General features: G+C 64.7%; 44 protein-coding genes and 1 tRNA gene (2 of these 45 running past the window's edge). 25 read left to right on the forward strand and 20 right to left on the reverse strand.

What is annotated here, in order from left to right:
• The 4 genes from YWC_RS0105910 to YWC_RS0105925 form a co-directional block, all read right to left on the reverse strand.
• Window positions 1-80, reverse strand: the start of a protein-coding gene (locus YWC_RS0105910) for an HPr-rel-A system PqqD family peptide chaperone (RefSeq protein WP_027864539.1). 220 nt of this gene lie to the left of the window's left edge; only the first 80 of its 300 coding nucleotides appear in the window; the start codon lies at window positions 78-80; the stop codon falls past the left edge of the window.
• 2 nt (window positions 81-82) lie between these two features.
• Window positions 83-652, reverse strand: a complete 570-nt coding sequence (locus tag YWC_RS0105915; protein WP_156923523.1) for a hypothetical protein — start codon at window positions 650-652, stop codon at window positions 83-85.
• A 195-nt stretch (window positions 653-847) separates the two neighbouring features.
• Window positions 848-1,462, reverse strand: a complete 615-nt coding sequence (locus YWC_RS0105920; RefSeq protein ID WP_027864541.1) for an XrtA/PEP-CTERM system exopolysaccharide export protein — start codon at window positions 1,460-1,462, stop codon at window positions 848-850.
• A 157-nt stretch (window positions 1,463-1,619) separates the two neighbouring features.
• The gene (locus YWC_RS0105925) at window positions 1,620-2,381 is read right to left on the reverse strand and encodes a S1 family peptidase (protein WP_229413030.1); all 762 of its coding nucleotides are present in this window, start codon (window positions 2,379-2,381) and stop codon (window positions 1,620-1,622) included.
• Window positions 2,382-2,817: 436 nt separating this feature from the next.
• Between YWC_RS0105925 and YWC_RS0105930 the strand changes: the two genes are divergently transcribed.
• From YWC_RS0105930 to YWC_RS0105975, 10 genes are read left to right on the forward strand one after another with little or no spacing between them, the layout of a single operon-like run.
• Window positions 2,818-4,347, forward strand: coding sequence for an XrtA system polysaccharide chain length determinant (locus YWC_RS0105930; RefSeq protein WP_027864543.1), 1,530 nt, complete (start codon window positions 2,818-2,820; stop codon window positions 4,345-4,347).
• Window positions 4,348-4,364: 17 nt separating this feature from the next.
• Window positions 4,365-5,342 (forward strand): XrtA-associated tyrosine autokinase, encoded by a 978-nt coding sequence (locus YWC_RS0105935; RefSeq protein WP_027864544.1) that lies wholly within the window; start codon window positions 4,365-4,367, stop codon window positions 5,340-5,342.
• Window positions 5,323-6,900, forward strand: a complete 1,578-nt coding sequence (locus YWC_RS0105940; protein ID WP_084416327.1) for a TIGR03016 family PEP-CTERM system-associated outer membrane protein — start codon at window positions 5,323-5,325, stop codon at window positions 6,898-6,900. Before YWC_RS0105935 ends, YWC_RS0105940 begins: the two co-directional genes overlap by 20 nt.
• A gap of 13 nt (window positions 6,901-6,913) precedes the next feature.
• Window positions 6,914-7,948 carry an XrtA/PEP-CTERM system-associated ATPase gene (locus tag YWC_RS0105945; RefSeq protein ID WP_027864546.1) on the forward strand — a complete coding sequence of 345 codons (1,035 nt, stop codon included), beginning with the start codon at window positions 6,914-6,916 and terminating at the stop codon, window positions 7,946-7,948.
• Window positions 7,945-8,829, forward strand: coding sequence for an XrtA system polysaccharide deacetylase (locus YWC_RS0105950; protein ID WP_027864547.1), 885 nt, complete (start codon window positions 7,945-7,947; stop codon window positions 8,827-8,829). Before YWC_RS0105945 ends, YWC_RS0105950 begins: the two co-directional genes overlap by 4 nt.
• 53 nt (window positions 8,830-8,882) lie before the next feature.
• Window positions 8,883-9,980 (forward strand): FemAB family XrtA/PEP-CTERM system-associated protein, encoded by a 1,098-nt coding sequence (locus YWC_RS0105955; protein WP_027864548.1) that lies wholly within the window; start codon window positions 8,883-8,885, stop codon window positions 9,978-9,980.
• A gap of 3 nt (window positions 9,981-9,983) precedes the next feature.
• A complete protein-coding gene (locus YWC_RS0105960; protein WP_027864549.1) occupies window positions 9,984-11,177 on the forward strand; it encodes a TIGR03087 family PEP-CTERM/XrtA system glycosyltransferase in 1,194 nt (397 codons plus the stop codon).
• A complete protein-coding gene (gene xrtA, locus YWC_RS0105965; protein ID WP_027864550.1) occupies window positions 11,168-12,772 on the forward strand; it encodes an exosortase A in 1,605 nt (534 codons plus the stop codon). The genes YWC_RS0105960 and xrtA overlap by 10 nt, the downstream gene beginning before the upstream one ends.
• An 8-nt stretch (window positions 12,773-12,780) precedes the next feature.
• On the forward strand, window positions 12,781-13,956 hold the full coding sequence (locus YWC_RS0105970; protein ID WP_051306266.1) for a TIGR03088 family PEP-CTERM/XrtA system glycosyltransferase: 1,176 nt from the start codon (window positions 12,781-12,783) through the stop codon (window positions 13,954-13,956).
• 57 nt (window positions 13,957-14,013) lie between these two features.
• Window positions 14,014-15,909 (forward strand): XrtA/PEP-CTERM system amidotransferase, encoded by a 1,896-nt coding sequence (locus tag YWC_RS0105975; RefSeq protein WP_027864552.1) that lies wholly within the window; start codon window positions 14,014-14,016, stop codon window positions 15,907-15,909.
• A gap of 49 nt (window positions 15,910-15,958) precedes the next feature.
• Here YWC_RS0105975 and YWC_RS0105980 read toward each other — a convergent pair whose 3' ends face one another.
• Genes YWC_RS0105980 through YWC_RS0105990 form a run of 3 tightly spaced genes read right to left on the reverse strand, consistent with a single transcriptional unit; the run spans window position 15,959 to window position 19,253 of the window.
• Entirely contained in the window at window positions 15,959-16,867 is a 909-nt protein-coding gene (locus YWC_RS0105980; RefSeq protein ID WP_027864553.1) for a hypothetical protein, read from the reverse strand.
• A 26-nt stretch (window positions 16,868-16,893) separates the two neighbouring features.
• Window positions 16,894-17,889, reverse strand: a complete 996-nt coding sequence (locus tag YWC_RS0105985) for an NAD-dependent epimerase/dehydratase family protein (protein WP_027864554.1) — start codon at window positions 17,887-17,889, stop codon at window positions 16,894-16,896.
• Entirely contained in the window at window positions 17,886-19,253 is a 1,368-nt protein-coding gene (locus YWC_RS0105990) for a UDP-glucose dehydrogenase family protein (RefSeq protein ID WP_027864555.1), read from the reverse strand. The genes YWC_RS0105985 and YWC_RS0105990 overlap by 4 nt, the downstream gene beginning before the upstream one ends.
• Window positions 19,254-19,573: 320 nt before the next feature.
• Between YWC_RS0105990 and YWC_RS0105995 the strand changes: the two genes are divergently transcribed.
• The 3 genes from YWC_RS0105995 to YWC_RS28485 are packed head-to-tail and all read left to right on the forward strand — an operon-like array spanning window position 19,574 to window position 23,245.
• Window positions 19,574-20,770, forward strand: a complete 1,197-nt coding sequence (locus tag YWC_RS0105995; protein ID WP_027864556.1) for a glycosyltransferase family 4 protein — start codon at window positions 19,574-19,576, stop codon at window positions 20,768-20,770.
• Window positions 20,767-21,924, forward strand: coding sequence for a glycosyltransferase family 4 protein (locus tag YWC_RS28480; protein WP_036213330.1), 1,158 nt, complete (start codon window positions 20,767-20,769; stop codon window positions 21,922-21,924). Before YWC_RS0105995 ends, YWC_RS28480 begins: the two co-directional genes overlap by 4 nt.
• Window positions 21,917-23,245 carry a putative O-glycosylation ligase, exosortase A system-associated gene (locus YWC_RS28485; RefSeq protein ID WP_084416328.1) on the forward strand — a complete coding sequence of 443 codons (1,329 nt, stop codon included), beginning with the start codon at window positions 21,917-21,919 and terminating at the stop codon, window positions 23,243-23,245. The genes YWC_RS28480 and YWC_RS28485 overlap by 8 nt, the downstream gene beginning before the upstream one ends.
• 10 nt (window positions 23,246-23,255) lie before the next feature.
• Here the strand turns inward: YWC_RS28485 and YWC_RS0106010 are convergent, their stop codons facing one another.
• Both YWC_RS0106010 and YWC_RS0106015 read right to left on the reverse strand, forming a co-directional pair.
• Window positions 23,256-24,491: a pyridoxal-dependent decarboxylase, exosortase A system-associated gene (locus YWC_RS0106010; RefSeq protein WP_027864557.1), complete on the reverse strand. Its 1,236-nt coding sequence runs from the start codon at window positions 24,489-24,491 to the stop codon at window positions 23,256-23,258.
• On the reverse strand, window positions 24,488-26,092 hold the full coding sequence (locus YWC_RS0106015; protein ID WP_027864558.1) for an acyl-CoA ligase (AMP-forming), exosortase A system-associated: 1,605 nt from the start codon (window positions 26,090-26,092) through the stop codon (window positions 24,488-24,490). Before YWC_RS0106015 ends, YWC_RS0106010 begins: the two co-directional genes overlap by 4 nt.
• Window positions 26,093-26,226: 134 nt before the next feature.
• Here YWC_RS0106015 and YWC_RS0106020 point away from each other — a divergent pair, with 134 nt between their 5' ends.
• Window positions 26,227-27,441 (forward strand): aminotransferase class I/II-fold pyridoxal phosphate-dependent enzyme, encoded by a 1,215-nt coding sequence (locus YWC_RS0106020; RefSeq protein WP_027864559.1) that lies wholly within the window; start codon window positions 26,227-26,229, stop codon window positions 27,439-27,441.
• Entirely contained in the window at window positions 27,438-28,487 is a 1,050-nt protein-coding gene (locus YWC_RS0106025; protein WP_027864560.1) for a GNAT family N-acetyltransferase, read from the forward strand. Before YWC_RS0106020 ends, YWC_RS0106025 begins: the two co-directional genes overlap by 4 nt.
• A 19-nt stretch (window positions 28,488-28,506) precedes the next feature.
• Here the strand turns inward: YWC_RS0106025 and YWC_RS0106030 are convergent, their stop codons facing one another.
• Window positions 28,507-29,568 (reverse strand): polysaccharide deacetylase family protein, encoded by a 1,062-nt coding sequence (locus YWC_RS0106030; RefSeq protein WP_027864561.1) that lies wholly within the window; start codon window positions 29,566-29,568, stop codon window positions 28,507-28,509.
• A 673-nt stretch (window positions 29,569-30,241) separates the two neighbouring features.
• Between YWC_RS0106030 and YWC_RS0106035 the strand changes: the two genes are divergently transcribed.
• The 6 genes from YWC_RS0106035 to YWC_RS0106060 all read left to right on the forward strand — a co-directional run bounded on the left by YWC_RS0106035 (window position 30,242) and on the right by YWC_RS0106060 (window position 37,226).
• Window positions 30,242-32,554 (forward strand): hypothetical protein, encoded by a 2,313-nt coding sequence (locus tag YWC_RS0106035; RefSeq protein ID WP_156923525.1) that lies wholly within the window; start codon window positions 30,242-30,244, stop codon window positions 32,552-32,554.
• Window positions 32,555-32,950: 396 nt separating this feature from the next.
• Complete coding sequence (locus YWC_RS0106040; protein ID WP_027864563.1) at window positions 32,951-33,754, forward strand: glycosyltransferase family protein; 804 nt, start codon at window positions 32,951-32,953, stop codon at window positions 33,752-33,754.
• Window positions 33,755-33,791: 37 nt separating this feature from the next.
• Window positions 33,792-35,252, forward strand: a complete 1,461-nt coding sequence (locus YWC_RS0106045) for an oligosaccharide flippase family protein (protein ID WP_027864564.1) — start codon at window positions 33,792-33,794, stop codon at window positions 35,250-35,252.
• A 45-nt stretch (window positions 35,253-35,297) separates the two neighbouring features.
• Window positions 35,298-35,546: an acyl carrier protein gene (locus YWC_RS0106050; RefSeq protein ID WP_027864565.1), complete on the forward strand. Its 249-nt coding sequence runs from the start codon at window positions 35,298-35,300 to the stop codon at window positions 35,544-35,546.
• Complete coding sequence (locus tag YWC_RS0106055; protein WP_051306269.1) at window positions 35,543-36,406, forward strand: hydrolase 2, exosortase A system-associated; 864 nt, start codon at window positions 35,543-35,545, stop codon at window positions 36,404-36,406. The genes YWC_RS0106050 and YWC_RS0106055 overlap by 4 nt, the downstream gene beginning before the upstream one ends.
• On the forward strand, window positions 36,396-37,226 hold the full coding sequence (locus YWC_RS0106060) for a hydrolase 1, exosortase A system-associated (RefSeq protein WP_027864567.1): 831 nt from the start codon (window positions 36,396-36,398) through the stop codon (window positions 37,224-37,226). The genes YWC_RS0106055 and YWC_RS0106060 overlap by 11 nt, the downstream gene beginning before the upstream one ends.
• Before the next feature lies 1 nt (window position 37,227).
• Here the strand turns inward: YWC_RS0106060 and YWC_RS0106065 are convergent, their stop codons facing one another.
• The 7 genes from YWC_RS0106065 to YWC_RS0106095 all read right to left on the reverse strand — a co-directional run bounded on the left by YWC_RS0106065 (window position 37,228) and on the right by YWC_RS0106095 (window position 46,634).
• Entirely contained in the window at window positions 37,228-38,724 is a 1,497-nt protein-coding gene (locus YWC_RS0106065; RefSeq protein ID WP_084416330.1) for a right-handed parallel beta-helix repeat-containing protein, read from the reverse strand.
• Window positions 38,721-40,085 carry a PEP-CTERM-box response regulator transcription factor gene (gene prsR / locus YWC_RS0106070; RefSeq protein WP_027864569.1) on the reverse strand — a complete coding sequence of 455 codons (1,365 nt, stop codon included), beginning with the start codon at window positions 40,083-40,085 and terminating at the stop codon, window positions 38,721-38,723. Before prsR ends, YWC_RS0106065 begins: the two co-directional genes overlap by 4 nt.
• 13 nt (window positions 40,086-40,098) lie before the next feature.
• Window positions 40,099-42,165: an XrtA/PEP-CTERM system histidine kinase PrsK gene (prsK, locus tag YWC_RS0106075; protein ID WP_027864570.1), complete on the reverse strand. Its 2,067-nt coding sequence runs from the start codon at window positions 42,163-42,165 to the stop codon at window positions 40,099-40,101.
• 81 nt (window positions 42,166-42,246) lie between these two features.
• Window positions 42,247-43,650 (reverse strand): TIGR03013 family XrtA/PEP-CTERM system glycosyltransferase, encoded by a 1,404-nt coding sequence (locus YWC_RS0106080; RefSeq protein WP_027864571.1) that lies wholly within the window; start codon window positions 43,648-43,650, stop codon window positions 42,247-42,249.
• A gap of 45 nt (window positions 43,651-43,695) precedes the next feature.
• Window positions 43,696-44,727, reverse strand: a complete 1,032-nt coding sequence (locus tag YWC_RS0106085) for an SDR family oxidoreductase (RefSeq protein WP_027864572.1) — start codon at window positions 44,725-44,727, stop codon at window positions 43,696-43,698.
• A gap of 68 nt (window positions 44,728-44,795) precedes the next feature.
• Window positions 44,796-46,085: a nucleotide sugar dehydrogenase gene (locus tag YWC_RS0106090; RefSeq protein WP_036213341.1), complete on the reverse strand. Its 1,290-nt coding sequence runs from the start codon at window positions 46,083-46,085 to the stop codon at window positions 44,796-44,798.
• Window positions 46,086-46,558: 473 nt separating this feature from the next.
• Window positions 46,559-46,634 (reverse strand) — tRNA-Arg (locus tag YWC_RS0106095).
• A gap of 170 nt (window positions 46,635-46,804) precedes the next feature.
• Here YWC_RS0106095 and YWC_RS0106100 point away from each other — a divergent pair.
• Window positions 46,805-47,680, forward strand: coding sequence for a c-type cytochrome (locus tag YWC_RS0106100; RefSeq protein WP_027864574.1), 876 nt, complete (start codon window positions 46,805-46,807; stop codon window positions 47,678-47,680).
• Between the two features lie 72 nt (window positions 47,681-47,752).
• Here YWC_RS0106100 and YWC_RS0106105 read toward each other — a convergent pair whose 3' ends face one another.
• Entirely contained in the window at window positions 47,753-48,421 is a 669-nt protein-coding gene (locus YWC_RS0106105; RefSeq protein ID WP_084416331.1) for a PEP-CTERM sorting domain-containing protein, read from the reverse strand.
• 511 nt (window positions 48,422-48,932) lie between these two features.
• On the opposite strand from YWC_RS0106105, the gene YWC_RS33500 reads away from it, so the two are divergent.
• A complete protein-coding gene (locus YWC_RS33500; RefSeq protein WP_211238947.1) occupies window positions 48,933-50,597 on the forward strand; it encodes a right-handed parallel beta-helix repeat-containing protein in 1,665 nt (554 codons plus the stop codon).
• A gap of 107 nt (window positions 50,598-50,704) precedes the next feature.
• Here YWC_RS33500 and YWC_RS0106115 read toward each other — a convergent pair whose 3' ends face one another.
• A complete protein-coding gene (locus YWC_RS0106115) occupies window positions 50,705-52,780 on the reverse strand; it encodes a M13 family metallopeptidase (RefSeq protein WP_027864576.1) in 2,076 nt (691 codons plus the stop codon).
• 90 nt (window positions 52,781-52,870) lie between these two features.
• Complete coding sequence (locus YWC_RS0106120) at window positions 52,871-54,952, reverse strand: M13 family metallopeptidase (protein WP_027864577.1); 2,082 nt, start codon at window positions 54,950-54,952, stop codon at window positions 52,871-52,873.
• A 595-nt stretch (window positions 54,953-55,547) separates the two neighbouring features.
• Between YWC_RS0106120 and YWC_RS0106125 the strand changes: the two genes are divergently transcribed.
• Both YWC_RS0106125 and YWC_RS0106130 read left to right on the forward strand, forming a co-directional pair.
• Window positions 55,548-56,975 carry a S41 family peptidase gene (locus YWC_RS0106125; RefSeq protein ID WP_027864578.1) on the forward strand — a complete coding sequence of 476 codons (1,428 nt, stop codon included), beginning with the start codon at window positions 55,548-55,550 and terminating at the stop codon, window positions 56,973-56,975.
• A gap of 113 nt (window positions 56,976-57,088) precedes the next feature.
• Window positions 57,089-57,671: the 5' portion of a beta-ketoacyl-ACP synthase III gene (locus YWC_RS0106130; protein WP_027864579.1), read on the forward strand. Its footprint extends 539 nt past the window's final position; 583 of the gene's 1,122 nt are visible here — the first part of the coding sequence; the start codon lies at window positions 57,089-57,091; its stop codon lies off the right edge, out of view.

A 57,671-nucleotide genomic window follows, 5' to 3' on the forward strand; every position in this document is an offset into this window, starting at 1 on the left:
TCCTCGTCCCAGCAGCGGTAACGAAGCGACTGGCCCTCGATCAGACGCCACACCGCATGCGACAACTCGACCGGCAACATCCTTATGTGCGATCGCCCTTGTAAGTGGACTCGAGGTATTTCTTGGTAGTTTCAATATCCCAGAACACACCTCGTGCCGGCTCGTAGTGACCAGAAGTCTGCAACTCACGCCACATTTGCTGCAAAGTGCGCTCCGACAGGAAGCCGACTTTTCCTGACTTGACGTTCAGGTAAGCTGCCGTCATATGCATGCCCAGGTTGGACTTGTCGAAATCGCGTTTGCTGAGCATGTTGATCAGCGTCGTCGCACCATACGTGCTTGTTGTCCTGCCGGAACAGCTGAACACGTCGCCAAACAGCGTCTTGGTCGACACCGGCCAGCCCCCGTGGTTCTTCCAGTAGCCTGGCGACTTGCCCGCGCAAGCCACCGCGTCATCTGGAGTATTGCTGTTCAGGCCTGCGGAAAGGGCCGCCGATGCGGAAACGCATTTGAAATCGAACGCATGGCTCCGGGTCGTCCACAGCACGCCGGCCGCACCGAGCCCGGCCTTCGCCAGGCGGCGCCGCGCCGCGCCCTGCGGGGTCATCGGAGCAGCCTCTTCAGGACGCCCTGCTTGGTTTTCGGTGGACACGGTGTCTATCCTCACATTGATATGATTTGCCACGACGGCATGCGTTTCAAATAAGCAAAAAACATGCCGTGTTGCACTGCTTCCTAAAACTCGCTAAAAAACAGGAAGATAGGAGAACTGCTCATCCTTTAAGCATGCAGTCTAGCGAGATTTGAGATCGTTGTGTCAGATTTTTCGACAGCGGTTAAGGATACCTTAAAGGAAACTCTCAGGAATGACCAGCACGTCGCCCGGGCGCATTTGGATGTTGGCCGAGATGTCACCGTCCTTGATCAGGTCATCGAGGCGCACACGGTATTGCTGCTGCTTGCCGTCCACGGTGCGGATCAGGCTGGCGCGGTTGCCGGACGCGAATTCGGTAACGCCACCCACGGCAATCAGTACATCCATCAAAGACATATCCCTGCGATACGGCAGAGCCTGCGGACGGGCTGCCTGGCCGATGACGCGGATCTGCTCGCTGTAATTGCCGACGAAGTTCGTGACGACCACGGTCACGACCGGTTGCTGGATGAACTTGGCGAGTGCCGCTTCAATGTCGCGCGCCAGCTGGGTCGATGTCTTGCCGGCGGCCGGCAGGTCTTCCACCAGCGGCGTGGTGATCTTGCCATCCGGACGGACCGGCACCGACATCGACACTTCCGGATTGCGCCACACGATGATATTGATCGCATCACCCGGGCCGATCAGATATTCCGGGTTCACCGCTTCGGTTGAAGGCAGCGCCGGCAGGTTGCTGGCGCAGCCGCCCAGGATGAACAGGCAGCTGATCGCGACAGCCTGGGCCGCGCGCTTGATCTTGGGGGTCATGTTCGTGCTCACGTCAAAATCCTCGGGTTGGCATGGCGCCTGGTCGGCTGCCGCATGCATGCAATATTGTTGAGCATAATTCTATACCATAGCACTTCGGCAACACCTGCACAATTGAAATACTTGTGGCGCGCGCGTCAGTCCCTGGCTTGCCGCCTTACTGCGGGCGCTGTAGGAGCTCGCGTACGTGGCGTACCGGAATTGCGTAGGTGATGCCGCTCGGGTCCGATACCGCGCTTTCCCGCAAACCCTTCAGGAATACCATGTTGATCACCCCGACCACGCTGCCGTCCTCGGGCCGGAACAGAGGGCTGCCGCTGTTGCCGGGATAGGCGGTGCCATCGAGCTGGTAGATCCGGAACGGCGAGCGCTGCAACTGGGTGATCGCGCGTGCGTCCAGCTGGCGCGAATTCAGCGAGGGCCGCACCACCGGCGTGATCGCGGCCAGTAGTGCGCGGTGGGTCGCCGCATGCAGGCCCAGGCGCATGCCCAGCGGGTAACCGGTAAACACCAGTTCCTGCCCTTCGGCCACGCTGTCGTCACCGGCCAGGGTCAGCGGGGCCAGCGGCGTGCCGGACAGGCGCAGGTGGGCAAGGTCGTGTTCCGCGTCCAGCGCCACTAGGCGCGCCGGACGGAAGCTGACGGAGGCGCCCTCGCCGCCGATCACGATTCCTAGCTCTTCCTTGCGCGCGGTATCGAGCTGCTTCGGGATGGCATGGGCATTGGTAACGATGCTCAGGCCATCGCCGACGGCGAAGCCGGTGCCGACGAACACGACGGCGGGCTGGCGGGTCTTGAGCAAAGTGCCGACGCCGACCACCGAAGGCTTGATCTGCGCCACCGTACGAGGCAAGTTCTGGGCTTTGGCTACGTCCGGAACGGTAGCGGCGACGGCCAGCACGAGGGAGTGCAGGAGCACTTGCAGCGCGTTTCTCCTAGCCGTTTTGGGCGTCGCACCAAGGTTTCGAATAAGAATCAATCGTGTGGGCACTTTTGTCTTTCCGACATTAAAATACGTATTTGACACAGGGCAATTTTCGTTAAAGAAACGGTCATGAGTGTACGCGAGCGAAGGGATGAGGTGGCAACACAATGTATAGCCAAACAGCATTTCCACGGCTAAATGTTGCTTTCACATAACTTTTAAACGCTGGATTCATGGAAAAACCGTCAAACGTTTATTGCAGTTAGTAATTTGTGTTGCATGGACCACCATTTTTGTCGTGTCTGTCGCCTATTTTTCCGACCCGCAATTGCAATTGCTCAGTCAACAAGCGATCATGCAGACTATTTGACATTTTATTGATTGATGAGCTTGCCAAATCACGGGCAATCTCTTAGGCGAGAATCCACATATGGCAGATATCACAGCCGCAATCCTTAACTTCCTCAAGGCAATCGGGAAGTACCGCTGGCATGCAGTCTTCATCACCTGGGCCGTGGCCATTGTCGGCTGGGTGGTGGTCCTGAAACTGCCCAACCAGTACGAAACCTCGGCGCGCGTCTACGTCGATACCCAGAGCATCCTCAAGCCTCTGCTGTCGGGCATGACCACGCTGCCGAACCTCGACCAGCAGGTGCTGTACATGCGCCGTACCCTGATCAGCCGGCCGAACGTGGAACGCGTGATGCGCATGGTCGACCTCGACGTCAAGGCCAAGAACGCCAAGGAACACGACGAGATCGTCGAAGATCTGATGGAGAAGATCAAGATCGCCGGCACCGAGCGCGACGACATCTATACCATCAGCTACACCGCCCCCGACCCGAAACTGGGCAAGGACGTGGTGCAGTCGCTGCTGACCATCTTTGTCGAAGGCAGCTTCGGCGGCAAGAAGCAGGATTCCGAGAAGGCGGTCCAGTTCATCGACGACCAGATCCGCAATTACGAGGAAAAACTGGCGGCGGCCGAGAACAGCCTGAAGGAATTCAAAATCCGCAACCTGGGCATGCTGCCGTCGGAAGGCGGCGACTTCGGTTCGCGCATGATGGCTGCCGGCGAAGCGCTGAACACGGCCCGCCTGGAACTGGCCGAAGCCGAACAGGCCCGCAACGCGATCCGCCGCCGCATCGCCGGCGAAGCCGCCCCGGGCGAGACCGCACCGGTGCCGATCACCGACCCGGAACTCGAATCGCGCATCGCCACCGTCACCAAGACCCTGGACGGCCTGCGCACCCAGTACACAGAAGCGCATCCGGACATCATCGCCAACGCCCGCCTGCTCGAGCAGCTGGTCGCGCGCAAGCAGGAACTGGCCAAGAACCGCAAGCCGAGCGCCGATCCGGGCGCCGGCTACAGCCCGATGCTGCAGCAGATGAACGTGGCGCTGTCGGAAGCCGAGGCGCGCGTGGCCGCGCTGCAGGCCCGGGTCAGCGAGCACACGGCACGCGTGGCGCGCCTGCGCGCCCAGAGCAGCCAGGCCCCCGAGATCGAGGCGCAGCTGGCCCAGCTCAACCGCGACTACGCAGTCAACCGCGAGAACTACCAGCAGCTGGTCCAGCGCCGCGAGTCGGCCAAGCTGTCGGGCGACCTGTCCTCGGCCACCGACATGCTGACCTTCCGCGTGATCGACCCGCCGGCCGCGCCGCTGCTGCCGTCCGGGCCGAACCGCCTGCGCCTGTTCTCGCTGGTGTTCGTCGGCGCGCTGGTCGCCGGCCTGGCCTCGGCCTTCCTGATGAGCCAGCTGCGTCCGACCTTCCTGAGCCAGGCCGCCCTGCGCGAGGTGACCGGCCTGCCGATCCTCGGCTCGATCAGCATGAACTGGACCGAACAGCAGACCGTCCGCCGCAAGCGCCGCCTGGTTGCCCTGGGCGCCGCCGTGGCGGTGCTGCTGGCCATCTACGGCGCCGGCGTGACCGCCATCCTGGTCCGCCCGGGCCTGTAACCGATCAAGGAGCAGACGTGAGCATTATCGAAAAAGCGGCGCGCCGCATCGACCAGGAACGCGGCCAGGCCGCGCCGGTCCACGCGCCGGCGCCGATGCCGGCGCAGTTGGCTGTCTCGCATGCCGTGGAAACGGCCGACCTCGACGTCCTCGAACCGGTCGCCGTCGGAGCGCCGGTGCTGCCGCCCCCAAGCGCCCCGGCAGCTAGCGCGTCTGCGGCCGCCGCCGCGACCCCGGTTCTCGAAGCCGATGCCGCGCCGCGGCGCCAGACCCGCAAGGTGGAACTCGACCTGGCCAGGATGCGCGCCAGCGGCATGGTGACCGCCGCCGGCGGCCGCACTTCGCTGGTGGAGGATTTCCGCATCATCAAGCGTCCCCTGCTCAAGCGCGCCTTCGGCGAACGCAAGCCGGGCGAGAATCCGGCCAACCTGATCATGGTGACCAGCTCGCTGCCGGGCGAAGGCAAGACTTATTGCGCCATCAACCTGGCGATGAGCATCGCCATGGAACTCGACCATACCGTGCTGCTGGTGGACGCCGACGTGGCCCGCCCATCGGTGCTGGGCACGCTCGGCCTGCCGGCCCAGCGCGGCCTGATGGACCTGCTGGTGGACGACAAGCTCGACGTCTCCGACGTCCTGCTGCGCACCAACGTCGACACCCTGAGCATCCTGGCCGCCGGCACCAGCACCCCGCGCGCCACCGAGCTGCTCGCCAGCTCGACCATGGCCAACCTGGTGCAGGAGATCGCCAACCGCTATCCGGACCGGGTCGTGATCTTCGACTCGCCGCCGCTGCTGCTCACCAGCGAGGCGCGCGCCCTGGCCAGCCACATGGGCCAGATCGTGGTGGTGGTGGAAGCCCAGAAGACCACCCAGCACGCGGTCGGCGAAGCGCTGCGCCAGCTCGAGGGCTGCCCGAACGTGAACCTTATCTATAACAAGACCAGGGACATCCCCGGCATCGAAGAAACGTATGATTATCACTATGGGTGAGCTGCGTGCCGGCGTGGCGCGCATGCCACGCCTGGCGCCGCTCGCAATCGCAGCGATGCTGCTGGCATCCGAGTGCCGCGCAGACTGGCGCGTGGTGCCGGCGCTCACGCTGACCGAGCGCTACACCGACAATTTTTACCAGGAAGGCAAGGACCTGAAACGGTCGCAGTTCATCAGCGAGCTCACTCCCTCGTTATCCTTCCTCAAGACAGGCCCGCGCCTTGTCCTCAACGGCACGGCGCAATGGCGTCACTTCGATTACCGTGACGACGATCTGCGCGACGCGCTCGACCACAGCTTCGAATATGCCGTATCGGGCCGTGGCACGCTGGCCAAGGACTTCCTGTACGTCGACGCCAGCGCCTCGGCCAAGCCGAACAACATCTCCGTCTTCGGCCCCAGGGTCGAGGACGCGCCCTACCTTTCGGGCAACCAGGCCAAGGTCAAGACCTGGCGCGTCAGCCCTTATCTCGAACATCGCTACGGAAGAACGGCAACCCTGGCGATGCGCTATGCGCGCGACCGGGTGGAAGGTGGGCGCGGTGCACGCGGCTTCGGCAACAGCAGCAGCGACAGTGTCACTGCGAGCTTGGCCAGCGGCCCGGCCTTCAATCAGGTAGGCTGGGGCCTGACCCATTTGCGCCAGGACCTGAACGATACCTACAATGGCGAGACCTCGAGCGAGAGCACGACCGCCAACCTGCGCTACGCGCTAACCAGGCGCTTCGCCCTGACCGCCACGGTGGGCTACGACAACTACCAGTTCGTAGGCCTTGGCAACGACACCGCCGGACGCAACTGGTCGGTCGGCTTCAACTGGACGCCGTCACAGCGCACCAACCTGAGCGCGGCGCTCGGCCGCCATTTCTACGGTCAGACCGGCAGCTTTTCCCTGCTCCATCGCAGTCGCCGCACCTCCTGGAACCTCGCCTACAACGATGGCGTGACCACTGCGCGCGAACAGTTCCTGCTGCCTTCCACGATCGACACCACCGAGCTGCTGGACCGGCTGTTTGCCGCTTCCATCACCGACCCGGTCGCACGCCAGCAGGCGGTCGCCGCCTACATCCGCGACACCGGCCTGCCTCCCAGCATAGCCGAGAACGTCAACTTCCTGAGCAACCGGTATTTCCGCCAGAAGCAACTGCTGGGATCGATGGCTTTCAAGATGGCGCGTACCAGCGGTGTGCTGTCCCTGTCCAGCAGCGAACGAACTGCCCTGTCGAACGAGCAGAGCGACAGTGTTCTGCTGGGAACCCAAGTGGGTGGACGCAACGACAACGTCCGCCAGCACGATGCGACCGCCAACCTCAACTACCGCCTCAGCCCGCGCACCAGCGCGCTCGCCGTGGTCGGCTGGGGACGCAGCCGCTCACTGACTAACGATATCGTCGACACCCGGCGCGACTTCAGGCTCGGGCTCACACACCGGCTGAGCCGCGAGGTGCGCGCGGCGGTCGACTTGAACCACCGCTTCGGCACCTATGGCCGTCTCGGCCGCAGCAATGGGCCGTTCTACGAAAATTCCATTTCCGCCAGCCTGTCCGCCCAGTTTTAAGGAGCCGCACGCGATGTACGAGACTTACTACGGGCTGTCCGCCAAGCCTTTCCAGCTGCGCCCGGACCCCCACTTCTTCTTCGGCAGCAAGGGCCACAAGCGCGCCATGGCCTACCTCGAGTACGGCCTGTCGCAGGGCGAGGGCTTCATCGTCATCACCGGTGAAGTCGGCGCCGGCAAGACCACCCTGGTGCGCAACCTGCTCAACAAGATCCCGACCGACCAGATCGTCGCCGCCCACATCGTCAACACCAGCCTCGATCCGGAAGACACCCTGCGCATGGTGGTGTCGAGCTTCGGCCTGCCGTATGAAGGCGCCAGCAAGGCCGAGCTGCTCAATCGCCTGGAACAGTTCCTGCGCGGCGTCGACCGCCAGGGCAAGCGCGCCCTGCTGGTGATCGACGAAGCCCAGAACCTGAACGCGCGCACGGTCGAGGAACTGCGCATGCTGTCGAACTTCCAGACCGACGACCGCTCGCTGCTGCAGACCTTCCTGCTGGGCCAGCCGGAATTCCGCGCCACCCTGCACAGCCCCGGCATGCAGCAACTGCGCCAGCGCGTGATCGCCAGCTACCACCTGGGACCGATGGACGCGCAGGAAACCCGCGCCTACGTCGAGCACCGCCTGGCCACGGTCGGCTGGCAGGGCGACCCCGCCTTCGACGAGGGCGCGCATGCGGCGATCTTCGGCTACAGCGGCGGCATCCCGCGCAAGACCAACACCCTGATGGACCGGGTGCTCCTGATGGGCTACCTGGAAGAGATGCATGCCTTCGGCGAAGCCGACATCAATACCGTGGTGCGCGACATCGCCGAGGAATACCAGCTGCCCGAGGTCATGGGCACGCCGGACGCCGGCGCCCTGCAGCAAGGCGAGCTGCGCACGGTCGACACCCGCATGGGCGAGCGCCGCGCCGCCAGCGTGGAGGTGCTCGACGAACGCATGATGCGTCTCGAGAAATCGATCGTCTCGGTACTGTCGATCCTGAAGAAAATCGTCGCCACGCCCCAGGGCGCGGCGGCCCAGCACATGGACAACCAGGAATGAAACCCTACGAACCCGTAGCCCGCCCCGCTCCCGCCCCGGGCGAGCGCATCAAGAATGCGATGACCTGCGACGTCGAGGACTATTTCCAGGTCTCGGCCTTCGCTCCCTACATCGACCGCGACTCCTGGCCTTCCCGCGAATGCCGGGTCGAGGCCAACATGGAACGCATCCTGGCCATCTACGAACGCCACGGCGTGAAGGCCACCTTCTTCACCCTGGGCTGGATCGCCGAGCGCTATCCAGGCATGGTGCGCAGGATCGTCGCCGCCGGCCACGAGCTGGCCAGCCACGGCTACGGCCACCTGCGCGCTTCGGACCAGAGCCGGGCCCAGTTCGACAACGACATCCGATCCAGCAAGGCCCTGCTGGAAGACATCGGCGGCCAGGCCGTGCTGGGCTACCGCGCGCCGAGCTTCTCGATCGGCCACGCCAACCTGTGGGCGCTGGAGGCGCTGCAGGAAGCCGGCTACCGCTACAGCTCGAGCATCTACCCGATCGCCCACGACCACTACGGCATGCCGGACGCGCCGCGCTTCGCTTTCTACCCGCACGGCCCGGACGGCCTGCTGGAAGTCCCGGTCACCACGGTCAACATGCTGGGCCGGAACCTGCCGGCCGGCGGCGGCGGCTACTTCCGCCTGCTGCCCTACGCGCTGTCGCGCTGGATGATGCAGAAGGTGAACCGCGACGACCGCCAGCCGGCCCTGTTCTACTTCCATCCCTGGGAACTCGACCCGGGCCAGCCGCGCCCGCAAGGGCTGGACGCCAAGTCGCGCTTCCGCCACTACGTGAACATCGAGCGCATGGAAGGCCGCCTCGAGCAGCTGGCGCGCGACTTCGCCTGGGACCGCATGGACCGCATCTTCCTCGACCAACGATAACCACCCCTGCAGCACCGACGCAAGTCAACAACACCAACAAGGCATAGCACGGCATGAACTCGATCATTGAAGCGGCACAGGCCAAGCGCGCCGCCCCGGTGCTCGCCACCGGACCGCAAACCCTCCACCTCCTGCAGCCGCACGAACGCGCGCGCTGGGATGCTTTCGTACGCTCCTGCCCGGATGCGACCTTCTTCCACCTGTCGGGCTGGCAGAAGGTCATCGAAGAATCCTTCGGCATCAAGACCTGGTTCTACTACGTCCAGCAGGACGGCCAGATCCAGGGCGTGCTGCCTCTCGCCGAAATCAAGAGCCGCCTGTTCGGCCACTCGCTCGGCGCGATGCCCTTCTGCGTGTACGGCGGCGTGACGGCCATCGACGACGGTGCGCGCGCGCTGCTCGACGAAGCCGCCGACAAGCTGGCGCGCGAGCTGGGCGTCGGCCACCTCGAGTACCGCGGCATGACCCGCGCCCACCCGGACGACGCCAGCTGGCACACCAAGGAGCTGTACGTCACCTTCCGCAAGGAGATCAGCGCCGACGACGAGGCCAACATGAACGCCATCCCGCGCAAGCAGCGCGCCATGGTGCGCAAGGGGATCAAGCTGGGCCTGAAGGGTGTAGTGGAAGACAACGTCGACCGCATGTTCGAGGCCTATGCCAACAGCGTGCTGCGCCTGGGCACCCCGGTGTTCCCGAAAAAATACTTCGCCCTGCTGCAGCAGACCTTCGGCGACGAGTGCGAGGTGCGCAGCATCTACACGGAAGACGACCGCCTGGTGGCCTCGGTGCTGTCCTTCTACTGGCGCGACGAGGTCGTGCCCTACTACGGCGGCGGCATGGACCTGGCGCGCGAAGTGGCGGGCAACGACTTCATGTATTGGAACCTGATGCAGGCCGCCGCCGCGCGCGGTTGCCGCATCTTCGACTACGGCCGCAGCAAGCTGGGCACCGGCGCCTACGACTTCAAGAAGAACTGGGGCTTCACCGCCACGCCGCTGCCTTACGAATACAAGCTGTATGGCGCGGACAAGCTGCCGGACAATAACCCGCTGAACCCGAAGTACCAGCTGTTCATCAAGATGTGGAAGAAGCTGCCGCTGCCGGTGGCGAACTTCCTCGGCCCCTATATCGTGCGCAACCTGGGATAAGACGTGGAAGACCTGCTGCTGCTGATCCACCGGATCCCCTACCCGCCCAACAAGGGCGACAAGATCCGTTCCTACCACCTGCTCAAGCACCTGGCGCGCGACTACAAGGTGCACCTGGCGACGTTTGTCGACGATCCCGACGACTGGCAGCACGTGCCGACCGTCGAGAAGATGTGCGCGAGCAGCCACTTCGCGGCCCTCAATCCGACCTTGGCGCGCGTGCGCAGCCTGGGCGCGCTGGTCAAGAAACGCTCGCTCTCGCTCGACTACTACCGCGACGCCGGCCTGGCGCGCTGGGTCGACCAGACCGTCGCCGCCCACAGGATCCAGCGGGTGCTGGTGTTCTCGTCGGCGATGGCCCAGTACGCCGACAAGTACCCGAACGCACGCCGCGTGGTCGACTTCTGCGACGTCGACTCCGACAAGTGGCGCCAGTACGCCGACAAGAAATCCTGGCCGATGAGCTGGCTGTACCGCCACGAGGCGCGCCAGCTGCTGTCCTACGAGCGCCAGGTGGCGCGCGAATACGATGCCTCGCTGTTCGTGTCGGCGCCGGAAGCGGACCTGTTCCGCCAGCTGGCTCCCGAGAGCGATGCGCGCATCGGCTTCTTCAGCAACGGCGTCGACACCGAGTACTTCGCGCCCGATGCCGCCGGCCCTTCTCCCTTCAAGGAGGGCGAGCAGGCCATCGTGTTCACCGGCGCCATGGATTACTGGCCGAACGTGGATGCGGTGCAGTGGTTCGCTAGCGAGGCGATGCCGCTGCTGCGCGCGCGCTTCCCCGAACTGCGCTTCTACATCGTCGGCGCCCGTCCGGCCCCAGCGGTACAGGAACTGGCGAAGCAGCCGAACATCGTGGTCACCGGCACCGTGCCGGACGTGCGCCCGTATATCAAGCATGCGCGCGCCGCGGTGGCGCCGCTGCGCATCGCGCGCGGCATCCAGAACAAGGTGCTCGAGGCGATGGCGATGGCCACGCCGGTGGTGGTGACGCCGCAGGCGCTGGAAGGCATCGAGGCCGAGCCGGGCCGCGAGCTGGTGCTGGCGCACGACGCCGCCGGTTTCGTAGAGGCGGTGGCGCAGCTGCTGGCCCGCAACGGCAACGACATGGGCCTGGCCGCACGCGCCAGGGTTGAACGCAAGTACAGCTGGCCGAGCAACCTGGCCTGCATCGGGGAGCGACTCGAATGTTCCTGAAACCTCCGCCTGGCATCGACCAGGCCGCCGCACATGCCGCACCTGGCTCTCTCCCGCTCCCGGCCGCGCAGGCGCGCGCCAGCATCGTCGCGCTGGCCGTCGCCCTGCTGGCCCCGATCCTGCTCTTCTACGGCACCGCGGCGTCGATGGTCGGGATCTGGAACAGTTCCGAGACCTTCGCCCACGGCTATGTGATCCTGCCGGTCAGCCTGTGGCTGATCTGGCGCCAGCGTGCCTGGTTCGCGCACATCCCGGCGCGTCCCTGGTGGCCGGGACTGGCGCTGATGGCCGGCGCCGGCGCGGCCTGGCTGGCCGGGCGCATGGGCGACGTCGGGGTGGTGATGCAGTACGCCTTCGTGGCGATGATGCCGCTGGCCGCGCTCACGCTGCTGGGCCCGCGCCTCGCGGCGAAATTCACCTTCCCGCTGCTGTTCCTGCTGTTCGCGGTGCCATTCGGCGAGGTGTTCGTCGGCCCCCTGATCCAGCATACCGCCGACTTCACGGTGTGGGCGGTGCAGGCCACCGGCATCCCGGTGCTGCGCAACGGCACCCGTTTCGAGCTGCCCACCGGCAGCTGGTCGGTGGTCGAGGCCTGCAGCGGCATCCGCTACCTGATCTCCTCGATCACGCTCGGCTGCCTGTATGCCTACCTGACCTACCAGTCGAACCTGCGACGCGCCGTCTTCATCGGCATGGCGATCGTGGTGCCGATCGTCGCCAACTGGCTGCGCGCCTACGGCATCGTGATGATCGGCCATACCAGCGGCATGGAACTGGCCACCGGCGTCGACCACCTGGTCTACGGCTGGCTGTTCTTCGGCCTGATCATGTTCCTCATGTTCTGGGTCGGCAGCTACTGGCGCGAGGACGACAAGCCCGCAGTCCCGGTTGCGCCGCAGCCCGGCCACGCCACGGTCGCGGCACGGAGCATGTCCCCTGGCCCGGCAAAGTCGCTGGTGCCGGTTGCGGTGGCCGTTGTGGCGGTCGCCGCCGCCTGGCCGGCCTTCGCGGCATTCAACGACCGCGCCAATCATGATCCGCGGCCGGTGGCGCTGTCCGTTCCGGAGCTGGCCTGGCCGGTGGCGGCGGGATTCCCGGACTGGCAGGTCGACTACATGGAGCCGGACGCGCGCGTGGTCCGCACCTACCTCTCGCCCGAGGGGCGGCCGGTGCGGCTGCAGGTGCTGTACTACCGCAACCAGAGCAAGCAGAAAGGCCTGATCAGCTCCGTCAACCGGCTGGCCGGCGAACAGAGCGCCTTCCATGAGACCGCCTCGCGCGGGCGCACCGAACAGGTGGGCGACCAGGCGCTGGGGCTGCGCGAAGCCGTGCTGCACGGCCCGGGCGGGCCGCTGCTGGTGTGGCAGGTGCTGTGGGTCGACGGCCGCTACACGGCCAGCAACGTGACTGGCAAGCTGCGCCAGGCCCAGGGCAAGCTGCAGTTCCGCGGCGACGACGGCGCCATGCTGGCGATCGCGGCGCCCTACGAGGGCACCGACAAGGATGCGGATGGCGCACGCGCCGTGCTGCGCGCCTTCCTCGGCCAGCACTTCGGCGCCGTCGACCGCAGCCTGGCGCAGGCGCGCGCGCAATAAGGATAGGCATGCGCAACGAGCTCGCCCACCTGGAGACCCCCGGCATGCAGCGCCCGCTGGTCGTGCACCTGACCTACTCGCTCGACGTCGGGGGGCTGGAAACCCTGCTGGTGGACTGCATCAACCGCATGCCGCCGGAACGCTACCGGCATGCGGTGGTGTGCCTGACGCGCTATACGGATTTCGCCAAGCGCATCACCCAGCCCGGCGTCGAACTGTACGCGCTGGGCAAGCCGCCCGGCCTGGGACTCGGCACGCACCTGAAGTTCTGGAAGCTGATGCGCCGGCTGCGTCCGGCCATCCTGCACACCTACAACCTGTCCGCGCTCGAGTACAACTTCAGTGGCGCGCTGGCCGGCATCCCGGTGCGCATCCATGCCGAACACGGGCGCGACGCCAGCGACCCGCACGGCCTGAACCCGAAGCACAACTTCCTGCGCCGCCGCCTGGCGCCCTTCATCGACTGCTTCATCCCGGTGTCGGAAGACCTGCGCCGCTGGCTCGGCGAGAAGGTAGGAATCCCGGCGGAGCAGACCCTGTTCATCCGCAACGGCGTCGATACCGAGCGCTTCGCCGCCGCTGCCGCCGGCCAGGCCTCGCCCTGGGGGCCGGACGACATCGTGATCGGCACCGTGGCGCGCATCCAGGACGTCAAGAACCACCGCAGCTTGGTCGACGCCTTCGCCCGCCTGCGCGAGCTGGAGCCGTCGCTGCGCGAGCGCCTGCGCCTGAGCATCGTCGGCGACGGTCCCTTGATGGGCGCCGTGCGCGAACAAGTGGCCAGCCTGGGCCTGCAGGACGTGGTCTGGCTGCCCGGCGCGCGCGCCGACGTGGCCGCGCTGCTGCACGGCTTCTCGCTGTTCGCCCTGCCCTCGCTGGCCGAGGGCACCCCGGTCTCGATGCTCGAAGCGATGGCCTGCGGCCTGCCGGTGGTGGCATCGAAGGTCGGCGGCATTCCCGAGGTCGTGACCGACGGCGTCGAGGGCAGCCTGGTGCCGGTCAAGGACACGGAAGCGCTGGCCCGGACCTTGGCAAGCTACGTGCGCGACCCGGCCCTGCGCAGGCAGCGCGGCGAGGCGGCGCGCGCACGGGTCGAAGCGGCCTTCAGCATGCGCGCCATGCTGGCGGAGTACGGCAAGCTGTACGACCGCCTGTGCCGGCAGAAGATTCGCCAGCCGGCCTGATTAAGCTGGACTGAAGCAATTCACAAAAAGATTGAAGATACTTAAGGAACACCTACCATGTGCGGAATTGTCGGCATCCTGGATACCCGCGGCGCCCGCCCGATCGACCGCGAAGCGCTGCGGCGCATGAACGAAAGCCAGTTCCACCGGGGCCCCGACGAGGGCGAACTGTACCTGGAACCGGGCCTGGGCATGGGCCACCGCCGCCTGTCGATCATCGACATCGCCACCGGCCAGCAGCCCTTCCGCAGCGCCGACGGCACCATGACCCTGGTGTTCAACGGCGAGATCTACAACTACCGCGCGCTGCGCGACGAGCTGGTGGCCCAGGGCCACGTGTTCCGCACCAAGTCGGACACCGAGGTCATCATGCAGGCCTACCAGGCCTGGGGCGAGGACTGCGTGCAGCGCCTGCGCGGCATGTTCGCCTTCGCCCTCTGGGACCGCAACAAGCAGCTGATGTTCATGGCGCGCGACCACGTCGGCGTCAAGCCGATGTTCTACTCGCTGCTTCCGAACGGCCTGTTGGTGTTCGGTTCCGAGCTGAAGTCGATCATGACCTTCCCGGAACTGTCGCGCGAGCTGAACCCGCGCGCGGTGGAGGATTACTTCGCCTACGGCTACGTGCCGGAGCCGAACACGATCTACCACAACGCCTTCAAGCTCAGCCCCGGTTACTGCATCAGCCTGCGCATCGGCGACACGCAGATCAAGCCTCGGCAGTACTGGGACCTGCCCTTCAAGCCGCAGCCGCAGCGCCCGCAGGCAGACATCGAGCAAGAACTGATCGAACGCCTGCGCGAGTGCGTGGGCAGCCAGATGGAATCCGAAGTGCCGCTCGGCGCCTTCCTGTCCGGCGGGGTCGACTCGAGCGCGGTGGTGGCGATGATGGCGCAGCAGGACGACAAGGCGGTGCAGACCTGCTCGATCGGCTTCGACGATCCGGACTACGACGAATCGGTCTACGCCACCGAGGTCGCCACGCGCTACCGCACCAACCACTTCTCGCAGATCGTCGACAAGGACGACTACGGCCTGGTCGACACCCTGGCGCGCCTGTACGACGAACCCTTCGCCGACAGCTCGGCGATCCCGACCTACCGGGTCTGCCAGCTGGCCCGCCAGCGCGTGACGGTGGCGCTGTCGGGCGACGGCGGCGACGAGAACTTCGCCGGCTACCGCCGCTACCGCTTCGCGATGGCCGAGCAGCGGGTGCGCGACAAGCTGCCCCTGGGCCTGCGCAAACCCGTGTTCGGCGCCCTGGGCCGCCTGTATCCGAAGGCCGACTGGGCGCCGCGCGTGCTGCGCGCCAAGACCACCTTCGAGGCGCTGGCGCGCGACACCGTCGAGGGCTACTTCCATGGCGTCTCGCGCATGCCGGACCGCATGCGCGAAGAGTTGTTCTCGGACGGCTTCAAGCGCCGCCTGCAGGGCTATAGCGCGATCGAGGTGTTCCGCGAACACGCGGCGAACGCGCCAACCGACGATCCGCTGGCGCTGATCCAGTACCTCGACTTCAAGACCTGGCTGCCGGGCGACATCCTGACCAAGGTCGACCGCGCCAGCATGGCCCATTCGCTCGAGGTGCGGGTGCCGCTGCTCGACCATACCTTCGTGGAGTGGGCGTCGAGCCTGCCGGGCGACATCAAGCTCGGCGGCGGCGAAGGCAAGTACATCTTCAAGAAGTCGCTCGAGCCCTTCCTGTCGCACGACGTGCTGTACCGGTCCAAGAAAGGCTTTTCGATCCCGCTGGCGGGCTGGCTGCGCGGACCGCTGCGCGACAAGCTGCGCGCCGCGGTGCGCTCGCCGCAGCTGCTGGACACGGGGATCTTCAATGCGGACTTCCTGCGCACGATGGCCGAGCAGCACATCGCCGGCACGAAGGACCACAGCGCGGCGCTGTGGCAGGTGCTGATGTTCGAGACGTTCCTGCGGGTGAACGCGGCGTCCTGAAAAAGGCAGCCGCCAAAAAAGGCGATGCCCGCATCGGCGGGCATCGGGTCTAGCTGCGGTCGTTGCCGAGTGCGCCGGAGCGCGCGCCGCCCAAGCCCATCCGGTCGAGGTAGTAGCGGCCGATCGACAGCCAGCGCTTGCGGGTCTGGCGCAGCCAGGCCGCCGGCGGCTTGATCGGGTGCCACAGCACGTCCTTGCGGCGTCCCGCGCGCAGCCGGATGTTCATGGTTCCGAAACTGCCGTTCTTCTCGAAACGGTCCCCGGCTTCGCCGTAGTAGCGCAGGCCGCGGTCCTGCTCGCCCACGTACTTGCCGTTGCCGCCGATGTCGACCACGCTCATGCCGGCGTGCTTGAGGATGGTGGCCCACATGTTCTCGCTATGCCCGCTCCAGCCTTCGCGGTAATAGCGGTCGATGGTATCGAGCGCCAGGCCGCTGATGCGGACAAAGGTCAGGAACACCAGCCAGCTCTGAGAAGGCGTGACGTCGCCGCCGGGAGAGCGCAGCATCGAGGAATAAGTCCACTCGTCGAAGCCCCTGGCCAGGTGGGTGGCCAGCAGGTCGCCCTCGCGGCCGGCCAGTCCGGCGAACAGCGCGTGGGCATCGCCGGAGTACTCGACGTCGTCCTCGATCACCCAGTACTGCGCGTAGTCCGGCAGCGCCTTGCGGGCCAGCACGGCCACCAGGTCACAGTTGCCCGGGATCAGGCGGAACGGCCGCGCCGCGCCCTTGTAGGGATAGGCCAGGGTGTCGATCGCGTCCGGCCCGAACACATAGTGGTCGAGCGCGATCCGGTCCAGCACCACTTTGCGCACCTCGGTGCGCGCGTCCGGCACATAGGACACCAGCGCGAAATGGAAGCCGGGCCCCAGGCGCAGGAAAGCCTCGCGGAAGCGCAGCAGGCGGCGCCGCACCTTGGCCGGATCGGTGGTCTGGAATAGCAGTATTTCAGCCGGCATTCGATTCTCCTTCCTTGCCGCCGGCTTCAGGACTGGCGTCCCGGCCAGTCGCGGTACCACTCGTAGAAGCGCGCCAGGCCATCCTTGAGCGGCGTGGTCGGCGCGAAACCGACCCAGGCCCTGAGCTTGTCGATCGAGGCATGGGTGGCGGGCACGTCGCCGGCCTGCATCGGCAGGAATTCCTTGCGCGCCTCGATGCCGGTGACTTCCTCGATGCTGCGGATGAAGTCCAGCACCCGCACCGGATTGTGGTTACCGATGTTGAACACGGTATGCGCCGCCTTGCCTGCCTGCGCCGGGGTCGGCTTGAACAGCAGCCGCACCACGCCTTCGACGATGTCGTCGATATAGGTGAAGTCGCGCGTCAGCAGGCCTTCGGCGAACACCGGAATCGGCTCGCCCTTCATCATCTTCTGGGTGAAGCTGAAATAGGCCATGTCGGGACGTCCCCAGGGACCGTAGACCGTGAAGAAGCGCAGGCCGGTGGCCGGCAGGCCGAACAGATGGCTATAGGAATGCGCCATCAGTTCGTTCGACTTCTTGGTGGCCGCGTACAGCGAGACCGGTTCGTCGACCTGGTCGTCCTCGCTGAACGGGACCTTGGCATTGGCGCCGTACACGCTGCTGCTGCTGGCATACAGCAGGTGCTCCACCTTGTGGTGGCGGCAGGCTTCCAGGATATTACCGAAACCCACCAGGTTGGACTGCACGTAGGCGGCCGGATTCTCCAGCGAGTAGCGCACCCCGGCCTGCGCCGCCAGGTGCACCACCAGGGTCGGGCGCACGCGCTCGAACAGCGCCTGCACGGCCGTTGCATCGGCCAGCTCGATGGTTTCGCATGCGACCCCGGCCGGCGCCAGCAGCGCCGCGACCCGGTCGTGCTTCAGGCGCGGCGTGTAGTAGTCGTTGAAATTGTCGCAGCCGACCACCTGGTGGCCCATGGCCGCCAGGCGCGCGGCGACGTGGCTGCCGACGAAGCCGGCCGCGCCCGTCACCAGGACGCGATGCGTCCCACCGATCATTGCACCGCCTTCCGGCTGACGCGTCCGATCCCTTCATAGGACAGCCCGGCAGCGGCCACTTCGGCCGGATCGTAGATGTTGCGGCCGTCGAAGACCGCCTTGGCGCGCAGGGTCTGGGCCAGCGAGCGGAAGTCCGGCGCGCGGAACTCCTTCCATTCGGTGACCAGCACCAGCGCATCGGCGTTGTCGCATGCCGCTACCGCCGAGCTGGTGATGGTCAGGAGTTCTTCCACGCGCGAGGCGCCGTGTTCGCGCTGCAGGATGTGCAGCGCTTCCTTGCTCGCCACCGGGTCATAGGCGCGCACGCGGCAGCCCAGCGCGAACAGTTCGCGGATCAGGACCAGGCTCGGCGCTTCGCGCATGTCGTCGGTGTTCGGCTTGAACGACAGGCCCCACAGCGCGATGGTCTTGCCGCGCAGGCCTTCGGCGCCGCCGAAGAAGCGGACCAGCTTCTTGAACAGGACGTTCTTCTGGTTTTCGTTGACGCGCTCGGTCGCTTCCAGGATATGCAGCACCTGGTCGTGCTCGGATCCGGTCTTCACCAGGGCCTTGACGTCCTTCGGGAAGCAGGAGCCGCCGTAGCCCATGCCGGCGTACAGGAACTGGGAGCCGATGCGCGGGTCCAGGCCCATGCCGTGGCGTACCGATTCGATGTCCGCGCCCAGCACTTCGGCCAGGTTGGCCAGCTCGTTCATGAAGCTGATGCGGGTGGCCAGCATGGCGTTGGCGGCGTACTTGGTCAGTTCGGCGCTGCGGATGTCCATCTCGACCAGTTTTTCATGGTTGCGGCTGAACGGCGCATACAGCTGGCGCATCAGCTTGGTCGCGCCGGCGTCGTCGCTGCCCACCACGATGCGGTCCGGGCGCATGAAGTCTTCGATCGCCGCGCCTTCCTTGAGGAATTCCGGGTTGCTGACCACGGTGAAGGACACGGTGGAACCGCGCTTGTCGAGCTCGGCCTGGATGGCGGCGCGCACCTTGTCGGCGGTACCGACCGGCACGGTCGACTTGTCCACCACCACCAGCGGCTTCTCGATGCGCTGGCCGATGCTGCGTGCGGCTGCCAGGATGTGGGTCAGGTCGGCGCTGCCGTCTTCGTCCGGCGGGGTGCCCACTGCCAGGAACACGACCTCGGCGTGCTGCACCGCTTCGTCATAACTGGTCGAAAACAGCAGGCGGCCAGCCGCGGCATTGCGCTCGACCATGCTGTCCAGGCCCGGCTCATGGATCGGAATCACACCATTCTTGAGGGAAGCAATCTTCTGTTCGTTGACATCCAGGCAAAGGACGGTATTGCCGACGTCGGCGAAGGCGGCGCCGGAGACCAGGCCCACATAGCCAGTTCCAATGATGGTGATCTTCATAGTGTTATCTCAATATCGGGGTGATTGGTAAGCGGTAATAGCGGTAGTTCCGCGGATGAAAGCGCTCATGGAGAAGGCAGGAGGCCAGGCCTGTACAGCCTTCCGGCAGCTTGGGGGCCGAGCACGATTGCCGGGCAACAATGCTTGTCAGAACTTTATTTATAGTATCATGATTGTCAAATTTTCATGGATTAGGATTCAATCGTGCTGCCGTCTGGCAAAAAAATTCTCGAATCCGCAACACTTACGTTTTTCGCGCGGCATCCCCGTAGTATCGTTGTCAACTCGGCGGTTCAGGGCGCGGTTCCAATCTATCCAACATGAAGCTACTTACCTTTAGCACCCTGTATCCGAATACGGAACAGCCGAGCCACGGCATCTTCGTCGAAACCCGGCTGCGTTACCTTGTTGACAGCGGAAAAGTCGAGTCGCGCGTGGTCGCGCCGGTGCCCTGGTTCCCGTCCAGCCACCCGCGCTTCGGCCATTACGCCAAGCTGGCCCGGGTGCCGCGGGCGGAAATGCGCAATGGCCTGTCGGTGGTGCATCCGCGCTACGTGGTCGTGCCGCGGGTCGGCATGAACATCACGCCCTACCTGCTGGCGCATTCGGCCAAAAAGGAAATCGGCCGCATCCTGGACGAGGGCTACGATTTCGATGCCATCGACGCCCACTATTTCTATCCGGACGGCGTGGCCGCAGTCATGCTCGGGAAGTATTTCAACAAGCCGGTCGTGATCACCGCACGCGGCACCGACATCAACCTGATCCCGCGCTTCCCGCGCCCGCGCCAGCTGATCCTGGAAGCGGCGCGCCAGGCCGACGGCATCATCACGGTGTGCCAGGCCCTGAAGGACGAGATGGTGGGACTGGGTGTCGCAGCCGACCGCATCACGCCGCTGCGCAACGGGGTCGACCTGGAGCGCTTCCAGCCGATGGACCGCGCCGCCGCCCGCGCGCAGCTGGGCCTGACCCGCTTCACCCTGCTCTCGGTCGGCCTGCTCGACCCGCGCAAGGCGCACGACCTGACCATCCGGGCCCTGCCCGCCCTGCCCGACGTCGATCTCCTGATCGCCGGCACCGGCCCGGAAAAGAAGAACCTCGAAACCCTGGCGCAGGAACTCGGCGTGGCCGACCGCGTGACCCTGCTGGGTCCGGTGGCCCAGACTGAACTGAGAACTTATTACAATGCCGCCGACGCGATGGTGCTGTCCTCCAGCCGCGAAGGCTGGGCCAACGTGCTGCTCGAGGCCATGGCCTGTGGCACGCCGGTCGTGGCCAGCAACGTCTGGGGCACCCCGGAAGTGGTGGCGGCGCCCGAGGCCGGCGTCCTGATGCCGGAGCGGACTCCGGAGGGCCTGGTACAGGCCCTGACCCAGCTGCGCGCCAATTATCCCGACCATGGCGCGACCCGGCGCTATGCCGAAGGCTTCGGCTGGGAGCCGACCACCCAGGGCCAGATCGACCTGTTCGGGCGCATCCTGGCAAGAAAACAAGACATGGCAAGGAAAGCCGCGTGAAAATCCTTTATCACCACCGCACCCGCTCCAAGGACGGCCAGTATGTCCACATCGAGGAAATGATCAATGCCCTGCGCGCCCAGGGCCATGAAGTGATCATCGCCGCCCCACCCAGCGCCGAGACCGAATCCTTCGGTTCGGACGCCGGCCCGGTGGCCCTGCTCAAGCGCTACATGCCGAAGGCTTTCTACGAACTGATGGAATTCGCCTATTCGCTGGTGGCCTACCGCCGCCTGGTCAAAGCCATCCGCGAACACAAGCCGGACTGCATCTACGAGCGCTACAACCTGTTCCTGCCTTCCGGCATCTGGGCCGCGCGCAAGTTCAAGCTGCCGCTGCTGCTGGAAGTAAATGCCCCGATCCTCGAGGAGCGCACGCGCTACGATGGCCTGGCCTTGACGCGCCTGGGCCGCTGGTCACAATCCTATTGCTGGCGCAATGCCGATGTCGTGCTGCCGGTCACCCAGGTGCTGGGTGACATCGTGGCTTCCTACGGCGTCGATCCCAAGCGCATCGTGGTGATCCCAAACGGCATCAACCCGGAACGCTTTGACGGCGCACCTGACGTGCAGGCCGCCAAGCGCGCGCTCGGGCTGGAAGAATACCTGGTGCTCGGCTTCACCGGCTTCGTGCGCGACTGGCACGGCCTGGACAAGGTGATCACCTTGATCGCCCAGGATCCGCCGGAATCGCGCCGCCACCTGCTGGTGGTGGGCGACGGCCCGGTGCGCGCCCAGCTGGAACAGCAGGCGCGCGAGCTCGGCATCGAGCACCGCGTCAAATTCACCGGCATCATCGGACGCGACGAAGTGGCGCGCTACGTGGCCGCCTTCGACATTGCCTTGCAGCCGGCCGTGGTCAGCTACGCGTCGCCCCTCAAGCTGTTCGAATACCTGGCCCTGGGCAAGGCGATCGTCGGCCCGGACCAGCCGAACATCCTGGAAATCCTGCGTGCCGACGACAATGCCGTGCTGTTCGACCCGGCCAGGCCAGACGGCCTGGCCGCCGCCGTCAAGCGCCTGTGCGAGGATGTCGAGCTGCGCAAACGCGTCGCCGTCAATGCACGCGCCACCATTGCCGAGCAACAGCTGACCTGGCACGCGAACGCGCACCGCGTGACCGACCTGTTCAAGGGATTGATGTGCCGTGCGTGACGCATTAATTTTCCTGGCCTTTGCTTGCATCATTCCCTTTATTTTCAAGCGGCCGGTAGTCGGAGCGCTAGCCTATGCGATGTTCAGCCTGATGAATCCGCACCGGCTGAGCTACGGCACTGCATACGACTTCCCTTTCGCGATGCTGCTGGGCGTGATCACCTTGGTCAGCGTTGTGCTGTCGCGGGAACAGAAAAAGATCCCGCCCAGCTCTCCCGTCATCATGCTCGGCCTGCTCTGCCTATGGATGGTAACTACCTTCCTGTTCGCGCAGGACCCGACACGAGCCATGGTGGTCGGCGACCGGGTCTACAAGATCATGCTGATGATCTTCATCACCTTCCTCACCGTGCGCACCAAGAGCGACGTTCAGGCGCTAGCCTTAACGGTCGCCATCTCGCTCGGTTTCTGGGGCTTCAAGGGAGGATTCCACACGGTCCTGTCTGGCGGGCGTAGCGGCGTACTTGGTCCTGCGGACAGCTTTATCAGCGATAATAATACGATTGCGCTAGCACTCCTGGTAACAGTGCCGCTGCTGGTTTACCAGAGTTCGCATGCGCGCACGAAGCTGGGTAGGTGGATAGCCGGCGGAACAACGCTGCTGACGGTCGTAGCAACGATCGGCTCCTATTCGCGTGGTGCCTTGGTCGGATGCGTAGCCATGGCCTTGTTCCTTTGGCTGAAGTCGACGTCAAAGCTTAAAACCGGTCTCGTGATCACGTTGCTGGCCCCAGTGATTTTGCTCTCGATGCCGGAAGAGTGGACAGGGCGCATGCACTCGATCAACAACTACGAAGAAGATGAGTCGGCCCAGGGGCGCCTGAATGCCTGGGAATTTGCGGTGAATGTCGCCAATCAGTTCCCCCTGGGCGGCGGCCCTGGCATCTTCTCGCCCGATAGTTTCCTGAAATACGCGCCGAACCCGGAGACCTTCCACGTCGCGCACAGCATCTACTTCCAGATGCTGGGCGAGCACGGCTGGTTGGGATTAGCGCTGTTTCTGGCAATGCATGCCTGTACCTGGCGCACCGGAAGCCGCGTCATTCGCCACTGCGAAAACAAACCGGAGCTGGCCTGGGCCTCGATGCTGGCACGCATGTGCCAGGTCAGCCAGATCGGTTACCTGGTAGCCGGCGCCTTCCTCACCCTGGCGTATTACGACCTGGCCTATTACGTGATGGCGATCGTGATCACGCTTGACAAGGTGCTGATCCGCTACCCCCAGGCCGACGATATCCCGCCGCTGCACCTGCCGTTCGGCAAACGCAAAGCCAGGCGCGACGCACCAAAGGCTCCGGCCAGTACTCCCGCTAGTATTTAACGGCCGGTATTCAAACCAGGACTTCCAGGGCCGCCGGATGGCCCAGGAAGTTGGCCGGGCTGGCGCTGGGACCATAGGCGCCGGACTGGAACACGACGATCAGGTCGCCTTCCTCGGCATGGGCCAGGTCGAGCCGGTCGGCCAGGATGTCGAGCGGCGTGCACAGCGGTCCGGTCACCGAGGCCGGACCGCTGTGCTCCGGGTCCATGCGGTTGCCCACGGCCACCGGATAATTCTTGCGGATGACCTGCCCCAGGTTGCCCGAGGCGGCCAGGTGGTGGTGCATGCCGCCGTCGGTCACCAGGAACACTTCCCCGCGCGATAGCTTGCGGTCCAGCACGCGCGCCACATAGATCCCGCATTCGCCCACCAGGTAGCGTCCCATTTCCAGGGCCAGGCGCGCCTGCGGCAAGCTGGATTGCAGGCGCGGCAGCCAGCCTGCCAGCTGCTCGCCGATCGGCGCGATGTCGAGCCGCGCCTCGCCCGGGAAATACGGGATGCCGAAGCCGCTGCCGATGTTCAGCTGGCGCACCGCGAGCGGGCTGTCTCCGGCCAGGCGCAGCGCCAGTTCCAGGCTCTGCGATTGCGCCTCGACGATGGCGTCGGGGCGCAGGCTCTGCGAGCCGCTGAAGATGTGGAAGCCCTGAAAGTCCAGGGCCAGGCTTGCCACCTGGCGCAGCAGCGCGGGCGCCTGCTCGGCATCGATGCCGAAAGGCTTGGCGCCGCCGCCCATCCGCATGCCCGAGGATTTCAGTTCGAAGTCCGGGTTGATACGCAGCGCCACCCGCGGCGCGATGCCGAGGGCGTCGCCCAGGCGCGCCACGCAGGCCAGCTCGCGCGCCGATTCCAGGTTGATGCAGACCCCGGCCGCGATGCCCTGCGCCAGTTCGGCCTCGGTTTTGGCCGGACCGGCAAAGCTGATGTGGCCTGGCGCCATGCCGGCATCCAGGGCGGTGCGCAGTTCGTTCGACGAGGCCACATCCAGGCCGTCGACCAGGCCGGCCAGGTGCTGCACCAGGGCCGGCATCGGATTGGCCTTGACCGAATAATGCAGGCCGACCGCTTCCGGCAGCTGGGTGCGCAGCTCGCGCACCCGCGCCGTGCACAGCGCGCGGTCATAGGCGAAGAAGGGGGTGCGTCCGACCCGCTGCGCGAGCCGGGTCAGCGGGATGCCGCCAACTTGCAGCTCGCCGTCGACGACGGGAAAATGAATCTGGGGCGCGTGGCGCGGTTTGGTGGTGCTCATGCTCTTGCCTGTGCTTCGGTCTGTGCTTCGGTATCAAAGGTCTGGCGCAGCAGCTTGCGGTCGATCTTGCCGTTCGGGTTGCGCGGCAGGCTGTCGCCCTGCAGCCGCACGTGGGCCGGCACCATGTAGGCCGGCAGGCGGCGCCGGCATTCCGCCAGCAGGGCCGCCGGATCGAAGGCGTCCGGATCGGGCACCTGCGCAACCAGTGCGATCGCCTGGCCGAGCTGGCCGTCGTCGACGCCGAAGGCGGCCGCTTCCAGCACCAGGCCGGTGGCCTGCACCACGCTTTCGATCTCGGTCGGGCTGATGCGGTAGCCGGACACCTTGATCATCTCGTCGCTGCGGCCGATGAAATACAAATAGCCTTCGCTGTCGCGGCGCACGGTGTCGCCCGACCACACCGCCAGTTCCGGCAGCGGCAGGCCGGCTTCGCGGCCTGGGGCCGGGCGGAAGCGCTGCGCGGTGCGTTCGGGGTCGTTCCAGTAACCCATGGCCACCAGCGCGCCACGGTGCACCAGTTCGCCCGGCTCGTCGTCGGCGCAGAGGCTGCCGTCGGGACGCACCACCAGCACCTCGGCATTCGGGATCGCCTTGCCCATCGAGCCCGGCCGGCGCTCCAGTTCGGATGGCGGCAGATAGGTCGAGCGGAAGGCCTCGGTGAGCCCGTACATCAGGAAGATCTGGGTAGACGGCAGGCGCCCGCGCAGGGCCTCGACCGTGACCGGGGGCATGGCGCCGCCCGAATTGGTGATGAAGCGCAGACTGCAGCCGGCCGGCCATTCCAGGCGCGCCAGCGCGTTCCACAGCGGCGGCACCGCCGCCAGCCCGGTGATGCGCTCGCTCGCCACCATGGCCACGATGTCCTTCGGGAACAGGTAGTTCATCAGCACCACGCTGGCGCCGCGCAAGAAGGCCGTGGTCAGCTGGCTCAGTCCATAATCGAAGCTGAGCGGCAGCACCGACAGGATGCGGTCGCTCGCGCACAAGTCCAGGTAACCCGCCACGCTGGCGGCGCCGGCCACCAGGTTACGGTGCGACAGCACCACGCCCTTGGGCGCGCCGGTGCTGCCGGAGGTATACAGGATGGCCGCCATGTCGGCATCGATGGGGCGCGCCGCCGTCGGGTCGAAGGCGCCGGCCGCGCAGGCCGTCACGGCGTTCCAGTCCAGGGTGCGCAAGGCCGTGCCTGGCGCACCATGCGCATCGGTTTCGGCCAGCAGCACGGTTTCCAGGTCGGGGCAGGCCGCCAGCGCGGGCGCCAGGCTGGCCAGCCGGTCGGCCGTGGTGGCGAGCAGGCGCACGTTGCAGTCGGCCAGGATGTAGGCCACCTGTTCCGGCTTGAGCAGCGGATTGACGGGAACGAACACGCAGCCGGCGGCGGCGGCGCCGAACATCGCCGCCACGTTCTCGATGCGCTTCTCCATATAGACGGCCACGCGCGTGCCGGGCGCCAGGCCCTGCCCGCGCAGCAGCAGCGCGACCGACGCGACCAGGCCGGCCAGGTCCGCATAGCTGCAGCGCCGCGTGCCGTAGGCCAGGGCCGCGGCATCGGGCGTGCGCCGTGCGGCCTCGAAAATGCTGTCGTGGATCAGAGTGTTCATCAATGCCTTGTTGTTCCGCCCGGCTGGACGCTGCGGGCAGGCGCCATCTTACCAGTTCACGCCAGGCAAGTCCCGGCCGCCCGGCACACGCTATCCGACACGTTGCCGGAGATAACGCATGTTATATTTAATGCATGTCGACAATAGATCACCAGGCGCCCCCGCGCCGGGCACTGCCTTCCGTTCCCGTCCTGTCGCCGGCCTCCTTCTTCCAGCGCGGCGGCGCGTCCCTTCCCGGCCTGCTCGATGCGGCCGCGGTGCGCATGGTGACGAGCGGACGCATCGCGATCGGCCTGGCCTTGCGCGAGATGGGCGTGGGCCCGGGCCACACCGTGCTGGTGCCGGCCTACCACAGCCCCTCGATGATCCCGCCGGTGCACTGGTGCGGCGCCTCCGTCGTGTTCTACCGGGTGCGCCCGGACAGCACCATCGACCTCGAGGACATCGCCGCCAGATTCGACGGCAGCGTGAAGGCGGTCATGGCGACCCATTTCTTCGGTTTCCCCCAGGACCTGCGCGGCCTGCGCGCCCTGTGCGACGCGCACGGCGCCATACTGCTGGAAGACTGCGCGCACGCCTTCTTCGGCCACCATGCGGGCACCCCGGTCGGCAGCACCGGCGACTACGCGATCGGCAGCAGCATGAAGTTCTATCCGATCTACGAGGGCGGCTGCCTGGTGTCGCACCGCCACCCCCTTGTCGTCCCCCTGCGTTCGGCCGGCCCCGGCTTCGAAGCCAAGGCCGCGCTGGCGGCGCTCGAGATGGCCTTCGCCCACGGCCGCCTGCCAGCCTTGCGCCTGGCGCTGTCGCTGCCGCTGCGCCTCAAGAGCGCGCTCTGGAACGCCTTCAAGTCGCGCCGTCCCGCAGGTGACGCCGCCCCGGCCCTTGCTCCGGATTCCTCGGACAGCAGCTACAACTTCGACCCGCGCTGGCTCGAGAAGCGCTCATCGCTGTTTTCGCGCCTGATCGTGCGTCTGGCTTCGCGCGCGCGCATCGTCGCGCTGCGCCGCCGCCATTACCTGCAGCTCCAGCAGGCCCTCGACGGGCTCCCCGGCTGCCGCCCCCTGCACCCGGCGCTGCCGGAGGGCGCCTGCCCCTGGATCTTCCCGCTGCTGGTGGACCAGGCCGACGCGGTGGCGGCCAGCCTGCAGGCGGCCGGCGTGCCGATGGTGCGCTTCGGCGCGAGCCTGTGGCCCGGCGTCGACGCCGCCACCTGCGCCAACAGCGTGGCGCTGGGACGCCATCTGATCGGCCTTCCCTGCCACCAGGAGCTGCGCGCGGACGAACTCGATCGGTTGCGCGACGCTGTCCGGCGCGCACTCGGCCCCACACCGGCGCTGGCGGCATGAGCTGGACCGTCGTTCCCGCGTCCCGGTTCGGCGACTACCTTCCCCGCTGGCAGGCGCTGCATGCCGGCTGCGGCGGCTCGCCCTTGCTGGCAGCCGACTTCCTGGCGGCCGCACTGGACACACTCGGCAGCGGCGAGGAACTGCTGGCCTGGTACGAAGAGGCCGGCATCACCCGCGTCATGACCGTGGTGGCGCCGGCCGGCCTGGGCCGCTGGGCCACCTTCCAGCCTTCGCAGGCGCCGATCGGCTTCTGGCTGCAGCGCGATGCCGGCTCGCCGGAGCCTTACATTCCCGGCCTGTTGCGGGTCCTGCCCGGCGCCGCCCTGGTGCTCGGCATCACCCAGTGCGACCCGATGCTGTTGCCGCGGCCGGACGCCAGCGCCCGCACGCGCACCCTCGACTACATCGAGACGGCCCGCATCAGCCTGGCGCCCGGCTTCGAGGCCTACTGGAATGCGCGCGGCAAGAACCTGCGCAGCAACCTGAAAAAACAGCGCAAGCGCCTGCAGCAGGAAGGCTGCGCCACCCGCCTGCAGGTTCTGCGGACGCCGGAGGAGATGGCGGCGGCGGTGCGCGACTACGGCATGCTGGAAACGCAGGGCTGGAAAGGCGCGGCCGGCAGCGCGGTGCGCGGCGACGACGCGCAAGGCCGGTTCTACCGGGCCATGCTGGAAGCCTTTGCCCGTCGCGGCGCGGCGCGCGTTTACCGTTACTTCATCGGCGAACGGCTGGCGGCCATGGACCTGTGCGTCGAGGGCGGCGGCTGCGTGGTCGTGCTCAAGACGGCCTATGACGAAAACCTGGGCGGCGCGCTGTCGCCGGCGCTCCTGATGCGCGAGGAAGCCTGCCGCGACATTTTCGAGGACGGCCGTTTCGAACGGATCGAGTTCTACGGACGGGTAATGGAATGGCACCTGCGCTGGACCGACGAGATCCGGACCATGTACCACCTGAACAGCTACCGCTGGCCGCTGCTGGCGCGCCTGCATGCGCTGGCGGCGCAGCGGCGCCAGCCGGCGCCTGCCGCTGCCGCCGCCATCGAATGAGTGGCGGGCAGCGCGGGCTTCAGCCCAGCATGCGCTGTTTCATTTCCCTGCCGGCCGGCCCGGCCTGCATTTCCTGCGGGCCGTCCACCATGTCCCGCAATTGCGACAGGCTGGCGAACTGGCCACCCAGCTCGTCGCGGAACCAGGTGCAGAAATCACGCACCGTGGCGATGAAGCGCTGCAGGTCGGCGGCGCTGCGCACGTAGGGGGTGTGCCCGACCGCCATCGACGGGCTGTGATAAGTCAGGGTGAACACTTCGCAACCGGCGTGACGCAGGCTGGCGGCGAGGCGCCGCATCTCGGCCACGCTCGCGACTTCGGGACTGAGGCGGATGCGTTCGAGCGCGCGCGAGCGCGCCATGATGCCGCCCAGGCGGGCACGCTGCGCCAGCGGATGCTGCGCCAGTTCGAACAGCTGCGGGCCGAAGCCGCGCAGCCAGCCGGCATAACCGGTGGTCACCGGCACTTCGAGCAGCGCGCGCTGGCCGGCCTGGAAAAAATACGGATGCTCGTCATGGTCCCGGAAGTCGGGGCCGCTGTCGTAGGCAAAGGAGGTGTAGGGCACCACGCTGGTATCGATGGCGTAGCCCAGCGAGGCGATCGATTCCGCCGTATGCCGGCCGAGCCCGTAGCGGCCCGCCTTGAACGCGAGCGGTACGTGGCCGAAGGCCTCGACGATCGCCTCGGTCAGCCGCTGCAGTTTTTCGTATTCGACTTCGCGCGGCAGGTTGCCGGCATAGGAATTGAAACGGTTGACCTGCTCGACATACGGCGGCGACACCCAGGGATGCAGGTGGGCGCCGATTTCGCAGCGGCCCTCTTCCATCAGGCGCCGCAGCGTGGCCGCCGAAGCGGGCGCCGTAGTGACCGGCCAGTCGCACATATAGGTCGGCACGATGCCGAGCCCGTCGAACACGCGCTCGTGCATCAGCGGCTGGCCCGCGATCGAGGTGGTGCCGACGTTGAGCCGGTCGAAGGGCCGGTCCCAGGCGAATTCTTCCTCGGCATCCACGACCACGACCAGCACGGGACGGCTGCCGGGTGCGAGGCGCGCCCGCACACGCTTATCGTTTACCGGCATGGGCGCCCATTCTGGATTCCAGCTCCCGCACCTGGGTGCGGGATGGAACGCCAATCGTCGCGTTCGCCCTCGTAACGGAGAGCGTGATGGGAAAAGCCTTTGCCGGAGCGTGACACGTTTCGCCTTATGCGGTTGAGCGCAGCAGCCCTTGCTGCTCGCTATATTTCCATATTAACACATCAATGTTGTTGCTCTGCGCACAACAAGAACGGAGCCCAGGCAAGTCCTCCTCGACGCCTTCATCGGCTACGCATCTGGACCGCATATTCTTTTTGCTAAAACCTCAATCATATAATTTTATTTCCATCTTTTAATTAGCGGAAATATTGCATATTTATCGTATTGCCATTCCATCCAGATGTCGAATCTTAAATGCTATTGATATAAAAACCGATTTGAATCAATGGCAATGAAATGGTCATAAGTACATGAATCTAAACATCTTTTCATTTTGATGATTCAGTTATGCCACACTTCATTGCGATTTTTTTTACACTTTCTTCCGTGTCGCTTGACTGTACTTATTGATCTAGATAGTAAAATGCCGATTTTCTGTTGTTTTCGCGTGGAAATTGCCTAAATTCTGAACACGGAATTTAGTGATTCGGGTAAAGTAAAGTTCTCACAGGAAATTATTTCCTACGAACACTTGCCTATAATCACGAATTCCAAAATGAATAACCTGAAATCGACTAAAGCAAGCACGCTCGGCAATGCACCCGTCAGCTTCCTTGGCTCTCGTCCCATCAAAGGTATGAGCACACTTTTTACAGCACTCCTGCTGGCCGCCTGCGGTGGCGGCGGTGGCGCGGATGACGCAAGCACCAGCGCCAGCGTCTCGCTGGCCACCGTCACGACCGCTTACGCACCGAAGCCGATCACCCCGGTCACCGGCACCCCGGTTCCCCCCACCACGAGCCCTGCCATCGTGGTCGGCGCACCGATCACCGACATCCGCATCCAGAACACCGGCGCCGCCCAGGCGAATGTGCCTTTCACCTTTGGCCAAGTCATTGCTGTTGGAGAAATGGCAAAGACCGAAGGCCTGGCCGGCAAGCTGGCCGACGGCAGCATCATCCCCCTGCAGGCCGACATCAAGGCCACCCATGCCGACGGCTCGGTGCGCCACGTGATCGTGTCCGGCGTCCTGCCTGCACTGGCGGCTGGCCAGACCCAGACGCTGACCCTGGTGAAATCGAGCGCTTCCGCGCCGACCAACGTCACGCTGCAGCAACTCGCCGCCTCGGGCCTGGACAGCAAGGTCACCATCACCCTGGACAATGTCCAGTACACGGCCTCGCTGGCCGATGCGCTGGCCGCAGGCAACCCGGTCAACTGGCTGTCGGGCACCGTGGCCAACGAATGGATCATGGCGGTGCCGCTGAAGAATGCGTCGGGTGTCGCCCATCCGCTGCTGAATGCCCGCTTCGACGTGCGCTGGTATTCCGCGCTGTCGAAAAAGGCCCACGTCTCCGTCAGCATAGAGAACGACAAGACCTTCACCTCTGGCGCTCGCAACTTTACCTATAACGTCAAGCTCGACGTTGGTGACCGCACGGTCTATACCAAAAACGACCTGGTCCACTACCACCACTCGCGCTGGCGCCAGTCGGCATGGTGGGATGCGGCTACCGCTCCGGCGCTCCATTTCCAGCACAATGCCGCCTATCTGATCGCCAGCAAGGCCGTACCGAACTATGACCAGTCCTTGATCCCCTCGGAAAAGGAATTGACCCGTCTAGGCACCCAGCTCAGCGACAGCAATACCGGCCCGATGAACATCGGCATTATCAATCCTTACATGCCCACCACGGGCGGACGCAATGACATCGGCCCACTCCCCGGCTTCTCGGTCATGTATCTGCTGTCGCAGGACAAGCGCGCCAAGGACGTGATGATGGCGGTAGCGGAAGGTTCGGCTTCTTGGCCGATGCACTTGCGCGATGAAAAGACGGGCTACCCGGTGCGTACAGACAATGAAGCGAACAAGCTGATCACCACGCACATGAACATGGCGCATAAGGGTCCACTACCGGTGCCGCGCTGCGCCAACAACGACGGCAACCTGTGCTGGTCGCCGTACAAGGTCGACACCGCGCACCAGCCGTCGATGGTCTACCTGCCTTACCTGATCACTGGTGATTACTACTATCTGGAAGAGCTGCATTTCTGGGCGGCAAGCAATCCTTTGGAAACCGATCCGGGCAACGCCGGCTTCGGCCAAGGGCTGGTGCGCTGGCAACAGCTCCGTGGACAGGCTTGGTCGCTGCGTACGCTCGGCCATGCTGCCTACATCACGCCGGACCAGCACCCGTTGAAGGGCTACTTCAACCAGCAGCTCGACAACAACCTGGCGTTCTACCACAATACCTACGTCGTCGGGAATCCGAACAACCTGGGCGTCTATGACGGCTCGGGCGGCGGCTTCGCGGTGACCGGCTCGGCCCCGTGGCAGGACGACTTCTTTACCTGGAGCTTCGGCTATCTGAACGAACTCGGTTTCACCAAGGCGCTGCCGATCCTGCAATGGAAAGCGAAGTATGCCGTCGGCCGCATGACTGCGCCGGGCTATTGCTGGATCCAAGGGGCCTCCTATGCGCTCAAGTTCCGCGACAGCACGACCACCCCAATATATACGAGCTTCGAACAGCTGTACCGGGCCAACTTTAACGATGTTGGTATTCCAAATGACGACCGTAAGATCATCACCGACCCACTTGGCACACGCTACATCGACCAGCCCTGCGCCACACAAGCGCAAGCCGATTGGCTGACGCGCGCCGATGGCCATACCTGGCAAGTGGGCCGCATGGCCGGTTATTCGACATCTGCGCTGGGCTACCCGTCAAATATGCAGCCTGCACTGGCTGTGGCTGCGACGGCGGGCGTTCCCAACGGCAGCGAAGCATGGACCACCTTCATCGGTCGCAACGCGAAGCCGGACTATAGCGCGGCGCCGCAATTCGCGATCATTCCACGCAAATAAGAGCAAGCCAAGTCGCAAAGTGGGCGTCCAGGATTTCCTGGACGCCCTTTTTTGTTTGTAAGGTCATCCTCTGCAGAGTCAATCGTGCGCAAAGGAAACAAATTTTGCCGGATCATACAACTCTCTTGAAAATTTGTTATGTGTGCCGTGTGTGCGCGGTGTTGCAGCATATAATGTTGTGCGTTATGGCAAGGAAGTTGCCAAGCAAATCGTTTCACCGATTTAAAGGCTGGTACGCGTGCGGTGCCGGCGGAACCGACACAGGAGTCAGCAGAAATGTCTTTACTGAGCAGGGTAATCCAGCGCGTCAAGCGGGACTACTTTCGGGGCCAATATAACAAGGTCGTCCGGCAAGTTCTGGCTACCGCTCCCCTAAAACAGGGAACGCAGCCCTTCATGCTCCTGTCGATGGTGCACCAGCGCGACGTCCAGTCCTACCTGGTGGCCGTAAAATCCTTCGCCCACTTCCTCAATCCAGAACGCGTCGTCGTCGTCTGCGACCCTTCGATCAATTCCACTGACCGTGCCACTCTCAAACAGCATGTGCCACATATCGAACTGCGCGATGCCGACGAGTTCACGCACCAGGATATGCCGCGTGGGGGCACTTGGGAGCGCCTCTTCGCGATTGCGAACTTTTCTCCCGATAATTACGTCGTGCAGCTCGACGCTGATACTCTGACGGTTCGCCCGATCCCGGAAGTGCTCGAGGCGATCAAAGCCGGGGTCGGCTTCGTCCTCGGTGAGCTACCTGACACCCCAATCCGTTCGTTGGCAGAGACGCGCCAGAACGCGCTGCCGAAAGTGCGCCCGGGCGCGCATATCCAGAGCATCTCCGAGGCCGAGATGGCCAACGTCGGCCTGCCGGCCGATGCACGCTACGTCCGCGGCTGTTCCGGTTTCACCGGCTTCCCGCGCTCGGCGGCGATGCGCGAACAGATGATCGACTTCTCGCGCCGCATGGGCGGCAGACTGGGCGAAGACTGGAAACGCTGGGGCACCGAACAGGTAACCTCGAACTATCTCATCGCGAATGCGGCCGGCACCAAGGCCCTGCCCTTCCCGAAATACGGTACTCCGGATTGTGCGAACGGCGACACCGCCTTCTTCCACTTCATTGGCTCGATGCGCTTCATTAACAGCAAGTACGAGGCAACCTCGCGCCAAGCGATCAAACTGATAGGAAGCGTGCCGGCCTAGGAACTCAGCCTCACCGTTACCAGGAACAAGTCTCACCATGGCAGATCTGCGTCGTTCGCTGGTCATTAATTTCTTCTCCTCGTCCGGCGCTACCCTGATGCGCTTCGTGGTCAGTATCCTTCTGGCCCGCATCCTGAGCCCGGCGGAGATCGGCGTCTATTCAATGACGGTCGTATTCGTCAACCTGGCGGGGGTATTCCGCGACTTCGGCGTTTCGACCTACCTCCAGCGCGAACCCGACCTCACGCCCGACAAAATCCGCTCCGCTACCGGCGTGGTTTTCACCTCGTCCTGGCTCATTGCGATCGCCATGTTCCTATCGAGCGAATCCATCGGCAACTGGTTCCAGGAACCGGAAATCATTCCGGTGATGCAGGTGCTGTCGATCGGCTTCCTCCTGATTCCCTTCGGCGCCATCACCAATGCTCTCCTGACGCGCGAACTTGCCGCCGAGAAGCAGGCAATCGTTAACATGGCCGGCACCCTCAGCTTTTGCGTCAGCTGTGTGGTGCTCGCCAAGCTCGGTCACGGCAGCCTGAGCCTGGCTTACGCCAACCTGATTAACATCATCGTCTGCGCTGTGGCCCTGGTCCCCCTACGCCCGAAGAATATGCCTTGGCTGCCGTCCTTCGCTCACTGGCGTAGCGTGACCCATTTTGGCCTCGGCTCCCTGCTGTCGAGCTGCATGGTGGCGCTCAACAACGCCATCCCTGACCTGCTGCTCGGTAAACTCGGCAACGCGCGCCAGGTCGGCCTGCTCAGCCGTGCCAATTCGACGGTAACCATCTTTACCCACGTAGCCGGCTCGACCGTCAGCTATGGCGCCGTGTCGTATATGGCGCAGGCACATCACCGCGGCGAATCGCTGGTACCGGTGTTGACGCGGGCGACCAGCCTGCTGACTGGGGTTGGCTGGACCGCGCTGGCCCTGACCACCGTGCTCGGCAGAGATATCGTGCTGGCTCTGTACGGCGAGGCCTGGCTCGAATGCGTACCGGCGATCCTGCCGCTGTCGGTCGCCGCCGCGGTGATGATGGCCTTCCATTATGTCCCAATCGCCGTCACCGCCATCGGTCGCCCGTACCTCAGCGCTGCCCCAGTGGCCGTGACCCTGTTGGCCCGGATCGGCTTCGCGGTGGTCCTGTTCGACGGTACCCTGGCCGGCTTCGGCTGGGTGCTGACTCTGGCGACCCTTGCGGCCGCGCCGGTTACCTTGCTGCAGCAGCAGCGCTACTTCGGCTTCGGCGCGCTGGCCCTGCTGCGCGCCTTGCTGCCTAGCGCTTTCGTGACCGCCGGTACTACTGCCATCGCGGTAGTGCTGACGCTGCTGCTGCCGTCCCAACTGGCGCCGCTGGTACGCCTGCTGCTGATGTTCCCGATCCTGGCCCTGGCCTGGTACCTGCTACTGCGCGCCAGCGGCCATCCCGTGCTGGACGAGGTGCACCGCCTGGGCGGGATGGCACGGGCGCGCCTGGCGCTGCTGCGCCCGAATGTATAATCGACCCATGGTGCGCACGGCGCACCGCCTGCGTGGAATTGCGACATGTATCTCGACGAAGTAAAGACCATCCTGATTGACGTGCTGAGCCTGGGTGAAACGGGCCAGCGCCTGCAGTCCGATTCTCCCCTGCTGGGCAGCCTGCCCGAACTCGACTCGATGGCCGTGGTGAGCCTGGTCGGCGCGCTCGAAGACCATTTCGGCATCGTCATCGACGACGACGACCTCAGCGCCAGCACCTTCGAAACCCTGGGCAGCCTGGCCGACTTCGTCGCCCGGAAGAGCGCCGGATGACCGCTGGCGCGATTGAAGCGCGCGCCGAACCTTTCTTCCTGCAGCGCACCAGGGGCCAGCTGTTCTGCCTCTACCATCCGCCGCGCGGCGACTGTCGCGGGGCCATCCTGTACGTGCCGCCGTTTGCCGAAGAAATGAACCGGGCGCGCCGCATCGCGGCGCAACAGGCGCGCGAACTGGCGGCGCTCGGCTACGGCGTGCTGCAGCCCGACCTGGCCGGCACCGGCGACAGCAGCGGCGATTTCGCCGACGCCCGCTGGGAAACCTGGAAAGACGACCTGGCGGCGTGCTGCGCCTGGCTCGGCGAACGTGTTCCACACCCGCCGGTGCTGTGGGGCCTGCGCCTCGGCGCCCTGCTGGCGCTCGATTACGCGCAGGCGGCGCCGCATCCGCTACGCGCGTTGCTCCTGTGGCAGCCGGTGGCCAGCGGCCAGGCCTACCTGACCCAGTTCCTGCGCATGCGCACCGTCAATGCCGTGCTGGCCGACAGCGCCTCGGAGCAGACCGGTACGCGCGCCCTGCGCGCCGCGCTGCAGTCCGGCGACATCCTCGAAGTCGGCGGCTACGCGCTGCACCCGGTGCTGGCCGCGGCCATCGACGCGCTGGCACCGCTCGAAAGTCACACGCCGCCCTGTCCGGTGCACTGGTTCGAGATGGCGGCGAATGCCGGCAAGGACGCCGGCTTGGCCCTGCCGCCCGGCGCGGCCCGGGCCGCGGAGGCCTGGCGCAGCCGGCATGCGCGGCTGCAGGTCTATCCGGTCGATTGCCCGCCCTTCTGGGCGGCCGGCGAAGGCGTGGGCGCGCCGGCCCTGCTGGCGGCGACCTCGGCGCTGGTGCGGGAGGACCGCCTTGGGCATTGAAGAACGCGCGCTGAGCTTCCCCTGCGGCGGCGACTGGCTGGTCGGGGTGGCCAGCCTGCCTGCCGAACCCGCCAGCCGCGGCGTGCTGGTCGTGGTCGGCGGATCCCAGTACCGCACCGGCAGCCACCGCCAGTTCACCCTGCTGGCGCGCGCGCTGGCGCAGGATGGCATCCCGGCCATGCGTTTCGACTACCGCGGCATGGGCGACAGCGAGGGCGAAACCCGCTCCTTCGAGAGCGTCGACGACGACCTGCGCGCCGCCATCGACGCCTTTTTCGCCGCCGCGCCAGGCCTGCGCGAAGTGGTGCTGTGGGGTTTGTGCGACGGCGCCTCGGCCGCGGCGCTGTATGCGCGCTCGGACCGGCGCGTGGCCGGCCTGGTGCTGCTCAATCCCTGGGTGCGCACCGACGACGGCCTGGCGCGCACCACCCTGCGCCACTATTACCGCCAGCGCCTGGGCGAATCGTCCTTCTGGCGCAGGCTGCTCAGCGGCCGTCTCGACCTGGTCCGTTCGATCAAGTCGGCCATAGGCCTGGTGCGCGCCGCGCTGGCCCCCGCGTCGCCGGCACCGGCGTTGCCCGAACGCATGCATGCGGCCCTGGCCGCCTTCGGCGGGCGCGTCATGGTGGTCATCGGGGGTGCCGACCTGACCGGACGCGAATTCTGCGACCTGGCGACGACCACGCCGGCCTGGAAAAAGCTGCTGTCCGGTCCGCGCGTGACCCGTCATGAGCTCGACGGCGCCGACCACACTTTCTCGCGGCGCGCCTGGCGCGACCAGGTCGCGGCCTGGACCAGCGCCTGGGTGCGTTCCTGGTAAATCAGCGCGCCGCCGCCTCGATGCGCGACCGGCAGCCGCCGAAACTGTCGAAAGCCCCGTAGGCCGGCGGCCGCAGGCGCTGCCCGCCGCACAGGTCGACGGCAGCTTCGCCATCCCCGCGTCCTTGCGCGCGCAGCGGCGCCTCGCCGCTCCAGCGGAAGTCGCCGCTGCCTGGCGCCACGAACAGGCTGCGCACCGGATGCAGGCCGGCAAACGCCTGCCATACCGCGGACGTGCGGTTGTCGCCCTCGTGCACCAGGCCGCCGTCGCGGCTGCGGATCGGTCCGTCGACCAGGTTGCCGTCCAGGCGCGCGCTGCTGGTGGGGAAGCGCACGTCGATGCCGGTGGTGTCGACCAGCGTATTGTCCTCGACCCGGGTATTCGCTGCGCTGTTCAGGTAGATGCCGGCGTCGGAGCAACCGACCACCAGGTTGGCGCGCATGATGCCGCCATCGTGTTCCGTGATGCAGCGTCCGTCGCGGCAAAGCTCCTTGCCGGTGCCGCCGCCGCCGAAGGACAGGCCGACCCGCTGCCCCGGCAGGCCGCGCAGCCGGCGCTCGCACCACACCAGGTTGCGCTCGAAGACGTTGCCGCTGCCGCCGCCCTTGGCGAAGGCGCCGTAGCTGACCCCGTTGCCGCCCTCCTTGATGAAGTCGCTGATCACGTTGGCGCGGATGGTCCAGCCGCTGGCCACCACCAGGTCGATCGGGGTGACCGGGTTGGCGGTGCGGCGCGGGCGGCTGGCGTCCAGGGTGTTCGATTCGATCAGGCCGGCGTCGGGATAGCGTCCATGCAGGGCATTGATCTTGAAATGGGCGTTGAAGTCGCTGATGGTGTTGTTGCGCGCGACGAAGTGGCTGGCGGCGCCGTAGACGTGGAAGGCGTGCTCGCAGTCGTCGTCACGCCGGCACACCCCACGGATGTCCAGGTTTTCGAAGCGCCAGTGCGGCGCGCTGACGCGGAAGCCCTCGAGCATGTCGAATTCGAGCCGCACGCTGCCGGGCCGTTCCGCCCGCACCACGATCGGCGCGCCGGGCGCGCCGGGCCGGTCGGCGTTCAGTCCCGCACTGCCGGAAAAGCGGTAGGTGCCGGGCGCGATGGTGATGACCTCGCCCTGGCTTGCTCGCGCCAGCGCGGCGCGCAGTGCATCGGCGCTGGAGACCAGGCTGCCTGGGCGGCCGCCCTCGCCCGCGGCCCTGGCCTGGGCGCCGAGCGCCAGTCCGGACAGCTGCGGGTCTTCCGGCGCCACCGGCGTCCCGCGGTCGAGGCGCTGCAGGGTGCCGGCAGTGAATTGGCCGGCGGCGACAATGGCCGCATTGTGGCCGCTGGTGCGTTTTTCGATATAGGGCGCGAGCTGGCGCGGGGCGATGCCGGCGCTGTCGACGGCGATGGCGGCGGCGACGCCGCCCGCCACCAGCAGCGCCGCGGCCAGGGCCAGGCGACGCCTGGTGCGGCCACGGCGGCGCACGCGCCCGCCAGCCTGCTGCGCTTGCTTCATGCGGCGCTCTTGATGCCGTGGCGGTTCATCAGGTCATACATCGTCGGGCGGCTGATGCCGAGCATTTCGGAGGCCTTGACGATGTTGCCGTCGACCCGCGCCAGCGCCTTGACGATCGCCATGTACTCGGCCTCGTCGCGCACCTGGCGCAGGTTCAGTGGTTCGTCGGCGGGCTTGTCGCCCTCGGGCAGGCCGAGGTCGTCGGCGACGATGGTATTGCCGTCGGCCATGATAACGGCGCGCTTGATGCAGTTTTCCATCTCGCGCACGTTGCCGGGCCATTCGTAGCCCTCGATCGCGGCGATCGCATCCGGCGCGAAGTGCAGCGTCGAGCGCGCTTCCTGGGCGCAGAACTTGTTCTTGAAGTGGTGGGCCAGCAGGGCCGCGTCGCCATGGCGCGCGCGCAGCGGCGGGATCGTCACCACGATTTCGGACAGGCGGTAGTACAAGTCTTCGCGGAAGCGCCCGGTCGCGCACAGTTCCTTCAGTTTCTGGTGGGTCGCGCAGACGATGCGCACGTCGACCGGGATTTCCTCGTGGCCGCCGATGCGCTCGATCACGCGCTCCTGCAGGAAGCGCAGCAGCTTGGCCTGCAGGGCCATCGGGAGGTCGCCGACCTCGTCGAGGAAGAAGGTGCCGCCGTGCGCCAGCTCGACCTTGCCCTTGGTCTGCTTGGCCGCGCCGGTGAAGGCGCCCTTTTCGTAGCCGAACAGTTCGCTCTCGAGCAGGTTTTCCGGAATCGCGGCGCAGTTGATCGCCATAAATCGTTCTTTCGAGCGCGGCGACAGCGCGTGCAGGGCGCGCGCCAGCACTTCCTTGCCGGTGCCGGATTCGCCCAGCAGCATCACCGAGGCCGAGGTCGGCGCCACCTTTTCGATGTTGCGGCAGAGCTTGAGCATGCCGGCGTCGCGGCTGATCACGCCGGCCATGGGCGAGTCGGCCTGCGACTGCTGCATGCGGCGGTTTTCCTTCTGCAGGTTGTACAGGAAGAAGGCGCGCTCGATCACCAGCTTCAGGACATCCGGCTCGCAGGGCTTCTGGTGAAAATCGTAGGCGCCCATGCCGATCGCCTTGACCGCATTGCTGTGGTCCTGGTTGCCGGTCAGGACGATGACGCGGGTGTCCGGCGCCAGCGCCAGGATCTGTTCCAGCGTCGCCAGCCCTTCGGTCGAGCCGTCGGGGTCGGGCGGCAGGCCCAGGTCCATGGTGACCACGGCCGGCTCGTGGCGCCGGATCTGGGCCAGCGCGGCCTCGCGGTCGCCGGCGACGACCACATCATAGGCATCCAGGCTCCAGCGCAGCTGTTTCTGCAGGCCCGGATCGTCTTCGATGATCAGGAGTTTCAGTTTGTTTTGCGTCACGGCAGTCCTCGGGTCATGCGGCCTGCCCCACGTTGCGGGCTTCCTCGCTGTAGAGCGGCAGGCTGACTGTGAATGTGGTCCCGGCGGCAGGAGCGCTGGCGAGTTCCAGCGTGCCGCCCAGTTCGTTAATGTATTCGCGGCTTTCGAACAGGCCGATGCCCATCCCGGCCGGCTTGGTCGATTCGAAGGGCTTGAACAGGCGTTCGCGGATGAATTCCTCGCTCATGCCCGAGCCGGTATCGGCGATCTCGACCACCGCGCAGCCGTCAGCGCGGCGGATGTCGACGGTGACGCGGCCGCTCTTGGGCGTGGCCTCGATCGCATTCTGGATCAGGTGGCCGAGCACGCGCTCGAGGCGCTCGCTGTCGGCCAGCACCTGCAGGCCGCCGTCCTCGACCCGCAGCACCGGGCGCGGCTCGAAGGCGTCCTTGAGTGCGATCGCCTGGCGCACCACGCGGTCGACCGTCAGCGGCAGCGGCTTGACGGGGGCGTCGTTGCGGCTGAGCTTTTGCAGCATCATCTTCATCTTCTGGATCGAGTGCGTCACGGTGTCGAGCATGTCGCGCTGGAATTCCGGGTTGTCGCGGTGCTTCTCGGCGTTCGCGTTCATGAGCGACAACTGCGACACCAGGTTCTTCAGGTCGTGCACGACGAAGGTCGACATCCGGTTGAAGGATTCGAACTGGCGCGCCACCATCAGGTCGTTGGCGGCATCCTGCAGCGCCAGGTAGCTGGCGGCCTGGCTGCCGGCGATTTCCAGCAGGTCGAACACTTCCCAGTTCAGGGCCATCGCGCTGCGCGAATCCTGCAGCACCACGAAGCCAAACAGCTTGCCGTGCAGGATCAGGGGCACCACCACCCAGGCACGCGGGATGGCGGCCAGCCAGTCCGGCAGCACCAGGTCGCCGTATTTCTCGGGCAGCGCCCGGTATTCGTGCAGGTCGATGACCCACTGGGTGCTTTCCAGGAAGCGGCAGAAGTTCGAGTCCGCCGGCTCGCTGTCCCTGGCGGTCGCCTCCCAGCAGGCCACCGGTTCGTAGACCTCGTTGGCGCGGCGCTGCCACAGCACGCCGCCCGGGCTTTCCACCAGGGCCGCGACCGCCTCGACGACGCGCTCGCCCAGGTTGGGGCCGTGCTCGGACAGGGTGCGGGTAAAGCGCATCCATTCCTCGCGGTAGTCGTAGCCGTAGCTGTAGAAATGCTTGCTGATGAAGACCTTCAGCCAGGCGCGGAAGGCGCCGGAGAACAGCACGCCCGCCAGCAGCAGCAAGGCGCCGCACAGGAACACCACCTGCATCAGGGTGCCCCAGTCGCCGCCGAAGAATTTCAGGTAATAGCCGGCCGAGCCCATCGCCAGCAGGTAAATGGCCGAGCCCAGCAGCGCAGCGGAATGGAACATCACGCGCCGCGACAGCGCCAGCGGGGTCACCATGGACTTGCTGCGCTTGACCGCGGTGCCGATCAGGGGCACCGCCAGGGCATTGACCACGCCGCGCGCGTCCCAGACTTCCGGGCTCATCTCGTGGAACAGCATCGCGTGGGTATACATATAGAAGTCGTAGCCGAACATCGCGCCGATGCCCAGGCAGGCGAACTTCACCATCCAGCGTTCCTGCACCGTCTTGTTGCGGTACACCTGCTCGACCAGCAGCATGCCCAGCACCGCCATGCACACGCGCGCCATCACGTTCGGCACCAGGCCGGAGTCGGTCTTGTACATGAGGTCGAGCTGCAGCACGAGCTTGGCCAGCAGCAGCAGCAGGTAGGCGGCAATCCCGAGCAGCACCGGGCGGCGCAGGCCGAGGAAACCGTCCGGATCGCGGTAGTGCCCGAGCATGAGCACCAGCACCGCCGACCAGGCGCCGTTGCGCACGATCTCGAGGGCCTCGGTCCAGATCGACACGGCCGTTCCCTGCGAGGCGTCCCAGGCGATGGCGCCGGCCCACAGCGCGGTGAGCGCGCAGGCGGCCGTCACGGACGTCACATGGGCGCCGCCGCGCCACAGGGCCAGCAGCAGCACGCCCAGCAAGAGAAATGCGGCGGCAGCGACGCTATAACTATAGACAGCAATACTGGTCAACGTGCGCCACCCAAAAAAACAGCCGTCAAAGGCATGGGGAGTCGGGAAATGGCGGAGGCGCCACGCGGCGCCACCGGGAAATCAACGGCCGCTGCGGAACAGCACGACCTTCAGCGTATCGATCAGCACCAGCACGTCGAGGAACAGGCTGTTGTTCTTGACGTAGTAGAGGTCGTACTGCAGCTTCTGCAGCGCGTCCTCGGCCGAGGAGCCGTAGCCGTAGCGCACCTGGGCCCAGCCGGTGACGCCTGGCTTGATGCTGTGGCGAACATTGTAGTACGGCACCACCTCGATCAGCTGCTCGACGAAGTAGGGACGCTCCGGGCGCGGGCCGACGAAGGACATTTCTCCCTTGAAAACGTTCAGGATCTGGGGCAGTTCGTCGATGCGGGTCTTGCGCATGAAGTTACCGACGCGGGTGACGCGCGGGTCGTTCTGGGCGGCCCACTGCGGCTTGCCGCCTTTTTCGGCATCGACGCGCATGCTGCGGAACTTGTGCACGAAGAAGGTCTTGCCGTCCTTGCCCACCCGTTCCTGCGAATAAAACACCGGGCCGCGGTCTTCCAGCTTGACCGCCAGCGCCGCCAGCAGCATCAGCGGGAAGGCCATGATCAGGATGATGGTGCTGCAGACCAGGTCGAAGCCGCGCTTCATGAAGGTGCGGATAAAGCTCTGGTCGAAGCCGCCGCCGAAGATCAGCCAGCTCGGCTGCAGCGAGTCGACCCGGATCTGGCAGGTTTCGCGCTCGAAGAAGGTGGCGGCGTCGGTCACGCGCAGGCCGCGCAGCTTGCAGTCCAGCAGTTCTTTCATTGGGAAGCCGCCGCGCCGGTTCTGGACCGAGACCACGATTTCCTGGACGTTGTATTTCTTGGCAAGCGCATGCAGCGAATCGCCGTCGCGTACCTTCAGCAGCCCGTCCTCGGGCACGCACACTTCCTCGTGCGGGATCGGGATGTAGCCGGCGATGTGGTAGCGGTGGTAGTTCGACTTGCGCTGGGCCAGGTCGCTGCATTCCTTGGCCAGCGGGCCGGTGCCGAGGAACATGATGCGCGACTTCAGCAGCTGCAGCTCCGAGGTCTTGAAGAACAGCATGCGCGCCAGGAAGATGCCGAGCGCCGACAGTGCGAACACCAGCAGCAGGATGCCGCGGCCGAAGGACAGGTCCGGCGCCACGTAGAACACGATGGTCAGGATCAGGAAGCCCATCAGGAAGGACGGCATCAGCTTCATGAAGAAGGGATGGCGCAGGCCTTCGTCGGCGTCGAGCTGGTACATGCCCATCGCGCTCATGCTGAAGATGATGGCGGTGGCGAAGGCGATCGCCGACGTCAGGAAGTGCTCGACATGCGGTGTGCTGATCGGCGCATCCATGTCCAGGAAACGCAGCGACGCCCCGGCATAGGCCGCGCCCAGCAGGATCAGGGCCTCGATGAACAGCAAGACGAAGACGATCTTCGACACGTAGTGGTTAGAGATCTTAAACACGGTATCCCCCGAATTTCGTATTTTTAACTGCTTGCAGAAGACGATTCATACTTGTTCCAGATGCCCGGCATACCAGTCGAGCGCACGCTCCAAACCTTCGCGGATGCGCCAGGCAGGTGCATAACCCAGCAGCGCCGCAGCCTTCGAGATGTCGGCCTGGGAATGGCGCACGTCGCCTGGACGGAACTCCCCATGCTCGGGACGATGGGCGGCCACATGTGGAAAGCGCGGGGCCAGCAATTCGCGCAGCATCGCGTACAGCTGGTTCAGGCTGGTACGCTCGTTCAGCGCCACGTTGTAGACCTGGTTGGCGGCCTCGTCCCCGGCCAGCGCGGCCAGCAGGTTCGCCTGCACAACATTGTCGACGTAGCAGAAGTCACGGCTGGTCTCGCCGTCACCATTGATCTTGACGGGGCGGTTGCCGATCAGGGCAGCCACCCATTGGGGAATCACGGCCGCGTAGGCGCCATGAGGGTCCTGACGCGGGCCGAACACATTGAAATAGCGCAGTCCGATCGACTGGGTGCCATAGGTGCTGGCGAACACGCCCGCATACAGTTCGTTCACGTACTTGGTGACCGCATACGGAGACAGCGGCTTGCCGATGACGTCCTCGGTCTTCGGCAGGGCGGGATGGTCGCCATAGGTCGAGCTGGAGGCGGCGTAGACGAAGCGGCGCACGCCGGCGTCGCGCGCCGCGATCAGCATGTTCAGGAAACCGGTGACATTGGTGGCATTGCTGCGGGCCGGGTCGGCCACCGAGCGCGGCACCGAGCCGAGCGCAGCCTGGTGCAGGACGAAATCGGCGCCGCGCAGCACGGCCGCGCAGGTGTCCGGGTCACAGATATCGCCTTCGGTGAAGCTGAAATTGTTCCATGCGGCAGGGCCGACGAGCTCGCGCACCCCTTCCAGGTTGCGCCGGTGGCCCGTCGCAAAATTGTCGAGCCCGGTCACACGCTGGCCCAGCCCGAGCAGGGCCTCGACCAGGTGGGAGCCGATAAAGCCGGCCGCGCCCGTCACCACCCATTGGTACTGGTGCTGGAGCAGGTGCTGCCTGACATCTTGAAACTTGTTCACAGATCCAATACTTTCTTAGTGAATACTTACCCCGGTTGCGCCTTGCGACGCTCCGGGGGAACCCGGATTTACAGCCGCCACACCGAGATGCCAGCCCGGCTGATTGCATCTCGATCAAACTTCGATTTCACATCGATGAACAGGCCACCGTCATTCAGTTTCGACATCAGTTCGTCTGCCGGACGCGACAGCAGATCCTGGTGCGGAACCGCCGCCACCACCGCATCGGCCGGCGGCAGGCTGTCCCAGTCTTCCAGCCTGATCCCATACTCGTGCTCGGCTTCGTCCGGCGCCGCGACCGGATCGTAGACGTGCACGTCGACCCCGTAGGACTCGAGTTCGTGGACGATGTCGGCCACCTTCGAGTTGCGCAGGTCCGGGCAATCTTCCTTGAAGGTCAGGCCCAGCACGTTCACCTTCGAACCCTTGACGTGGAAACCGGCCGCGATCAGGGACTTGACGGTTTTCTCCGCCACGAACTTCGCCATCCCGTCGTTGATCCGCCGTCCCGCCAGGATCACCTGCGGGTGGTAGCCGATCATCTCCGCCTTGTGCGTCAGGTAGTATGGATCGACACCGATGCAGTGCCCGCCGACCAGACCTGGACGAAAAGGAAGGAAGTTCCACTTCGTCCCGGCCGCCTGCAGCACCTCGAGCGTATCGATGCCGATCTTGTCAAAAATAATTGCCAGTTCATTCATTAACGCGATGTTCAGGTCGCGCTGCGTGTTCTCGATGACCTTCGCCGCTTCCGCCACCTTGATGCTGGAGGCGCGGTAGACGCCCGCCCTGACTACCGCTTCGTACAGCCTGGCGACCTTGTCGAGCGTCTCTTCGTCATCTCCCGAGACGACCTTGAGGATCGTCGTCAGGGTGTGTTCCTTGTCGCCCGGATTGATGCGTTCCGGCGAAAAACCAACATGGAAATCCTGCTTCCATTTCATCCCCGACCATTCTTCGAGGATCGGGATGCAGACCTCTTCGGTCGCTCCCGGGTACACCGTCGATTCGTACACGACGATCGCACCGCGCTTCATGTGCTTCCCCACCGACTGGCTGGCACCCCGGAGCGGCGTGAAATCCGGGTTGTGGGCGATGTCGACCGGGGTCGGCACCGCCACGATGATGTAATCGGCAGCCGCCAGGGCTGCCGGGTCGGTGGTCACGTCCAGCCATTCGGCTGCCCTTAATTCCTCCGATGACACTTCACCCGTCGGGTCGCGAAACTGCTTGTAGTGCTCGATCTTCGCGGCCGACAAATCGAAACCGATTGTCCTGAACTTCTTACCGAACTCAACTGCTAAAGGAAGGCCGACATACCCGAGGCCCACCACTGCGACGATCTGATCTGCTTTCATTGGGCTTCGCTCCAATTTTTGCAATTTTTTCAACAAATATAGCACGGAAACAAGAAGCTTCTCAACGGTATCTAAACTTTTCTCCCAATTAACAACATCTTGATAAGGTATCCCGTGCCGGCGTGTTGCCACTATTTCTACAGCGCAAGGCGCCTACTCCGTCATGGAGCAAGGCGGGAGTCCTTCAACTGCAAAACTGGCAAGAAATTTTAGCATTTTAAAAATAAATGACTCGTGCTCATCAGTAACGTGCGCACCCCTTTTGCGGGGACGCTACAAGGTACCGAGCATGAATTTGTTGCGTAATTGCAATAGAAAATTTGCCATCACGCAGGGAAGGACTGGACGGATGAATGGAAGAACGGCAAGTTTTCAGGGCGATGCGAGCGCACTGAAAGAAAAGATGAATGCGTGGTGCTCAGGTGCGAGCAATCCATCGGCGACCTGAGCGGTCTGTGGAATTCCTGGGGGAGTGGCGCGGCTGGCGGGGATCGAACCCACGACCCTTGGCTTCGGAGGCCAATACTCTATCCACTGAGCTACAGCCGCGTAGAGTGAAGTGTCCGAAGAATACAGTCTTTCGGCCCTGCCGTCCATGGCGGGCAAGCGAATTTCGTTACATTTTGGCAGCTTTACGTCTATAATCAGCTGCTTGAGGGCATTTCAAAAAAGGCACGAGATGCCGCGGTAGCAGGTTTTTTTATTGAATTAAGGAAATCATGAGCGACGCACACAACGAACATCAATCCCTGATCCGTACGCCCAAGCAGCTCGTCGCCGCCGTAACAGGATTCTTCCTGGTCATTGTCATTGGTATCATCCTACTCGTCGTCTTTGCCACCAGCGACCGCCTGACCGGCGCCGGCACCGACAGCCAGGCGAGTGGCGCAGTCGAAAGCCGTATCCGCCCATTGGCCGATGCAGGCTTCACCCTCGCAGATGCCAACGCCCCCCGCGTGCTCCAGGCCGGCGCTGCCGTGTATGCCGCCGTCTGCGCCGCCTGCCACGACGGCGGCCTCGCAGGCGCCCCCAAGACCGGCGACACCGGCTCCTGGTCCGCACGTCTCGGCCAAGGTTACGACACTTTGGTGAAACACGCGATCGAAGGCATTCGCGCCATGCCCGCCAAGGGCGGCAATCCGGACCTCGACGATGTCGAAGTCGCGCGCGCCGTCGTCTTCATGACCAACAAGAGTGGCGCCAGCTTCAAGGAACCTGCCGTCCCCGCACCGGCCGCCGCAGCTGCACCGGCCGCAGACGCGGCCACCCCGCCGGCCGCCCCGGCCGCTGCTGCTGCGGCGCCTGCGGCAGCACCTGCGGCGGCCGCGCCGGCAGTCACCAGCGCCGACGCCGGCAAGAACGTCTTCAATACGGCCTGCATCGCCTGCCATGGCGCGGGCATCGCCGGCGCTCCCAAGCTGGGCGACAAGGCAGCGTGGACGGCACGCGTGGCACAGGGCAATGCTGTCCTGTACGAACACGCCATCAAGGGTTTCCAGGGGAAAGCCGGCGTCATGCCGCCGAAAGGCGGCGCCGCCGTCAGCGATGCCGACGTCAAGGCTGCCGTCGACTACATGGTCGCTGCCGTCAAATAAAACAAACAAGGGCGGCACGGGCCGCCCTTGTTGCATGAGGCATGTCGCGCCTGCTGGCGGACATGCCTTTTTTTATGCCCCGACGCCGGCCCAGCGGCGCTGCGCGCCTGCATTGCGCCGGCGGGCCGTGGCCAGGCCCAGCAGGCCGATGCCGCCCAACAGGAGGATGCCCGGTTCCGGCACCTCGGCTTGCGTGGTGACGAGGAACTCGAATGCGATGACCTGCACGTTGCGGTTGCCGATCCCGTCGATGCCGATCAATTCGAAATCGTTGGGAAACAGGCCATCCCACGGGTCGTTCTGGGTAGCCTGCGAGGCCAGGTTGTCGGTGGTATCGACGAGGATGCCGCCCGGCTGGAGGAAGCTGATGCGTGCATCGATCAGGCGTACCGGAAACAGCAGGTCGAGGCCGTCGCCGAAGGTACCGATGCCAAGGAGCGCCACATCGTCCGCTGCGGGAAACAGGTCCGTGCTACCGGTGAGCGTGATGATGATCCGGCTGCTGAAATCGTCGATGACCGTTTCGGTTTCGTTGACGGTAACGAAGCCGCCCCCGCGCGGAATTTGTTCCGGCACACCATTGAACCTGAAGCTGCCGGCAACCTCATTGCCGCTCTCCAGACCTGCCATATAGAGCGTGTAGGTCGTATCGGTCGCCACGACCGGCATCGCACTGGCCGGCGCCGCCAGCGCCATCCAGGCCATGCACAGCAAAACAAGGGACTGCCACTGCTTTTTCATATCGCCTCCCGGTTGTCGAATATCGCCAAAGACGCAAGCAAACCGCGTGCCTGAGAAAAAGCACAACAAAATCAATCACTTTTTTTACTAGAGCAGCAGTGCGGACTCTGTTCTGTAAAAAAGCTCGACAGCAAGATTTGACGAGTTAAGCCTTATTGCGCTTCCTAAGCGTCAGCACTGCGGCATCTGACTGTCAAGCAAGTTCTGCTCAGAAAAAGAAACTATTTGTCAAAATAACAGGGCACATCAAACCCAGTTCCGTCAAGTCAACTTTACGCAAATTCACAGAAATACTTGAAATTTATGCACAACTTGCAGCTAATTCGCAACACATTTGCCTGCAATAGAAATTCTTTTCAGAACAAATTTTCATAGGGAAGCGTTGGGTATGGACGATTTTCTCTAACAATTGGTTACACATTTTCCTGATCGCATCATATACTCTGGAACAAATGTGTCGATGGGAAATTTCCTGCAGACACAATTATTAGCTGAACGATCAGAGGAAACTATGCGTCAACTTCGCTTTACCTTCACCCGTACCGCACTGGCGCTCGCCTGCGCCGCCGTCGTGGCGCCAGCCTCCGCTGCTACCCTCTCCGTCGGTGCGGGTAAGACTTATGCCCGTCCTTGCCAGGCTTTCGCCGTTGCCAAGAGCGGTGACGTCGTCGAGATCGACGGCAACGCCACCTATAGTGGCGACGTGTGCGGCATTGGTGTCAGCAATCTGACGATCCGCGGCGTGAACGGCCGTCCAAAAATCGATGCTGCCGGCAAGAACGCCATGGGCAAAGGCACTTGGGTCGTCCAAGGAAGCAACATCGTCATCGACAACGTCGAGATGTACGGCGCCAAAGTGCCAGACCAGAACGGCGCCGCACTGCGCCTGGAAGGCACTAACTTCACCCTGCGTAACTCCTTCCTGCACGACAACGAGAATGGCATCCTGGCCGGTGGTAATACCGCCAGCAATATTATTGTTGAATATACTGAGTTCGCGCGCAACGGTTATGGCACTGGCTATACCCACAACCTGTACATAGGTAACGTCGGCAGCTTGACCTTCCGTTATAACTACTCGCACGATGCACACGTTGGCCATAACCTGAAGTCGCGCGCCCGCTTAAATACAATCGCCTACAACCGTTTCTCGAGCACGCCAGCAGGTCAGGATGGTTCGCGCAAGCCGAGCTACGAGGTCAACCTGCCGAATGCCGGTACCGCCTATGTTATCGGCAATATCATCCAGCAGCCGGCCAGCCACAACAATCCAGCCATGTTGACCTTCGGCGAAGAAGGTGCGAGCAACCCGACCCAGGACCTGTATGTCATCAACAATACCTTCCTGAATGAAGACAGCTCGCGCGGCACCTTCATCATGATCGGCAGTGGAGTAACCAAACCAGCCCTGATCCAGAATAATATCTTCGGCGGCGTCGGCACGATGTCCTCCCAAGCAAGCGCCATCAAGAAGACCAACTACGCTTCCCTCGCACCGGCATTCGTCAACCGCGCAGCCTACGACTTGCGTCCGACACTGGCCGGACTAGTCATTGATGCGGGTTCGGAGCCGGGCAACAGCGCTGCCGGCGTCTCCCTGAAGCCGACCTCACAGTACCGCCACGTGGCTGGCTCCGAAACCCGTCCGACAGGTACCCTGGACATCGGCGCTTACGAAGCCGCGACCGCGGTGACGACGTCGCCTGCTCCTGCTCCTGCCCCTGCCCCTGCGCCGGAGCCGGCACCGACGCCATCGGCCAATGACTGGACCCGTTGCGCAGCTGAATGGGGTACTTGCTCCTTTACCGGCACTCGTCAGGTTCGCTACGGCGTTCCGGGTTATTACAACTTCAAGACAGTCACCGGTTCGACCCCCTGCACCAACGCGGTATTTGGCGATCCAAAGAAGTCCACGGCCAAGTATTGCGACTACGCCAACACCAACACCGTCGCGGCGGTACCTGCACCAACCACCCCGACCACAGCGACCTGGACCTTCTGTGCGAATGAAAACGGTGTGTGCTCCTTCAGCGGTACGCGTGAAGTGCGCTACGGTGTGACCGGCTACTTCTTCACCAAGGTCATCAGCGCCTCGACGCCGTGCACCAATGCGGTGTTCGGCGATCCGAAGAAGTCCACGGGCAAAGCCTGCTACTACTCCAGCATCACGCGCTAAGCCCTCCCTGCTTGCAGGCAGCGCCTGCGAAAAAAATGCCGTTCAGTTCTAAACTGAACGGCATTTTTCATTGGTGGCGCCAGCCGACAGCGCGCATTGGAAGGCGCTTACCAGATGATCACGCGGTCCTTCGGCGCCAGGTACATCTTGTCGCCTTCCTTCACGCCGAAGGCTTCGTAAAAGCCTGGCTGGTTCTTCAGCGTGCCGTTGGCGCGGAACTGCGCCGGCGAGTGCGGATCGGTCTTGACCTGGTTGATCTGGGCCGGCTCGCGCATCTTCGCGCGCCACACCTGGCCCCAGCCCATGTAGAAGCGCTGGTCGCCCGACAGGCCGTTGATGACCGGGGCCTTCTTGCCCTTCAGGGACAGCTTGTAGGCCTTGTGGGCGATCGCCAGGCCCGAGTTGTCGCCGATGTTCTCGCCCAGGGTCAGCTCGCCGTTCACGTGATACCCGGGCAGCGGGCTGTAGGAGGCGTACTGCTGCACCAGCACCTTGGTCTTCTCGGCGAAGCGCTTGCCGTCTTCCTCGGTCCACCAGTTGCGCATGTTGCCGTCGCCGTCATACTGCGAACCCTGGTCGTCGAAGCCGTGGCTGATCTCGTGGCCGATCACCGCGCCGATGGCGCCGTAGTTCACCGCGTCGTCGGCATTCATGTCGAAGAACGGCGGCTGCAGGATCGCGGCCGGGAACACGATCTCGTTCAGTTCCGGGTTGTAGTAGGCGTTGACGGTCTGCGGCGTCATCATCCATTCGTCGCGGTCGATCGGCTTGCCCAGCTTGTTCAGCTCGCGGTTGTACTCCACTTCGCGCGAACGCATCACGTTGCCGACCAGGTCGTCACGCTTGACGGTGAGCGACGCGTAATCCTTCCACTTGTTCGGGTAGCCGATCTTCGGGTTGAACTTGGCCAGCTTGGCCTGGGCTTCCTTCCTGGTGGCGGGGCTCATCCAGTCCAGGGTATCGATCGACTGGCGGTAGGCTTCCAGCAGGTTCTTCACCAGGGCCTCCATGCGCACCTTGCGCTCGGCCGGGAAGTGTTCTTTCACGTACAGCTTGCCCACCGCGTCGCCCAGGGCGCCCTCGACGGTCGACACGCCGCGCTTCCAGCGCGGTTCCAGCTTCGGCGCGCCCGACAGGGTGGTGCCGTGGAAGGCGAAGCGCTGGTCCACGAAGGCTTTGGAGAGGTAGCTGGCATAGCCGTTGACCAGGTGCTGCTGCAGGTAGACCTTCCAGGTCTCGAGCGGCACGCGGTTCACGATCTCGGCCATGCCCTTCAGGTAGCTCGGCTGGCTGACGATGACGTAGTCGGTCTTGCCCCCGATACCGGCGGCGCCCAGCCAGGCGTTCCAGTCGTAGCCCGGCGCGATTTCAGCCAGCTTGGCCAGTTCCACCTTGTTGTAGGTCTTGATCGGATCGCGGTTCTCGACCTTGGTCCATTGCACGCGCGCCAGCTCGGTTTCGAGGTCGACGATGGCCTTGGCGTTCGCGGCCGCGTTCTTGTCGCCCGACAGCGCCAGCATCTTCTCGACGTGCTGCTGGTACTTGGCGCGGGTGTCAGCCAGCTTGGCATCGTCCGCCTTCAGGTAGTAGTCGCGGTCCGGCATGCCCAGGCCGCCCTGGTACAGGTCGGCCACGTATCTGGTCGAATCCTTGGCGTCCTGGTGGATGTAGAAGCTGAAAGGCACGTTGACGCCGAGGCGGCCCAGGCGCGCAAAGGTCGCCGGCAGTTCGGTCTTGTCCTTGATCGCGGCGATTTTCGCCAGCTCGCTGTTCAAGGGGGCGATGCCCAGCTGCTCCAGGCGCGCTTCGTCCATGTAGCTGGCGAAGAAGTCGCCGATCAGCTGCACTTCCGAGCCCGCTTGGGCGTTCTTGACGGCTGCCGACTTCTCGATGATCGCGCGCAGCTGCGGCTGGGTGTCGTCGTGCAGCTTGTAGAAGGCGCCCCAGCTCGACTTGTCGGCCGGGATCTCGACGGTTTTCAGCCACTTGCCGTTCAGGTGCTGGAAGAAGTCGTCCTGCGCGCGCACGGCCGGCTCGACGTATTCGAGCGCGATGCCGGCCGACAGGGTCTTGGCCTTGGCGCCCTTGGCGGCGCTGTTGCCGGCCGCGCCGCTGCCGGATTCCGCCTGCGCCATCGAGGCCATCAGGATGAGCGCCGCGGCGCTCAGGATGTGTCGTTTCATTCTTTCTCTCCGTGTCTCTGTTGTTGTCGTTGTCGTGGATGGACAAACGGGCCGGCTTGCGCCGACCCGTCCTGTGTTACTCCCTGCCGCTTACCAGATGATGACGCGGTCCTGCGGCGCCAGGTACATCTTGTCGCCCGGCTTGACGTTGAAGGCCTCGTAGAACTCAGGCATGTTCATCACGGTGCCGTTGGCGCGGAACTGGCCCGGCGAGTGCGGGTCGGTCTTGACCTGGTTGATCTGCTGCGCTTCGCGCATCTTCGAACGCCACACCTGGCCGAAGCCCATGAAGAAGCGCTGGTCGCCGGTCAGGCCGTCGATGACCGGGGCCGGCTTGCCGTGCAGCGACAGCTTGTAGGCCTTGTAGGCGATCGACAGGCCGGCGTTGTCGCCGATGTTCTCGCCCAGGGTCAGTTCGCCGTTGACGTTATAGCCCGGCAGCGGCGAGAAGCCGTTGAACTGCTTGACCAGCTTGTCGGTGCGGGCCTTGAAAGCGGCTTTGTCCGATTCGGTCCACCAGTTGCGCAGGTTGCCGTCGCCGTCCGACTGGCTGCCCTTGTCGTCGAAGCCGTGGCCGATCTCGTGGCCGATCACGGCGCCGATCGCGCCGTAGTTGACCGCGTCGTCGGCGCGCATGTCGAAGAACGGCGGCTGCAGGATCGCGGCCGGGAACACGATCTCGTTGGTCGTGCTGCGGTAGTAGGCGTTCACGGTCTGCGGCGTCATGCCCCATTCGGTGCGATCGACCGGCTTGCCCAGCTTGTTCAGCTGGTAGTTGTAGCGGAAGGTCGCGGTGCGCATCGCGTTACCGACCAGGTCGTCACGCTTGATGCTCAGCTTCGAGTAGTCGCGCCACTTGTCCGGATAGCCGATCTTCGGGGTGAACTTGGCCAGCTTGGCGCGGGCTTCCTTCTTGGTCTCCGGGCTCATCCACTCCAGCTTGTCGATCGACTGGCCGTAGGCGACGATCAGGTTCTTCACCAGTTCTTCCATGCGCGCCTTGCGCTCGGCCGGGAAGTGCTCCTTCACGTACAGCTTGCCGACCGCTTCGCCCAGCGCGCTTTCCACCGCGCCCACGCCGCGCTTCCACAGCGGCGCCTGTTCCGACACGCCCGACAGGGCGGTGCCGTAGAACGAGAAGCTCTGCTCCACGAAGGCTTTCGACAGCAGCGGCGAGAATTCACGCAGCAGTTGCCATTCGAAGTAGGACTTCAGGGTCGACAGCTCGGTCTTGGCCAGCACCTCGTTCAAACCCTGGAAATAGCTCGGCTGGTTGACGATGATGGTGTCGAGCTTGTTGCCCACGCCGGCCGCGCCCAGCGCGGCTTTCCAGTCGTAGCCCGGCGCCAGCTTGCCCAGCTCGGCCACACTCATCTTGTTGTAGCGCTTGACCGGGTCGCGGTTCTCGACGCGGGTCCACTGCACCTTGGCCAGCTCGGTCTCGAAATCGACGATCGCCTTGGCCTGGGCCGCGGCGTCCTTTTCACCGGCCAGCGCCAGGGTCTTCTCGACGTGCGCCAGGTACTTGGTGCGCACTTCCGCCAGCTTGGCGTCGTCCTGCTTCAGGTAGTAGTCGCGGTCCGGCATGCCCAGGCCGCTCTGCGAGATGTACACGACGTGTTCGGTCGAGTTGCGCATGTCCTGGCTGACGTAGATGCCGTACGGGGTCGACACGCCGATCTTCGACAGGTGGGCGACCAGGTTCGGCAGGCCCTTCTTGTCCTTGAGGGTGCGGATCTTCTGCAGCTCGCTGCTCAGGGGCTTGACGCCCAGGGCTTCGCGGCGCGCTTCATCCATGTAGCTGGCGTACAGGTCGCCGATCTTCTGGGTTTCGGAGCCGGCCTTGGCCGACTTGTCGGCCTGCGCGGCCTCGATGATGGCGCGGATCTGCGGATTGGTGTCGTCACGCAGCTTCATGAAGGTGCCCCAGCTTGCCTTGTCGCTCGGGATCTCGGTTTCCTTCAGCCACTTGCCGTTCAGGTAGGTGAAAAAGTCGTCCTGCGGGCGCACGCTGGTGTCGATGTATTGGGTGTCGACGCCCGAGATCGGCGCGGCGACGGCCTTGGCGTTTGCTGCGGTGGCGGCGGCTGGGGCGCCGGCCGGCTTGTCCGCCGCGTTGGCAAAGGCTGCCGCCAGGGACAGCGTCAGGGTGCTCAGAAGGATACGCTTCACGGAATGGTCCTCGATTGCTGGAATTGCTGGGTTGGGAAAAAGCGGCCGGCTTGTGGCCGGTCTATCGTTGTATGCCGTCAGTGTTCGACTGTCGGCCGTCTCAGCCGCCGTCCTCGACGGTACAGGCCTCAGGCATTCTAGCGGCTGCGCAAGGGGCAATAGGGGCCTGCAAGGCTTTTTTACTTTTCGATACATGCAGACGGGGGCATATCGTATATGCATGTGTTGGTACGTCACAACAACATGCGCTGCCTGCGGGGAGGCTTACTCTCGGGAATGTACAATTCCGGCAGCGAGGCGGGCAAGCGGACATAAAAAAGCCCGCGGAGGGGGCCGCGGGCAAAGACCACTTCAAAAAGTGGAGAGAGAGAAAAACTGAGATTGACTATAGGTCCCCTCCCTCGCGTCCGCTTCGACTCTTACAATTGCTTACCAAGCTGGACATTCCGTAACAGGTCTTAATATTGCCCTAAGTTTTTAGCTTGCTTGCTCAGGGTTTGGCCTGCTTCGCAGCGCCCCCTGGGCGTTCAGGTTTATACTGGACTTGCGCTAACTCATGTGCAATCCCGGCCGCAGCGCTCACATTGGGTGAACCATGGGCTCCACTTTCAAGAATTCCTGTCTCGTCGGCTTGGGCGCCATTGCCGGGGTCGCGGTGACCATGCAGTTTTCCGCGCTGGCCCAGAAGCCGGTCGACGCCGGCATGCCCCTGGCCGAGCTGCGCCAGCTGGCCGACGTCTACGGCGTCATCAAATCCACCTATGTCGAACCGGTCGAGGACAAGGCCCTGCTGTCGCAAGCGATTTCCGGCATGGTGGCCTCGCTCGACCCGCACTCGGCCTACCTCGACCCGCGCGCCTACCGCGAGCTGCGCGAAGGCACCGAGGGCCGCTTCGTCGGCCTGGGGATCGAGATTTCCGAAAGCGAGGACGGTTTCGTGGAAATCGTCGCCCCGATCGAGGACTCCCCCGCCTGGCACGCCGGCATCAAGGAGGGCGACCTGATCACCCAGATCGACGGCCACCCGGTGCAGGGCCTGCCGATCGACGAGGCGATCAAGCGCATGCGCGGCGAGCCCGGCACCCGGGTCACGCTGACCATCGCGCGCAAGGATAGCCCGGCGCCGCTGCGCTTCACCATCGCGCGCGGCGAAATCGTCCAGAAGAGCGTCAAGGCCAAGATGGTCGAGCCAGGCTACGCCTGGCTGCGCATCGCCCAGTTCCAGGAGCCCACCGTGGACGATATGGCGGCCAAGCTGCAGGCCCTGTACCGCGACAACCCCGACATGAAAGGGCTGGTGCTCGACCTGCGCAACGACCCGGGCGGCCTGCTGCAGGGCGCGATCGGCGTCGCCGCGGCCTTCCTGCCCAAGGATGCCGAAATCGTTTCGACCAACGGCCAGCTGGCGGACTCGCGCCAGCGCTTCTACGGCCGTCCGGAGTTCTACATGCTGCGCAGCGGCGCCGATCCGCTGTCCAGCCTGCCGCCGGCCTTCAAGAAGCTGCCGATGGTGGTGCTGGTCAATACCGGCTCGGCCTCGGCCTCCGAGATCGTGGCCGGCGCCCTGCAGGACTACAAGCGCGCCACCATCCTCGGCAGCCAGACCTTCGGCAAGGGCTCGGTGCAGACCATCCGCCCGATCGGCCGCGACGCCGCCGTCAAGCTGACCACGGCGCGCTATTACACCCCGGCCGGACGCTCGATCCAGGCGCGCGGCATCGTGCCCGACGTGCCGGTCGACGAAACGCTCGAGGGCGACGGCCTGAACGCGCTGCGCATGCGCGAGGCCGACCTCGAACGGCACCTGTCCAACGACCGCGACAAGGAAGCCGCCACCCGCCAGGAAGACATCGAGGAACAGATGCGCCTGTGGGCCGAGGCGCGCGAGCGCAAGCCGGTCGACTACGGCAGCGCCGACGACTTCCAGCTGGCCCAGGCCCTGCGCCATCTCAAGGGCGAGAAGGTGCAGCTGTCCAAGCGCGCCGGTGCGGCCGATACGACACTGGCGCAGCACGCGCGCTGAGCTAGGTTTACCTCTCTAAACTGTCGTTTTCGACAATTCCCAGGTCCGGTCCGAGGGTGTAGAATCGGCGCATCTCGCGGGCAACTCCCGTTATTTCCTTGAAAGTCCCCCACATGAAACCTGTCGTGATCAGCGGCACCGGCCTGTTTACGCCGCCGTACTCCATCTCCAACGACGAGCTGGTGACGGCGTACAACGCCTACGTCGAGCTGTATAACCAGGAACACGCCGCCGCCATCGCCGCCGGCGAAACCACCGCGCTCGAGCCCTCCAGCAGCGCCTTCATCGAAAAAGCCTCGGGCATCAAGTCGCGCTACGTGATGGAGAAGGAAGGCATCCTCGACCCGGCCCACATGACCGCCCGCATCCCCGAACGCGCCGACGAACAGGTGTCGCTGCAGGCCGAGATGTGCGTGGCCGCCGCGCGCGAGGCGCTGGAGCGCGCCGGCAAGCAGGCATCCGACATCGACATGGTGCTGGTGGCCTGCTCGAACATGCAGCGTCCCTACCCGGCCATGGCGGTCGAGGTGCAGGACGCGCTCGGCATCGAGGGCTTCGGCTTCGACATGAACGTGGCCTGCTCCTCGGCCACCTTCGGCATCCAGACCGCGGTGGACGCCGTGCGCAGTGGCCGTGCGCGCGCCGTCCTGATGCTGAACCCGGAAATCACCAGCGGCCACCTGAACTTCCGCGACC

Source organism: Massilia alkalitolerans DSM 17462, from assembly GCF_000427785.1.
Taxonomy (GTDB): Bacteria; Pseudomonadota; Gammaproteobacteria; order Burkholderiales; family Burkholderiaceae_D; genus Telluria; species Telluria alkalitolerans.

What these genes read in the sequence shown, in the direction of transcription:
- YWC_RS0105980 (WP_027864553.1), bottom strand. Translation starts at nt 16,867, where the DNA reads ATGCCGGCTGAAATACTGCTATTCCAGACCACCGATCCGGCCAAGGTG.
- YWC_RS0105985 (WP_027864554.1), bottom strand. Translation starts at nt 17,889, where the DNA reads ATGATCGGTGGGACGCATCGCGTCCTGGTGACGGGCGCGGCCGGCTTC.
- YWC_RS0106015 (WP_027864558.1), bottom strand. Translation starts at nt 26,092, where the DNA reads ATGAACACTCTGATCCACGACAGCATTTTCGAGGCCGCACGGCGCACG.
- YWC_RS0106025 (WP_027864560.1), top strand. Translation starts at nt 27,438, where the DNA reads ATGAGCTGGACCGTCGTTCCCGCGTCCCGGTTCGGCGACTACCTTCCC.
- YWC_RS0105975 (WP_027864552.1), top strand. Translation starts at nt 14,014, where the DNA reads ATGTGCGGAATTGTCGGCATCCTGGATACCCGCGGCGCCCGCCCGATC.
- YWC_RS0105945 (WP_027864546.1), top strand. Translation starts at nt 6,914, where the DNA reads ATGTACGAGACTTACTACGGGCTGTCCGCCAAGCCTTTCCAGCTGCGC.
- YWC_RS0106105 (WP_084416331.1), bottom strand. Translation starts at nt 48,421, where the DNA reads ATGAAAAAGCAGTGGCAGTCCCTTGTTTTGCTGTGCATGGCCTGGATG.
- YWC_RS33500 (WP_211238947.1), top strand. Translation starts at nt 48,933, where the DNA reads ATGCGTCAACTTCGCTTTACCTTCACCCGTACCGCACTGGCGCTCGCC.
- YWC_RS0106035 (WP_156923525.1), top strand. Translation starts at nt 30,242, where the DNA reads ATGAATAACCTGAAATCGACTAAAGCAAGCACGCTCGGCAATGCACCC.
- YWC_RS0106115 (WP_027864576.1), bottom strand. Translation starts at nt 52,780, where the DNA reads ATGAAACGACACATCCTGAGCGCCGCGGCGCTCATCCTGATGGCCTCG.
- YWC_RS0106100 (WP_027864574.1), top strand. Translation starts at nt 46,805, where the DNA reads ATGAGCGACGCACACAACGAACATCAATCCCTGATCCGTACGCCCAAG.
- YWC_RS0105970 (WP_051306266.1), top strand. Translation starts at nt 12,781, where the DNA reads ATGCGCAACGAGCTCGCCCACCTGGAGACCCCCGGCATGCAGCGCCCG.
- YWC_RS0105990 (WP_027864555.1), bottom strand. Translation starts at nt 19,253, where the DNA reads ATGAAGATCACCATCATTGGAACTGGCTATGTGGGCCTGGTCTCCGGC.
- YWC_RS0106050 (WP_027864565.1), top strand. Translation starts at nt 35,298, where the DNA reads ATGTATCTCGACGAAGTAAAGACCATCCTGATTGACGTGCTGAGCCTG.
- YWC_RS0105950 (WP_027864547.1), top strand. Translation starts at nt 7,945, where the DNA reads ATGAAACCCTACGAACCCGTAGCCCGCCCCGCTCCCGCCCCGGGCGAG.
- YWC_RS0105930 (WP_027864543.1), top strand. Translation starts at nt 2,818, where the DNA reads ATGGCAGATATCACAGCCGCAATCCTTAACTTCCTCAAGGCAATCGGG.
- YWC_RS0105940 (WP_084416327.1), top strand. Translation starts at nt 5,323, where the DNA reads ATGATTATCACTATGGGTGAGCTGCGTGCCGGCGTGGCGCGCATGCCA.
- xrtA (WP_027864550.1), top strand. Translation starts at nt 11,168, where the DNA reads ATGTTCCTGAAACCTCCGCCTGGCATCGACCAGGCCGCCGCACATGCC.
- YWC_RS0105955 (WP_027864548.1), top strand. Translation starts at nt 8,883, where the DNA reads ATGAACTCGATCATTGAAGCGGCACAGGCCAAGCGCGCCGCCCCGGTG.
- YWC_RS0105920 (WP_027864541.1), bottom strand. Translation starts at nt 1,462, where the DNA reads ATGACCCCCAAGATCAAGCGCGCGGCCCAGGCTGTCGCGATCAGCTGC.
- YWC_RS0106065 (WP_084416330.1), bottom strand. Translation starts at nt 38,724, where the DNA reads ATGAAGCAAGCGCAGCAGGCTGGCGGGCGCGTGCGCCGCCGTGGCCGC.
- YWC_RS0106030 (WP_027864561.1), bottom strand. Translation starts at nt 29,568, where the DNA reads ATGCCGGTAAACGATAAGCGTGTGCGGGCGCGCCTCGCACCCGGCAGC.
- YWC_RS0105995 (WP_027864556.1), top strand. Translation starts at nt 19,574, where the DNA reads ATGAAGCTACTTACCTTTAGCACCCTGTATCCGAATACGGAACAGCCG.
- YWC_RS0106055 (WP_051306269.1), top strand. Translation starts at nt 35,543, where the DNA reads ATGACCGCTGGCGCGATTGAAGCGCGCGCCGAACCTTTCTTCCTGCAG.
- YWC_RS0106010 (WP_027864557.1), bottom strand. Translation starts at nt 24,491, where the DNA reads ATGAGCACCACCAAACCGCGCCACGCGCCCCAGATTCATTTTCCCGTC.
- YWC_RS0106125 (WP_027864578.1), top strand. Translation starts at nt 55,548, where the DNA reads ATGGGCTCCACTTTCAAGAATTCCTGTCTCGTCGGCTTGGGCGCCATT.
- YWC_RS0106040 (WP_027864563.1), top strand. Translation starts at nt 32,951, where the DNA reads ATGCTCCTGTCGATGGTGCACCAGCGCGACGTCCAGTCCTACCTGGTG.
- YWC_RS0106020 (WP_027864559.1), top strand. Translation starts at nt 26,227, where the DNA reads ATGTCGACAATAGATCACCAGGCGCCCCCGCGCCGGGCACTGCCTTCC.
- YWC_RS0106090 (WP_036213341.1), bottom strand. Translation starts at nt 46,085, where the DNA reads ATGAAAGCAGATCAGATCGTCGCAGTGGTGGGCCTCGGGTATGTCGGC.
- YWC_RS0106045 (WP_027864564.1), top strand. Translation starts at nt 33,792, where the DNA reads ATGGCAGATCTGCGTCGTTCGCTGGTCATTAATTTCTTCTCCTCGTCC.